Source organism: Streptomyces sp. NPDC001415 (assembly GCF_053597395.1).
This window is the reverse complement of sequence record NZ_JBSFIE010000011.1, coordinates 173,015-230,045: the sequence shown is the minus strand read 5'-3', so window position 1 is coordinate 230,045 and position 57,031 is coordinate 173,015. Positions and strand designations below refer to the sequence as shown.

The window sequence follows — 57,031 nt, the reverse complement described above, 5'->3', positions numbered from 1 at the left end:
GGGTTACGACGCTCTGGAATTCCACGCTCAATTCGATTTCTTCCTTTCCGAGACCGCGGCCAACGCGCATGTCGTCTTCCCCGTCACCACCTGGGCCGAGGACGAGGGCGTGATGGCCAACGCCGAGGCCAGGGTGGTCAAGCACAACAAGGCGCAGGAGCCGCCCGGCGGTGTGCGCACCGACACCTGGGTGATGTGCCAGCTGGCCCAACGCCTGGGCGTGGGCGACAAGTTCGCCTACCCGGGCTCCCGCGAGGTGTTCGAGGAGCTGCGGATCGCGTCGGCCGGCACGGTCAACGACTACTTCGGCATCACCTACGAGCGCCTGGAGGAGACCGGCGGTATCGCCTGGCCCTGCCCCTCCACCGACCACCCGGGCACGCCCCGCCTTTTCGAGGGCGGCCGGACCTCGCACCCGGACGGCAAGATCCACATGCAGGTCGTCGAGTGGCATCCGCCGATGGACCCGTACGACGAAGAGCATCCGATGTCGCTGACCACGGGCCGGACCGTGGCGCACTTCCTGTCCGGCAACCAGACCCGCCGGCTCGGCGCGCTCGTCGAGCAGACCCCGCGACCCTGGGTGGAGGTCCACCCGTCGCACGGCTTCCGCAACGGCGACCCGGTCCGGGTGGTGACCCGGCGCGGCAGCGAGGTCTTCCCCGCGCTGGTCACCGAGGCCATCCGGCCCGACACGGTGTTCATCCCGTACCACTGGCCGGTCCCGACGGCCGCCAACGCGCTCACCATCGATGCCCTCGACCCCCGTTCCAAGATCCCCGAGTACAAGGTGTGCGCCTGCCGTATCGAGGCCGCCGAGCGGATCGACGAGGTGCCGGCGCCGCCCACCGCCCCGGGCCACGAGGCGTACCCGGCGACCCAGGTCTCGCGCACCGACCCCCTGCCGCCCACGTCCCCGCAGGGCCGTGGCACCGCGGAGAGGAGCTGACGCCCGCCATGATGGGCAGAACGATCTTCATCGACCCGGGGCGCTGCATCGGCTGCCAGGCCTGTGTGTCCGCCTGCCGCGAGTGCGACTCGCACCGCGGCAAGTCCATGATCCATCTCGACTATCCCGACGAGGGCCATTCCGTCGCCTCCCTTCCGACCGTCTGTATGCACTGCGAGGACCCGGTCGCCCCGTGCGCCGAGGTCTGTCCCGCCGACGCGATCCTGGTGACCGCGGACGGAGTGGTGCAGCAGGCCGACACCACCCGCTGCATCGGCTGCGCGAACTGCGTGAACGCCTGCCCCTTCGGCGTACCGAAGATCGACCTCCAGGCGAAGCTGCAGATGAAGTGCAACCTCTGCTACGACCGCACCGCCTACGGCCTCGCCCCCATGTGCGCCACGGTCTGCCCGACCGGTGCGCTGTTCTACGGGACCGTCGAGGAACTCCGCGCGGAGCGCCCCGGCGTCCAGGTCGCCGACTCCTTCACGTTCGGCGATGTCGTCGTCTCCACCGGCGTGGCCATGGTGGTGCCCGCCGACAAGGTCCAGTGGCCGGTGCCCGGCGGCCTGCCGATCGTCGAGGTGAATGGAAAAGCCGTGAACGAAGCGAACTCCGGCAAGGGCGGCGGCGGGCGACAGGGGGACGGGAAAGGTGTCACCCGATGAGCGTCACCGAGCAGCCTCCCGCCGGCCCCGACCCCGGCACGGATCCCGCCCAGGCCGCCCTCCACGACCGCATCGCCGCCGACTCCCTCACCACTCGCCGTGACTACCTCCGCATCGTCGCCACCGTCTCGGGCGGCCTCGCCGTCGGCGGTGTGGCCGTTGCCGGGGGAGTGCTGCACCGGCACGGCGACAACGACGCCCCGCCCGACGCCAAGCGCGTCGCGGCCGTGCTCCCCCCTGGCGAGTCCGTCGCCTTCCGCTTCCCCGGCGAGGACGATCGTGCGGTCGCCGTCCGCCTCACCGACGGCACCCTCGTCGGCTACTCCGCCGTCTGTACGCATCTGGCCTGCGGGGTGCTGTGGCGCGAGGACCGCGGCACCGAGGGCGAGCTGTACTGCCCTTGCCACGAAGGGGTCTTCGACGCCCGCACCGGCGAGGTCACCGCCGGACCGCCGCCGCGCCCGCTGCCCAAGGTGCTCCTCGTCGAGGAGGCCGACGGCAGCGTCTGGGCGGTGGCCACGGCGCGCTCCGGCGAGAGCGTCAAGGACGCCATGTGCCGCCAGTTCGCCGACAGCCGGCCCGGCATGGCGGCCCGCATGGGCTGCCCCGGCGCCAACGCGAAGCCGGCCGAGAGGAGCGAGCGGACATGAGCACCGAAGGCAACGCGGCCCCCGGCCGGACCCCCGCTGGCGGGCCCGGCCCGCGCGAGGGCGTCGCGGTCCCCCCGCCGCCCGTGTACACCCCCGGCTCCGCACAGCCCCGGCTCAACCGGCCGGTCCACGAGCGCTACCCGCAGATCCGCGCGACCAGCGGGTACGGAGACCCCCGGATCCGGCACACCGGGCCCGGCCCGGGCGCCGGCAGCGAGCAGGAACCGGAGCGTTCCTCGAAGCTGACGGCTCGCCTCACCCTGGCGATCACGGTGGTCATCGGCCAGCTGTGGGGCCTGGCCGTGGTGGTCAATGAGTGGATGCGGGGCAACACCGGCACCGCCTGGTGGGGCGCGGGATTCCTCTGCCTGTCGTTCCTGGTGGTCCTCGGCCTCTGGCTGCTCGACCCGAAGGACCGCTGAGTGAACCGCTCATTGGAGGCCGCCGAATCGAAGCCAGGCCGGTCGAAGGGCTGTCTTCCGGGCCGCGTACGGCATCGTCCGCAGGGCCGGCGCCCCAAGGCCCGCCGACCGGCCCACGTGCGGCGCCCCCGTCCGCCGTACCCTTGACGTATGAGCACCGCCCCCGCCCCCGGACCGCGCGACCGGAAATCAGCGCCCAAGGAGCAGTCCAAGCCGACGCTGGTCTTCGACGATCCGCTGGACCAGCAATCTGCGGACGACACGGACCGCGGGTGGGGCGAGCGGCCCGCCTCCGCGGGCAGCGCCGCCGACTTGGCGCGCTTCCTCGACGAGAAGCCGCCCCACCACATCTGAGTCGTACGAGCTCGATCCGTCTGAGCGGTACGGGCTCGCCACATGTCAGCGGCACGAGCTCGATACACCTGAGCCGTACGCGCTCCGCACATCCCAGCCGTACGCGCTCCGCACATCCCAGCCGTACGCGCTCCGCACATCCCAGCCGTACGCGCTCGGCAGATCCCAGCCGTACGGGATCGGTCTACGAAGCGGGGCCGGAGCCGCGCTGGGCGACCAGGGCGTCGCGGATCTCCTTCAGCACCTCCAGCTCGCTGATCTCCATCGTCTCGCGCATGCCTTCCTCGGCCCTGTCCTGCCGGGCTCGTCGGGCCAGGAACTTGGCCATCGGCAGCACCATCAGGAAGTACACAACGGCGGCGGTGATGAGGAAGCTCAGCAGGGCGCTGAGCACTCCGCCCCAGGCGATCTGGATGCCCGAGTCGGCGGTGCAGGGGCCTTTCAGGCAGGAGCTGTAGCCCTCCAGGTCCTTGGTGCCGAACGCGCCGACCAGCGGGTTGATCACGCCCTTCACGACCGAGTTCACCACGTTGGTGAACGCGGCGCCGATCACCACGGCGACCGCCAGGTCGATCACGTTCCCGCGCACCAGGAAGGCCTTGAAGCCGGCCAGCACGCTTGTCTTCTCCTCGCTCACCAATGAGCCTTTCTTCGCATGTGCAGGGGGCAGTGCAAACTCCTGCGCCACCTTGGACAGGGCAGACCCAAGCTGTCCAATCCATGCACGCGAATTGGCGACTTGACCGTTCGCCCGTGCGAATCAACACAGCGTCACCGCAAGCCGGGACGTCGTACCCGCGCCGACCAGCGCCTTGGCGGCCTCGCGCGGCACGGCGAGGACAACGAGCGCTCCGGCTTCCGCCGAGGCGCCACGCGTGCCCGGAACTTCCTTGACCCTGGCGTCCGTTGCCACCACGCGGGCCTGATCGCCGCTTGCCGAGGGCGAGTTGGGGGACGCGATCACATCGACCCGGTCGCCGGGCTTCAGGAGCCGTACGGTCTCCGCGTCCGCGATCCGTACCGGCGCCGACACCAGCGTGACCGGCCGCGCCGGGCCTCGCTCGCGGGGCGCGGGGGCCGCGGGCGGGTGCGTACGCTCAGCCGCCTGCGGGCTGGAGACGGCGAGGGCGGCGGCCGTGACGGCGAGCCCCGCGGCCATGGCGCGCCGTCGCCTGCGCATCGCGCGCCGCAGCCCGTGCTTTCCGCCGCGCACCCGCAGCGGCGGGAAGAACGGCACCCCGCCGGGCTCGGGCGCGGGCACGGGAGGCAGGAAGGGGAGCGGGCGGGGAGCGGGTGAGGCGGATGACGTGGTGCCTGCGGACATGGTGATCACTGCCGATCGTGAGGAGCCTGTGGTGCTCGGACGCTCTTCACGATCCCCTGCTCCGCGGGATTTCGCCGGAGCCTGTGGACCGTCGGCCACTTGTGGACAACTCGCTCACCCGGAAGGGGAGTTCAAGGCCCGCGGCCCGCTCGGCCCACAGCCCGCTCGGGCCGGGGCCCGCTCAGGCCCGCGGCCCGCTCAGGAGGCCCTGCTCGGAAACCGGCCCCGCTGACGAACCGGCCCCGCCCCCCTGCTCGCCCGGCGCCGGAAAGCGCCCAGCGCCGGGCCCGCGCCACGCTTACGGCAGCTCGATGCCCAGGTCCCAGCCGTCGTGCGCGTGCATGCACAGGCAGTCGCGGTCCTCGGTCGCGGGAAGGGCCGCGACCGCGTCGAAGAGCACCTCGCGCAGGCGCGCCACGTTCTCGCCGAACACCCGCAGGACCTCGGCGTGCGAGACGCCCTCGCCGGTCTCGGCGCCCGCGTCCAGGTCGGTCACCAGGGACAACGAGGTGTAGCAGAGCTCCAGTTCGCGGGCGAGGTAGGCCTCGGGGTGCCCGGTCATGCCGACCACCGACCAGCCCATCGACGCGTGCCACTTCGATTCGGCGCGGGTGGAGAAGCGGGGGCCCTCGACGACGACCATGGTGCCGCCGTCCACGGCCTGCCAGCCGCGCCCGTCGGCCGCGCCCAGGGCCGCCTTGCGGCCGCTCGGGCAGTACGGGTCGGCGAACGTGGTGTGCACGACGTTGGGGATCGTGCCGTCGGGCAGCGGCAGCCCGTCGAAGAAGGTCTGGACGCGCGCCTTCGTACGGTCCACCAGCTGGTCCGGTACAAGGAGCGTGCCCGGCCCGTACTCCTCGCGCAGGCCGCCCACCGCGCACGGCCCGAGCACCTGGCGCACCCCGACCGACCGCAGTGCCCACAGGTTGGCGCGGTAGTTGATGCGGTGCGGGGGCAGGTGGTGGCCGCGGCCGTGGCGGGGCAGGAACGCCACCCGTCGGCCGGCGATCTCGCCGAGGAAGAGCGAGTCGCTGGGGGAGCCGTAGGGAGTGTCCACCTGGACCTCGGTGACGTCCTCCAGGAACGAGTAGAACCCCGAGCCGCCGATGACGCCGATCTCTGCGTTAACCATGCCGGTCACACTAACCGTGGGCACAAACGACGGAACCCCCGCCGTAGTACGGGCGGGGGTTCTGTACGGAAGCCGGGTCAGGCGGCCGTGCCGGAGCTCGACGCGGCCGAGCGGGAGCTCGACGTCGACGCGGCCGGCTTGGAGTCCGAGCTCGACGAGGTCTTCGACGCCGACGAGGACGACGCGGGCGAGCTGCTCGACGACGCGCCGCGGCTGTCGTTGCGGTAGAAGCCGGAGCCCTTAAAGACGATGCCGACCGCCGAGAACACCTTCTTCAGGCGTCCGTCGCAGTTCGGGCATACGGTCAGGGCGTCATCGGTGAACTTCTGCACCGCCTCAAGGCCCTCGCCGCACTCGGTGCACTGGTACTGGTAGGTCGGCACTGTGTCTTCCTCCTGGCACTCTCACTCATTGAGTGCTAACGACGGTCCATACTGACGTATTCCCCGGGATCAGTCCACCGTGACGGGGACACGGTGACCGACGCCACGCGCCACGGTACGTCCCGACGGGCGCGGGGAGAGCCGGGAGCGCAGTGCGAGCAGCGTGACCAGGGCCAGCGCCGTGCCCGCCATCGGCACCAGGAATCCGGCGGTCGAACCGTGGGCGTCGGTCAGCCGCCCGGCCACGGTGACGGCGGCGGCCTGGCCCAGCGCGACCGCGCCGGTCAGCCAGGTGAACGCCTCGGTGCGGGAGGTGGCCGGGACCAGCGTCTCGACCAGCGTGTAGCCGGTGATCAGGGCCGGGGCGATGCACAGGCCGACGATCAGGCCGAGGCCGCCGAGCAGCAGCGCGGAGTGCGCCGCCCACAGTCCGGAGGCCGCCAGCGTCAGCGCCGCGTAGCCGGCGATCAGCCGGGTGCGGGGCGCGGACTTCCAGGCGATGGCGCCGCAGGCGATGCCCGCCAGCATGTTTCCGGCGGCGAAGATGCCGTAAAGGACGCCGTTGATGCCGGGGTTGCCGATCTCTTCCGCGAAGGCGGTCAGCGAAACCTGCATGCCGCCGAAGACCGCGCCGATGCCGAGGAAGGCCATCGCCAGGACGCGTACGCCCGGGATGGACAGCGCGGAGGTGTGCTCGGCCGCCTCGTGCTCGGCGGCGCTGCGGACCGGCGGCTGGGTGCCGCGCCGTGCCGCGAACAGGAGGCCGCCGACGAGGGTCAGCGACGCCTCGGCGATGAGCCCTGCGGCCGGGTGCACGCCGGTGCACAGGGCGGTCGCCAGGACCGGGCCGATGACGAAGGTGAACTCGTCGGTGACCGACTCGAAGGCGGCGGCGGTCGCCATCAGGGGCGAGCCGTCGAGCTTGTTGGCCCAGCGGGCCCGCACCATGGGGCCGACCTGCGGGACCGAGGCGCCGGTGGGCACGGCCGCGATGAACAGCGCCCACAGGGGCGCGCCGGCCAGCGCGAGGGCGGTCAGCGCGGACACCGAGGCCGCGTGGACCAGGACGCCCGGCACCAGGACCGCGCGCTGTCCGAAGCGGTCCGCGAGCTTGCCGCTCTGCGGGGCGAACAGCGCCATGGACACGCCGGTGAAGGCGGCGACGGCGCCCGCGCCCCCGTAGGAGCCGGTGGTGTGCTGGACGAGCAGGAGGATGCCGATGGTGAGCATCGCGAAGGGCTGCCGGGCGGCGAAGCCGGGCAGGAGGAAGGACAGTGCGCCAGGTGTGCGCAGAAGCTGCCCGTAACCGGGCCGCTTGTCAGAAGTGACCGTGGATGCCACGGCCCCTTGCCTTTCTGCCGCCTGGTAGCGCGCCCCATGCACAGATCTGTGGGTGCGGGCGTTGCCGAGAGCTGTCCTCTTGCGCGGAACTGCGGTAGATGCCGGGGCTACTGCGGGGAGCTCCCGACCGCCATACGGTCGCGCCAGCTCTGCGTCAGGCAGAGTTGGTCGATCAGTGGTGTGCCTTCATGATACAGAGGTTTGGCACCCCGTGCCTACGAATCCGCACGGAGTGCCAAGTTTCGGCCTGTGTTTATTGGGCCGACACGCGGCTTAACGGCGGCGCCACGCGCCTTAATGAGCCGTTCGCCTGGGCTTCGCCTTCTTGGGAGGCTCGCTCGCTTCGCCCCCGGTGCCCAGCCAGCCCGCCAGCTTTCCGCCCTGGCCGACCGCCCGCAGCCGGTTCTCGGCCGCGTCCCGTACCGGATCGGTGGCCACCACCAGAAGCTCGTCGCCGTGACGCAGCACGGTCGTGGGCCCCGGCACGAAGCTCTTGCCGTCGCGTACGACCAGGGTGACGGCGGCGCCCGGCGGCAGCCTCAGTTCGTGCACCTCGACGCCGTGCATCCTCGACTTCGGCGGGATCGCCACGGAGAGCAGATGGCCGCGAAGCCGCTCCAGGGGGGCCGATTCGACGCCCAGGTCGGCGGCCTCGTCGGTGTCGGAGAGCTGGAGCTTGCGGGCCAGCCACGGCAGTGTCGGACCCTGGATCAGGGTGTAGACGACGACCAGGATGAAGACGATGTTGAAGACCTTCTCGCTGCCGTCGATCCCGGAGACCATGGGAATCGTGGCGAGGATGATGGGCACGGCGCCGCGCAGGCCCGCCCACGACATCAGGGCCTTCTCCTGCCACGGCATCCTGAAGGGCAGCAGGCTGAGCAGCACTTCCACCGGCCGCGCGACCATCGTCAGGACCAGGCCGATGATCACGGCCGGCCAGAAGTCGGCGCCCAGGTTGTGCGGGGTGACCAGCAGGCCGAGCAGGACGAACATGCCGATCTGGGCGATCCAGCCGAGCCCGTCGGCGAAGCCGCGGGTGGCGGGCCAGTGCGGCAGCTTGGCGTTGCCGAGCACCATGGAGGCGAGGTAGACCGCGAGGAAGCCGGAGCCGTGGGCCATCGCGCCGGCCGCGTAGGCGCTCACGGCGATCGCCATGACCGCGATCGGGTAGAGACCGGACGCGGGCAGGGCCACATGGCGCAGTCCGTACGATCCGAGCCAGCCCACCGCGAGCCCGACCGAGGCGCCTATGGCGAGCTCCAGGGCTATCTTCCCGACCAGCAGGTACCAGGAGTCGACAGGCCCCGGTGTGGAGAAGGCGACGACCAGGATCACCACGGGGGCGTCGTTGAAGCCCGACTCGGCCTCCAGGACGCCGGTGATGCGCGACGGCAGGGGCACCTTGCGCAGGACCGAGAAGACGGCCGCGGCGTCCGTGGACGACACCACCGCGCCGATGATCAGTGACTGCCGCCACTCCAGGCCCACCAGATAGTGCGCGCCCGCCGCCGTGACCCCCACGCTCACCGCGACGCCGACGAGCGACAGCACCACGGCCGCCGGCAACGCCGGCCTGATCTCCTTCCACTTGGTGCCCAGGCCGCCCTCGGCCAGGATCACCACCAGTGCGGCATAGCCGATCACCTGCGTCAGTTCCGCGTCGCTGAACTTGACGTGGAAGATGCCGTCCTGCCCGATCGCGATCCCGATGCCGAGATACAGGAGCAGGCTGGGGAGCCCGCTGCGGGACGAGATGCGCACCGCGGCGACGGCGATGAGCAGGACGAGCGAGCAGATGAGCAGGAGTTCGTTGAGCTGGTGGACAGTCAGTGGCCGATCCTTCCCCTCAGGTGCCGCCGGGCACCCCATGAAAATCGTGCATCCCAAGGCGCCGGGTGCGCATCCGGGGACTCCTGGGACGCACCTGGTGAAACGTTCCTTCGCCCAAGGTACTTCGTTACCTTACCTAATCTTTGACGCTTTCTTTACGCGCGGGCTCATGTGCGCGACGCCCCGGTGCGCGAACTCAGACACCGCGTCGGGGGCTGTCAGCGGCTGCGCCTATGGTTGCTCCCAGCACTCCTGGACCACCCTGCCCCTCGAAGGACAGCGATGCCCGCCACCACAACCGCCCCTTCCGCCGGTACGACGGCCGGCAAGACGAGCAGGAAGAGGGGACGCCGCCTGAGGCTGTTCGTCCTCGTCCTGGTGCTGGCGCTGGTCGCGGGCGTGGCCTACGGCGCGTACTGGTCGGTGAGTACCGTGCGCGCCTCGTTCCCGCAGACCACCGGCACCATCAAGCTCCCGGGCCTGACCGGCCAGGTCGAGGTCAAGCGCGACGACTACGGCGTCCCGCAGATCTACGCCGACAGCGACGCGGACCTGTTCATGGCGCAGGGCTACGTCCAGGCGCAGGACCGCTTCTGGGAGATGGACGTCCGGCGCCACATGACGTCGGGCCGGCTCTCGGAGATGTTCGGCAGCGGTCAGGTGGACACCGACGCCTTCCTGCGCACGCTGGGCTGGCGCAAGGTCGCGCAGCAGGAGTACGACACCAAGCTGTCGCCCGCCACCAAGCAGTACCTCCAGGCGTACGCGGCGGGGGTGAACGCGTACCTGAAGGGCAAGGACGGCAAGGACATCTCCGTCGAGTACGCGGCCCTCGGCTTCACCAACGACTACACGCCCGAGACCTGGTCGCCGGTCGACTCGGTGGCCTGGCTCAAGGCGATGGCCTGGGACCTGCGCGGCAACATGCAGGAAGAGATCGACCGTTCGCTGATGACCAGCAGGCTCAGCGCGAAGCAGATCAACGACCTGTACCCGGCCTATCCCTCCGCCACCCACCGACCCGTCGTCGACGAGGGCTCGTACAACAAGGCCACCGGGAAGTTCGACCCCCAGCGCGCCGCGACGGGCTCCGACGGGGCCTCGGGGACCGCCCAGGGCGCCCTCCAGGGGATGCAGAGCCAGCTGTCGGCGCTCTCCGACACCCTCGACAAGATCCCGGCGCTGCTCGGCCCCAACGGCAGCGGCATCGGCTCCAACTCCTGGGTGGTGTCGGGCCAGTACACGACGACCGGCATGCCGCTGCTCGCCAACGACCCGCACCTCGCGCCGATGATGCCCTCGCTCTGGTACCAGATGGGCCTGCACTGCCGGACCGTCTCCGGCAAGTGCAACTACGACGTCGCGGGCTACACCTTCTCCGGCATGCCCGGCGTGGTCATCGGCCACAACCAGGACGTCTCCTGGGGCTTCACCAACCTCGGCGCCGACGTGACCGACCTGTACCTGGAGAAGATCTCCGGCTCCAGCTACCTCTACGACAACCAGGAGAAGCCGCTCGCCACGCGCGAGGAGGTCATCAAGGTCGCCGGCGGGCCCAGCAAGACCATCACGATCCGCGAGACCAACAACGGCCCCCTCGTCTCGGACCGCGACGACGAGCTGGAGAAGGTCGGCCAGAAGGCGCCCGTCAACTCCGCGGCCCCCGACCGGGGCACCGGCTACGCGGTCTCCCTGAAATGGACGGCACTTGAGCCCGGCAAGTCCATGGACGCGGTGTTCGCGCTGAACCGCGCCACCGACTTCAAGTCCTTCCGGGCCGCCGCCAAGGACTTCGAGGTCCCCTCGCAGAACCTGATCTACGCCGACACCAAGGGCAACATCGGCTACCAGGCCCCCGGCAAGATCCCGGTGCGCGCCGAGGGCGTCGACGGCACCATGCCGGCCCCGGGCTGGGACTCCAAGTACGCGTGGAAGAAGGGCTACATCCCCTTCGACGCGCTGCCCTACGAGTACAACCCCAAGCGGGGCTTCATCGTCACCGCCAACCAGGCCGTGATCGACGACAAGAAGTACCCGTACCTGATCACCAAGGACTGGGGATACGGCACCCGCAGCCAGCGGATCAACGACCTCATCGAGTCGAAGACCAAGGGCGGCGGGAAGATCTCCACCGAGGACATGCAGAAGATGCAGATGGACAACAGCAGCGAGATCGCCGCGCTGCTGACGCCCGCCCTGCTGAAGATCAACGTGCCGGACCCGGCCGTCCGCGAGGCGCAGAAGCTCCTTGAGGGCTGGGACTACACCCAGGAGAACGACTCGGCGGCCGCCGCCTACTTCAACTCGGTGTGGCGCAACGTCCTGAAGCTGGCGTTCGGCAACAAGCTGCCCAAGGAACTGCGTCCCAAGGGCGAGTGCCTGTACGTGACTCCGCCGGCCGGCACCGGTCCGGTCGACGACCCCAATCAGAAGGTCCAGGAGTGCGGCGAGCGCGACGGCGACTCGGCGCAGCCCGACGGCGGCGACCGCTGGTCCGAGGTCGTCCGGAAGATCTTCAACGACCAGAACAACACCTGGTGGCAGTCGCCCGCGACCCGTCTCGACAAGGCCACCACGACGCGCGACCAGCTGCTCGCCCGGGCCATGAAGGACGCCCGCTGGGAGCTGACCGCCAAGCTCGGCAAGGACACCACGACCTGGAGCTGGGGCCGGCTGCACCAGCTGATGCTGAAGAACCAGACCCTCGGCAAGGAGGGCCCGGGCTTCCTCCAGTACGTCCTCAACCGCGGCCCGTGGAACCTGGGCGGCGGCGAGGCCGCGGTCAATGCCACCGGCTGGAACGCGGCGAGCGGCGACTACGGCGTCACCTGGGTCCCCTCGATGCGGATGGTCGTCAACCTCAAGGACTTCGACAAGTCCAAGTGGATCAACCTCACCGGCGCCTCGGGCCACGCCTACAGCGCGCACTACTCGGACCAGACCGAGAAGTGGGCCAAGGGCCAGCTCCTGGACTGGTCGTTCAGCGGCAAGGCGGTCGACGGGTCAACCGTGGACACGCTGAAGCTCACGCCGTAGTACGGGCCTTGTGACACCGGCCTTCAGGCGTTGAAGCGCGTCACCCCGTAGGGGGTGACGACAGCCTGCACGGGGTGGTCGTGCGGTTCCTCCGGGACCCGCGCGACCACCTCGTTCGCATAGAGGAGCACCACCAGCGCGGGCGCGCTGCCGGACGCCTCGATACGGGCGAGGACCCGGTCGTAGGAACCGCCGCCCCGGCCGAGCCGCATCCCGCGCGCGTCCACGGCGAGGCCGGGCAGCAGCACGGTGTCCGCGGCCGTCACGGCGTCCGGGCCGAGCCGCTCGCCCTCCGGTTCGAGCAGCCCGCGCCCCGCCGGCAGGAGGTGCTCGGGCCCGGAGTAGGCGGCCCAGTCCAGATCGTTGTCCGCGAGCAGCACCGGAAGCAGCACCCGTACACCCCGGGCGTACAGCGAGTGGACCAGGGCGCGGGTGCCCGGTTCGCGGCCCACCGAGATGTACGCGGCCACCGTGCCGGCCGCCGCGAGTTCGGGCAGGGCCAGGGCCCGGTCGGCGAGCGCCAGGGAGGAGGCGAGCAGTTCGTCGTCGCTCAGCCGCTTCCTGGCGTCGAGAAGGCTGAGCCGCAAGAGGGCCTTTTCGGACGTTTGGTCACTCACCGTGCTTCTGCAATCCCCTCAAATGCGTGGGTAAGAGAGCGAATTCACCGACGGATCATCTTCCGCACATAGGCAGCGGATAGTGTGCCCCGCATGACTCAGTCGCCCCCACGGATCACCAAGGCTGTCATCCCCGCGGCCGGGCTCGGTACCCGGTTCCTTCCGGCCACCAAGGCCACCCCGAAGGAAATGCTGCCGGTGGTGGACAAGCCGGCCATTCAGTACGTGGTGGAGGAGGCGGTGGCGGCGGGCCTCTCCGACATCCTGATGGTGACCGGCCGCAACAAGCGTCCTCTGGAGGACCACTTCGACCGGAACTACGAGCTGGAGTCGGCGCTGACCCGAAAGGGCGACGCGGACCGCCTCGCCAAGGTGCAGGAGTCCAGCGACCTGGCGACCATGCACTACGTACGCCAGGGGGACCCGCGGGGTCTTGGCCACGCCGTGCTGTGCGCGGCCCCGCACGTGGGCAGCCAGCCCTTCGCGGTGCTCCTCGGCGACGACCTGATCGACGCCCGCGACCAGCTGCTCTCGCGGATGGTGGAGATCCAGGAGCACGAGGGCGGCAGCGTGATCGCGCTCATGGAGGTCGACCCCGAACAGATCCACCTCTACGGCTGCGCGGCCGTCGAAACCACCGCTGAGAGTGACGTCGTACGGGTCACCGGACTCGTCGAGAAGCCCGAGGCCGCCGAGGCGCCCTCCAACCTCGCCGTCATCGGCCGCTATGTCCTGGACCCGGCCGTCTTCGACGTGCTGCGCACCACCCAGCCGGGCCGCGGCGGCGAGATCCAGCTCACCGACGCCCTCCAGCAGATGGCCGCCGACGAGTCGATCGGCGGCCCCGTGCACGGCGTCGTCTTCAAGGGCCGTCGCTATGACACCGGCGATCGCGGAGACTATCTGCGAGCCATTGTCAGACTGGCGTGCGAACGTGAAGACCTGGGCCCGGACTTCAAGGCCTGGCTTCGCCGGTACGTCACCGAGGAGATGTAGGCACCCGTGAGCAACACGATCTGGTCGGTGGACGAGCACCTGGACGACATCCTCGCCGCGGTCAGGCCGCTCGAACCGATCGAGCTGCAACTGCCCGACGCCCAGGGCTGCGTCCTGGTCGAGGACGTCACGGTGTCCATCGCCCTGCCGCCCTTCGACAACAGCTCGATGGACGGGTACGCGGTGCGGGTCGCCGATGTCGCGGGCGCCAGCGAGGAGTTCCCCGCGGTGCTCACCGTCATCGGCGACGTCGCGGCGGGCAGCGGTGAACTGCCCACCGTGGGCCCCGGCCAGGCCGCCCGGATCATGACCGGCGCCCCGCTGCCGCCCGGCGCCGAGGCCGTCGTCCCCGTCGAGTGGACCGACGGCGGGACCGGCCGGGGAGCCGCCACCACCATGCGGCCCGCGGGAGACGCTCCCGAAGGGGCGAGCGGCGAAGTGCGGGTGCACCGCCCGGCCGAGGCCCGCGCCCACGTCCGCGCGCGCGGCAGCGACGTCCAGGTGGGCGACCTCGCGCTGACGGCCGGCACCGTGCTCGGCCCGCCCCAGATCGGCCTGCTCGCAGCCATCGGCCGAGGCGCGGTCACCGTGCGGCCGCGCCCGCGCGTGGTGGTGCTCTCCACGGGCAGCGAACTGGTGCAGCCCGGCGAGGAGTTGGGCCAGGGCCAGATCTACGACTCCAACAGCTTCGCGCTGGCCGCCGCCGCCCGGGACGCGGGCGCCATCTCCTACCGCGTCGGCGCCGTCACCGACGACGCGGACGTCCTGCGCGACACCATCGAGGACCAGCTGATCCGCGCCGACCTCCTGGTCACCACCGGCGGGGTCAGCGTCGGAGCGTACGACGTCGTCAAGGAGGCGCTGTCCTCCGTAGGAGACGAGGACGAGCCGGGCAGCGGCGTCGACTTCCGCAAGCTGAAGATGCAGCCGGGCAAGCCCCAGGGCTTCGGCTCGATCGGCCCCGACCACACCCCGCTGCTCGCCCTCCCCGGCAACCCGGTCTCCTCGTACGTCTCCTTCGAGCTGTTCGTACGCCCCGCGATCCGCACCCTGATGGGCCTCGACGACGTGCACCGGCCGACCGCGCGCGCCGTCCTGAAGGCCGACAAGGCGCTGTCCTCGCCCGCGGACCGGCGCCAGTTCCTGCGCGGCGCCTACGACGCCGAGGCGGGCACCGTCCGCCCGGTCGGTGGCTCCGGATCGCATCTGATCGCGGCGCTCGCGCAGGCCGACTGCCTGATCGTGCTGCCCGAGGACACCACGTCGGCGGAGCCCGGCAGCGAGGTGGAAGTGGTCCTGCTCGGCTGAGTGTCAGTCGGTGGGGGTACGGTGTCTGCCCACAGAAGCCGTACCGGGAGCGCCACCGAATGAGTACGACGCAAGGCAGGCTCACGCACATCGACGAGGCGGGTGCGGCCCGCATGGTCGACGTCTCCGAGAAGGACGTCACCGCACGCACCGCCCGCGCGAGCGGCCGCGTGCTCGTCTCGCCGCGTGTCGTGGAGCTCCTGCGCGGCGAGGGCGTCCCCAAGGGAGACGCCCTGGCCACCGCCCGCATCGCCGGGATCATGGGCGCCAAGCGCACCCCCGACCTCATCCCGCTGTGCCACCCCCTGGCAGTCTCCGGAGTGAAGCTCGACCTGTCGGTCGCCGACGACGCGGTGGAGATCCTCGCGACGGTGAAGACCACCGACCGCACGGGCGTCGAGATGGAGGCGCTGACCGCGGTGTCGGTGGCGGCCCTCACCGTCGTCGACATGGTCAAGGCGGTCGACAAAGCCGCCGTGATCACCGATATCAGGGTCGAGGAGAAGACCGGCGGCAAGTCCGGCGACTGGAACCGGCCCGAGGCGGCCGGAGCATGACGCCCCCGCAGCCCGCCACGACCCCGCCGAGGCCCGGCCCGCAGGCGGCGGCGCCCTTCCCCCTGGGCGGCGAAGGGCTCGGCGAGGCGCTTCTGGCTCCGTACGCCGCGCTCGTCGTCACCGCCTCCAACCGGGCGGCCGCCGGGGTGTACGCGGACACGGGCGGCCCGCTGCTCGCCGAGGGCCTCGCCGCGCTCGGCTTCGCGGTGGACGGCCCGCTGGTCGTGCCCGACGGCGCCCCGGTCGGGCAGGCGCTGCGCGCGGGCGCGGCCGCCGGGTACGACGCGATCGTCACGACCGGCGGCACCGGCATCTCGCCCACCGACCGCACCCCCGACGCGACCCGGGGCGTCATCGACTACGAGGTCCCCGGCATCCCCGAGGCCATCCGCGCCGAGGGCCTGGCCAAGGTCCCCACCGCCGCCCTCTCGCGAGGCCTTGCCGGAGTGGCGGGCCGCACCCTGATCGTCAACCTGCCGGGCTCCACCGGCGGTGTACGCGACGGGCTCGCCGTCCTGGAGCGGATCCTGCGGCACGCCGTGGACCAGATCCGCGGCGGCGACCACCCGAGACCCGCGGGGAGCCCGAGCTGAACGTTCCTTCCTGGCCGGTCGAGCTCGCGGAGGGCGATGTGGTCCTCCGCCCCATAAAGGCGCGCGACCAACGGGCCTGGCGCGAGGTCAACCGGCGCAACCGCGACTGGCTGCGGCCCTGGGAGGCGACGATCCCGCCGCCCGCGCCCGGCGCGCCCTTCGCCCAGCGCCCCACGTACCGGCAGATGGTCCGCCACCTGCGCGCCGAGGCCAACGCGGGCCGCATGCTGCCGTTCGTCATCGAGTACCAGGGCCGTCTGGTGGGCCAGTTGACGGTCGCCGGGATCACCTGGGGCTCGATGTGCTCGGGCCACGTCGGGTACTGGGTGGACCGCGAGGTCGCGGGCCGGGGCGTGATGCCGACGGCCGTCGCGCTCGCCACCGACCACTGCTTCCGCACGGTGGGGCTGCACCGCATGGAGGTGTGCATCCGCCCCGAGAACGCGCCGAGCCGCCGGGTGGTGGAAAAGCTCGGTTTCCGCGAGGAAGGGCTGCGCCCGCGCTATCTCCACATCGACGGCGCGTGGCGCGACCACCTGGTGTACGCGCTCACCGCGGAGGAAGTCCCCGACGGGCTGCTCGCCCGGTGGCGGCGAGCCCGCGAGTCCCATCACGGGAACACGGGAAACACCGGAAAATGAAATAAACGTTCGAATTCGATCGCGATCCGATCCCTCTCTCGCGTCGAACGATCTGAGAAATCACAAAAAAAGCCGGTGATATCAGCCAGATCGTGCGACACACCGGCTCAATTGGCGTATCCCCGCGCGCCCGCCCCTCTACGGTGTGGGGTGTGAGCAGCAGCGGCCTCATTTACGCAGTCATCGTCGGGGCCTGGGCCGCCTACTTGGTGCCGATGTGGCTCCGCAGGCAGGACGAACTCAACGAGGCCCGTCCGACGGAACGCTTCAGCACCGCCATCCGGCTGCTGTCCGGACGGTCGGCCATGGAGCGCCGGTACGCCAAGGAGCTGCGCCAGCGGGCCACCGAGGAGGCAGAGCCCGAGGCGACACGCGGGACCCCTCCGGACGCCCCGACGGAACTCCTCGCGACTCCGGGGGAGTCCACGGGCGCCCGGGAATCCGCCGTGCCCCCGGCCCGCGAGGCCCGGCCCGCGCGGCACGAGCGGCCGGAACCGCCGGAGCCACGGCACGAGCAGCCGGAGTCCCTGGAGCCACGGCACGAGCGGCCGGAACGTCCCGAGCCGCGGCGTGAGCGCCCCGCGAACTTCGCCTCGGCGGAGCGGGCCCGGCGCGCCCAGCGCAGCGCCGTGCTCGCCCGGCGCCGGCGCACCACCGTCGTCCTCTTCCTCGCCTTCACGCTGGGCGCGGTCGTCGCGGCGGTCGGCGGACTCGGTTTCCTGTGGGCGCCGGCCGTCCCGGCCGCCCTGCTGAGCGCGTACATCGTGCACCTGCGGATCCAGGAGCGACGGCGCTTCGCGTTCACCATGGACCGCCGTCGCGCCGAGGCCGCGGCCCAGCGGCTGCGCGAGAGCCGGCCGCGCGCCCGGGCCACGGCGCCGGGCACCGAGGCCGACGACGAAGCCGAGTCCCACCACCCGGCCCCCGTGCCCGAGCCCGCGCCCGCCCCGGCCCTCTCCCCGCAGGAGGCAGGGCGGCGCGCCCTGGTCGAGCAGACCGACCACCAGGAGTGGGTCGACCAGCAGCGCGAGCGCGGCCCCGAGCGCGGCGCCAGCTGGGACCCGGTGCCGGTCCCGCTGCCCACGTACGTCACCGCGCCCGTCGCCCCGCGCGCCACCGGCAGCATCGACCTGGGCGCCCCCGACACGTGGTCCTCGGCCCGCTCCTCGACCGCCGACCCCACCCCGGCCCCGCCCGCCGCCGAGCCGCCCCCGAGGCAGCGCACGGGCCCAAGTCGCCGCCGCACCCCGCTCTTCGACCAGTACGCCGACGAGGACCGCCCCCGCGCCGCCAACGAATGACCTGGCTCTCGCTGACCAGCGAGGAACGGATTTCCAAGCACTCCCATCCGGGTGCTAAGGTTTCACTCGTTGCAAGGGCCTGTGGCGCAGTCCGGTAGCGCACCTCGTTCGCATCGAGGGGGTCAGGGGTTCGAATCCCCTCAGGTCCACAACAACGAAGAGATCCCGTCCGATCATCACGATCGGGCGGGATCTCGTCGTTTCCGGGAGCGGTCGACGCCCCCGCCGGGCCCCTCAGGAGTCCGCGAGCGGCTTCGCGAAGCAGCGGCTCGTGTCGTACGTGCGGTAGTGGCCGAACTTTTCGCAGGGTTCGTAGCCTGTCGAGGCGTACAGGGTGATGGCCTCGGGTTGCTTTATGCCGGTTTCCAGGACCATGCGGGTGCGGCCGGCCGCGCGGGCGTCGGCTTCCAGGGCGGCGAGTATGCGGCGGGCGAGGCCCAGGCCCCGGGCTTCGGGGACGACGTACATGCGCTTCAGCTCGGCGTCGCCGTCGCGGTAGTTCTCCTCGTTGGCCTCCTGGCTGCGCCAGCCGCCGGTGGCCACCGGGTGCCCCTCGCTGTCGTACGCGATCAGGTACAGGCCGCGCGGGGGCAGGAACATGGCGGCGTCCAGGGGCGTGATGTCGCCCTCGTCCCCGTACCGCTCGGCGTATTCGAGCTGGACCTGGTCGTTGAGCTTCACGGCGTCGGGGTGATCGTAGCCGAGCTGGCGGATAATCATGCGCAATAGCGTACTTCTATGCGAGGGCTGAATGGTGCCGGGTCGGTAGGGTGCCGGGATGCTCACTGTTACCTCTGTGAATGTAAACGGGCTGCGGGCCGCCGCCAAGAAGGGCTTCGTGGAGTGGCTCGGGGGGACCGGGGCCGACGTGATCTGCCTGCAGGAAGTGCGGGCCGAGCCCCACCAGCTGCCCGCCGAGGCCGGCGCGCCCGAGGGCTGGTTCGCCGTGCACGCGCCGGCCGCCGCGAAGGGCCGCGCCGGTGTGTCGCTGCTCACCCGGCGCGAGCCGGACCGGGTGCGGATCGGGTTCGGGAGCGAGGAGTTCGACGGCAGCGGGCGCTATGTCGAGGCGGACCTGCCCGGTGTGACCGTCGCCTCCCTGTACCTGCCCTCCGGCGAGGTCGGCACCGAGCGGCAGGACGAGAAGATCCGCTTCATGGCGGAGTTCCTGGAGTACCTCAAGGGGCTCAAGGCGCGGGCCGCCGCCGACGGGCGCGAGGTCGTGGTCTGCGGCGACTGGAACATCGCCCACCAGGAGGCCGACCTCAAGAACTGGAAGGGCAACAAGAAGAACTCCGGCTTCCTGCCCGAGGAGCGGGACTGGATGACGCGGGTCTTCGACGCGGCCGACGGCGGCTACGTCGACGTGGTGCGCGCCCTGAACCCGGACGTCGAGGGGCCGTACTCGTGGTGGTCGTACCGGGGACGGGCATTCGACAACGACACGGGCTGGCGCATCGACTACCAGGTCACGACCCCCGGGCTCGCCGAGCGGGCCGTGAAGGGGTTCGTCGAGCGGGCCGCGACGCACGGGGAGCGGTGGAGCGATCACGCGCCTGTGACGGTGGTCTACGACTTGTAGGGCGGAGGGACAGGGGGCGCCGCCCTGGGTGGACCCGGGGGTGGCGGTCGGTGCCTCCGGTGGGCCCCAGCCCGGCCCGGTGGGCCCCAACCCGGCCCGGCGGCCCACTCACCGGAACCCCGGGCCCCGTCAGGGCTCCTGTGAAAGTCGCCGGTCCAGGGCCAGCGACAGTTCGGCGTCCACCACCGCCTTGGCCAGCGGGCGCAGGCGTTCGGCGTCCTCCGGGGCCGCGTGGGTGCGCAGGAGGTCGGTGAAGAGGGCGGCCAGGGCGTCGGCGTGTTCGCGGACTTCGCGGCCCGCGGCCAGCACCGCCGCCAGCGGGACGCCCTCACGGACCAGGGAGGCCGAGACGTCCAGGAGGCGGCGGCTGATGTGGACGATCTCCTCGCCGGAGACGGCCAGGTAACCCAGGTCGAGCGCGGCCGCCAGGTTCTCGGGGGTGACCTCGCCCGCGAAGTGGTCGGCCAGTGCCTCCGGGGTCAGGCGCACGGGCGTCTCCTCGGTCGGCTCGACCAGGCCCAGCGCCTCTCCCGCATCCCGGCCCGACTCGAAGGCCGAGGTCAGGTCCGCGATGCCGGACAGGGTGTGGCCGCGCTCCAGGAGTGCGGAAATCGTGCGCAGGCGGGCCAGGTGGTGGTCGTCGTACCAGGCGATACGGCCCTCCCGGCGCGGCGGCGGGATCAGGCCGCGCTCGCGGTAGAAGCGCAGGGTGCGTTCGGTGATCCCGGCCTTCCGGGCGAGCTCCGCCATGCGGTATTCGCGGACGGTGTCAGTCGGAGCGGGCTTCGGCGTGCGGTGTCCGGGGGCGGTATCGGTCGGGGCCGGTTCCGGTGTGCGGTGCTTGTGGACGGTGTCGGTCGGGGCCGGTTCCGGCATGCGGGACTCGTGGACGGCGTCGGGCCGCTCCGGCGTACCGTTGGCGCGGCCGCTCTCTCGCGCCCCCACCCCGCGTGCCCCCGCCCGGCGTACTTTGCCGACGCCCTCACTTGCCTGGTCTTCTGCCACCCCGTCAGCCTATGCGGTGGCCGGCGCCCCGCGCCGACGAGTCGTACCGGCGGTAACTTCCCCGCCCGTACCCCTACCGCTCGGTATGTGACTGCTCTACCCTCCCAACAGTGCCAGTGATTACTGGCGGAATGGGAGGCGGTGGCATGGGCCAGCACGAGCACGAGCACGAGCATGTGCGGGTGGCGGTGATCGGGTCGGGGTTCGGTGGGCTCGGGGCGGCGGTTCGGCTGCGGCGCGAGGGCATCACCGACTTCGTCGTCCTGGAACGGGCCGACTCCGTCGGCGGCACCTGGCGCGACAACAGCTACCCGGGGTGCGCCTGCGACGTGCCCTCGCACCTCTACTCCTTCTCCTTCGCGCCCAACCCCGACTGGCCCCGCACCTTCTCCGGGCAGGAGCACATCCGCGCCTACCTGGAGCACGTCGCCGACGTCTTCCGGCTGCGCCCGCACATCCGCCTCGGTCACGAAGTCACCATGATGCGGTGGGACGCGGAGCGGTTGTGCTGGCAGATCGAGGTCGGCGGCAACGGGGTCACGCTCACCGCTGACGTCGTCGTTTCCGCCACCGGGCCGCTTTCCGATCCCAAGATGCCGGAGATTCCGGGGCTCTCCACCTTCCCCGGCAAGGTGTTCCACTCCGCTCGCTGGGACCACGACTACGACCTGCGCGGCAAGCGCGTCGCCATGGTCGGCACCGGTGCGTCCGCGATTCAGATCGTGCCTACCATCCAGCCCGACGTCGCCCGGCTGACGCTCTTTCAGCGGACGCCGCCCTGGGTCATGCCGCGAATGGACCGTGAAATCACGGGAGTTGAGCGCTGGCTGCACCGCCAGCTGCCGTTCACCGGGGCCGCCCGGCGCGGACTCCTGTGGGGCATACGGGAGTTGCAGGTCAGCGCGTTCACCAAGCGGCCCAACGAGCTCGGGCTCATCGAGTCGCTCGCCAAGTCCAACATGGCCCGCGCCATCAAGGATCCGGCCCTGCGCGCCAAGCTCACGCCCGACTACCGGATCGGCTGCAAGCGGATCCTGCTCTCCAGCTCGTACTATCCGGCGCTCGCCGAGCCCAACGTGGACGTAGTCGCCTCCGGACTCGCCGAGGTGCGCGGGTCCACCGTCGTCGCCGCCGACGGCACCGAGGCCGAGGTCGACGCGATCATCTTCGGCACCGGGTTCCACGTCACCGACATGCCCATCGCCGACCGCGTCGTCGGCGCCGAGGGGCACACGCTCGCCGAGTCGTGGAAGGACGGCATGCAGTCGCTGCGCGGGGCGACCGCGGCCGGGTTCCCCAACTGGATGACGATCATCGGGCCCAACACCGGCCTCGGGAACTCCTCCATGATTTTGATGATCGAGTCCCAGCTCAACTACATGGCCGACTACCTGCGGCAGCTGAACGTGCTCGGCGGCCGCGCCGCGCTCGCCGCCCGGCCGTCCGCCGTCGGCGCCTGGAACCGGCGGGTGCAGGAACGCATGAAGCGGACCGTGTGGAACACCGGCGGCTGCACCAGTTGGTACCTCGATGCCAACGGCCGCAACACCACCGTCTGGCCGGGCACCACCAGCGAGTTCCGCCGCGCGACCCGCGAGGTGGACCTGGGGGAGTACGAGGTCGTACGCCCCCCCATGCCTGAGCGGGAGCCCGTCGAGGCGTCGGCGGTGTCCGCGTGAGGCCGGCCGGGGCCGCGCGGGCCGGGGTGTGCGCCCCTCCCGTCGCCGAGCGCGAGCTGACCGCCCGTTCCGCCGACGGCACCCCGCTGCACGTCGAGGTGCACGGGCCCGCCGACGCGCCCGCCGTCGTCCTCGCGCACGGCTGGACCTGCTCGACCGCGTTCTGGGCGGCACAGATCCGGGCGCTGTCCGGGGAGTGCCGGGTCATCGCGTACGACCAGCGCGGTCACGGGCGTACGTCCGCCGCCTCCGGCTACTCCACCGAGGCGCTCGCCGACGATCTCGAAGCGGTGCTCGCGGCGACGCTCGCGCCGGGTGAACGGGCCGTGCTCGCCGGGCACTCCATGGGCGGCATGACCCTCATGGCGGCCGCCGGACGGCCCGGGCTGCGCGAGCACGCGGCGGCGGTCCTGCTGTGCAGCACGGGCGCGTCGCGGCTCGTGGCCGAGTCGCGGGTGGTGCCGATGCGGGCCGGGTGGCTGCGGACGGGGCTCACTCGGCGCATCCTGGGATCGGGGGCGCCGCTCGGGCCGGTCACTCCGCTCGCCAAGAAGGTCCTGCGGTACGCGACGATGGGGCCCGGGGCCGCGCCCGACAAGGTCGAGGCGTGCGCCAGGATCGTGCACGCCTGCCCGCGCGACGTCCGCCAGGACTGGTCCCATGTGCTGGCCGAGCTCGAACTAGGAGTGCTGGTACGGGAATTGACGGTGCCCACCGCCGTGGTGGTCGGCAGCGTGGACCGGCTCACACCGCCCGTGCACGCGGAGCGGATCGCGGCCGGGCTGCCCGACTGCCGCTCGCTCGACGTCCTCACCGGCGTCGGGCACATGACGCCCATCGAGGCGCCCGAATTCATCACCGAGAAGATCCGCGCGCTGGTGGCCACGCATCTCGCCGCCCCCGCCGTCGACGCCGAGGAGCGTGCCGTATGAACAGGGTCAGTCTGGAAGGGCAGGTCGCGGTCGTCACCGGTGCGGCCCGGGGTGTCGGCGAACTCCTCGCACGCAAGCTGTCGGCGCGCGGCGCCAAGGTCGCGCTCGTCGGGCTCGAACCCGACGAGCTGAAGCAGGTCGCGGCCCGGCTGCACACCGAGGCCGAGTCCTGGTACGCGGACGTCACCGACCACGAGGCGATGGCGCGGGTCGCGGGCGAGGTCAAGGAACGGTTCGGGAAGGTCGACATCGTCGTCGCCAACGCGGGCGTCGCCTCCGGAGGGCCGTTCGTCGACTCCGACCCGGACGCCTGGCGCCGGGTCATCGAGGTCAACCTCATCGGCGGGGCCGTGACGGCTCGCGCCTTCCTGCCCGTACTGATGGAGTCGCGCGGGTACTTCCTCCAGATCGCCTCCCTCGCGGCGATCACCCCGGCGCCCATGATGACGGCGTACTGCGCGTCCAAGTCCGGCGTCGAGGCGTTCGCGCACAGCCTGCGCGCGGAGGTGGGCCACAAGGGGGTGCGGGTCGGGGTCGGGTACCTGTCCTGGACCGACACGGACATGGTGCGGGGGGCCGACCAGGACGATGTGATGCGCGAGCTCCGGTCTCGGCTGCCGTGGCCCTCGAACCGGACGTATCCGCTCGGGCCGGCCGTCGACCGGATCGTCGCGGGGATCGAGCGGAGGTCCTCCCATGTGTACGCGCAGTGGTGGTTGCGGGGGATGCAGTCCGTGCGGGGGTACTTGCCTTCGGTGATCGGGGTGGTGGGGGCGCGGGAGATGCGGCGGTTCGAGCCGAGGCTCCGCGGGGTCGGGCGGGGGCTGGTCGGGGCAGGCGGGGCGGCGGACGAGGCGGCCCGGCGGTCTTTCCCCACCCCGCCCCTTCCCTAGACCCTCCGGGGGTTGTGGTGTGCTGGCTGGACTCTCCTGGGGCTCCGCCCCAGACCCCGTTCGCGCCTGAAGGGCGCTCGTCCTCAAACTCCCCCAAGGCCTTAAGGGCCAGGGGGGACCCCCATGACAGGCTGAAATGCCCCGGTGCGGGCCAGCACCAGTACTGCTTAGAGCCTGTGTCTAAACCCCGTCCGGATCAGGCAGGCGCCACGGGCCCGGGCGGGGTTTAGACACAGGCTCTTAGGGGCGCGGGGAACTGCGCGAAGCGGCTCCACGGCTCGCAGGCCGGAAGGCATGGGGGCTGGGGGCGCCCGGAATGGCCAACTCCCTTACCCTGCGAGCGCTTTCTGGGTTGGGGGGCGGCCCGAAAGCCTCACCCCCCTACCCCCTCGGCGGCAACTTAGGCCGCTGGCGGTTCGGCGTCGTCGTGTAGCCCGGGGGGACCGAGGCCGGGTGGAGGGTCAGCAGGTCAAGGGCCAGGCGGACCGCGTCGTCCAGTTGGGCGTGGCGCCCCTCCGCCCAGTCCAGGGGGGTGCGCAGGATCTCCAGGTCCGGCTCCACCCCGTGGTTCTCCACGGACCACCCGTACTCGTCGAACCACGCCGCGTTCATCGGCACCGTGATCACCGTGCCGTCCCCCAGCGTGTGACGGCCCGTCATGCCGACCACCCCGCCCCAGGTGCGCTGGCCCACCACCGGGCCCAGTTTCAGGAGGCGGACGGCTGCTGTGATCATGTCGCCGTCCGAGGACGTCGCCTCGTCCGCCAACGCGACTACCGGGCCCCTCGGGGCATTTGACGCGTACGACACCGCCTGGGCGTTCCTCGTCAGGTCCCAGCCCAGGATCCGGCGGGTCAGTTTCTCCACCACCAGCTCGCTGATGTGGCCGCCCGCGTTTCCCCGTACGTCCACGATCAGGGCCGGGCGGCTCACCTCCAGGCGCAGGTCCCGGTTGAACTGGGCCCAGCCCGAGCCGCCCATGTCCGGGATGTGCAGGTAGCCGCACTTGCCGCCGCTCAACTCCCGTACCACCTCGCGGCGTTTGGCCACCCAGTCCTGGTAGCGCAGGGGGCGCTCGTCGACCAGGGGGACCACGGCCACCCTGCGCGACCTGCCCTCGCCCTCGGCCGGCTGGAAGGTCAGCTCCACCGTCGTGCCGCCCGAGCCGGCGAGCAGGGGGTAGGGGCCGGCGACCGGGTCGACGGGGCGGCCGTCCACGTGGGTCAGGACCGCGCCCTCGCGGATGCCCGCGCCCGCCAGGGGTGAGCGCGCCTTGGAGTCGGAGGAGTCGCCGGGCAGGATGCGCCGGATCTGCCAACTCCCGTCCCGGCAGACCAGGTTGGCGCCGAGCAGGCCCTGGGCGCGCTGGTAGTGCGGGGGGCCCTCGTTGCGGCGGGCGGCGGTGACGTACGCGTGTGAGGTGCCCAGTTCGCCCAGTACTTCGCGGAGCAGGTCCGCGAACTCGTCCGGGGAGGCGACCCGTTCCACCAGCGGGCGGTACTGGTCCAGGATCGTCGACCAGTCGATTCCGCACATGTTCGGCTCCCAGAAGTAGGAGCGGATGATGCGGCCCGCCTCGTCGTAGGCCTGGCGCCACTCCAGGGCCGGGTCGACGTTGTGCAGGATGCGGCGCAGGTCCAGATAGACCGTGGAGTCGCTGTCGCCCGACTCGGTGGCGGGCACCGCCCGCAGCTCGCCCTCGTCGACCACGACGAGCCGGCTTCCGTCGCCGCTGACCGCGAAGTAGTCGAGGTGCTCGACCAGTTCGGTCCTGCGGGCCTTGGAGATGTTGAAGTGCTCCAGGGTGGGGCGGCCGGAGGTGTCGGCCGGGTTGGCGAAGGTCTCGCCGAGCGCGCCCGAGATGGGCCAGCGCAGCCAGACCAGGCCGCCGCCCGAGACCGGGTGGAGCGCGGAGTACTTCGACGCCGAGACCGGGAACGGGGTGACCCGGTTTTCCAGGCCCTCCACCTCCACCGTCACCGTGCCGTCGGCCGAGTCGTCCAGCGGGTCGAGGCCGCCCGCCGCGGGCCGCCCGTCCGGCGACAGCGCGAACGGCGAGGGCGTCGCCGAGGACAGCGGCACCAGGTAGGGGCGGCAGCCGAGCGGGAAGGACAGGTCGCCGGTGTGGACGTCGTACACCGGGTCGAAACCGCGCCAGGACAGGAACGCCAGATAGCGGCCGTCGCTGGTGAACACCGGGTTCTCGTCCTCGAAGCGGCCGTTGGTGACGTCCACGACGGTGCGGGCGCCGGGTCCCGAGATGCGGGCCATCTTGATCTGGCGCAGCGAGCGGCCGATGCCCGGGTGCGACCAGGTCACCCAGGCCCCGTCCGGAGAGAAGGCGAGGTCGCGGACCGGGCCGTTGACGGAGCGGATGAGCTCCGTGACCTCGCCGTTGGAATCCTCGGTGACGTCGATGAGCAGCAGGCGGCCGTCGTTCGCGGCGATCGCCAGCCGCTCGCCGTCGGGGTCGGACACCATCTCCTGCACCCGGCCGAGTTCGCCGGCCGCGAGGCGGCGCGGCTCGCGCTCGCCGCTCGCGCGCGGCAGGAAGGCGATCTCGACGGCGTCCTCGCCGTCCGCGTCGGTGATGTAGGCGACCTGGCCTCCGCTGCCCAGCATCTCGGGCAGCCTGACCCGTACGCCCGGAGTGTCGGCGATGGTGCGGGCCGGGCCGTCGCGGTGGGTCAGCCAGTACAGGCTGCCGCGGACCACGACGGCGCTGGCCCGCCCGGTGGTGTCGACGGACAGCGAGTCGACGTGGTTGGCGGCCGGTACCTGGTAGCTGCGGCGCCCCGCGCGCGGCCCTCCCAGGCGTACGTCCAGCTTGCGCGGCGCCGAGTCGGGGGTGAGGTCGTCCACGATCCACAGGTCGCCCGCGCACTGGTAGACCACCCGGTGGCCGTCGCTGGAGGCGTGCCGGGCGTAGAAGGCGTCGTGGTCGGTGTGCCGGGTCAGGTCGCTGCCGTCGGGCAGGCAGGAGTACAGGTTGCCGACGCCCTCGTGGTCGGAGAGGAAGGCGATGCGGCCCGCCACGAACATCGGCGCGTCGAGGTGGCCGCCGATGTCGGGGAGCAGCCGTTTTCCGTGCAGCCACAGGCGTCCGGTGGCGCCGCCGCGGTAGCGCTTCCAGGCGGCCGGCTCGTGCGGCGGCTTTCCGGTGAGCAGCAGGGTGCGGCGCTCGCCGTCCACGTCGGTGACGGCGATGTCGGAGACCGGGCCCCAGGGGAGCTTGCCGCCGGGGGAGCCGTCGGTGGGCACGCTGTAGGCCCAGGAGAAGTACGAGAACGGCTGGCCGTGCGAGGACACCGCGAGGATGTGGCCGTCGGGCGTCCAGCCGCACACCCGGGTGTCGGAGGACCCCCAGTACCCGATCCGGCGGGCCGGGCCGCCGGTCACCGGGGCCAGATGGATCTCCGGGTCGAGGCTGCGCCAGGTCGTGTACGCGATCTGGCTGCCGTCGGGCGAGAAGCGCGGGTGGCCGATCTTGGTGCGGTCGACGGTGACCCGCCAGGCGCGGGACGGGCTGTGCCCGGCCGGCACGAGCGGGGCGACCCACAGGTCGTCCTCGGCGGCGAAGCACAGCAAGTCGTCGTGCAGATGCGGGAACCGGAGGTACGCGGCGTCGTCACTCACCCCCCAATGCTTTCCGCGCGAGGTGCCCGCGGCAACTCGTAGGAGCGCTTTATTCCGTTCCGACACCTGTGGTCGAGAACACAAGCGAAACGGTTCCGTTTCGCTCGGGGCCGGGGTTACGTTCGTACCGTACGCACAAGGAGAGGAGGTCGATCATGGCGGGCAGGCTCACCCCGGAACGCGAGGCGGAGCTCTACGAAGCCGTGCTCGATCTGCTGCGCGAGGTCGGTTACGACGCCCTCACCATGGACGCCGTCGCCACCCGCACCCGCTCCAGCAAGGCCACCCTCTACCGCCAGTGGGGGAGCAAGCCCGAGCTGGTCGCGCGCGCCCTGCGGCACAACAAGCCGGTCAGTCTCGCCGAGATCGACACCGGCTCGCTGCGCGGCGACTTCCAGGCGATGGTCGCCCGCGAGGACGACTGTCAGATGGAGAAGGACTCCGCGCTGATGCGGGGTCTGATGCGGGCCGTCCACGACCATCCCGAACTCCACAAGGCGCTGCGCGAAGTGCTGATCGAGCCGGAGATCACCGGCCTCGACACGGTGCTGCGGCGCGCGGTGGAGCGCGGCGAGGTCAGTGCGGACAACCGCGCGCTCCCCTATGTCGTGCACATGATGGTCGGCGCCTTCGCCGCCCGGCAGTTCATCGAGGACCGCCCGGTCGACCAGGCCTTCCTCGCCGACTACTTCGACGCCGTGGTCCTCCCCGCCCTCGGCGACCCCCGCTAATAGGCTTTCCCTAGCAGCAACCGCCCCACCTGACGCGCGCCGCTCTCGTCGTCGGGCTGGTTTCCCATGCCCTGCTGGTTCCATACGACTTGACCGGGAGTACGCCCTCGTGGCCACGTTCCTCTACCGCCTAGGCAGGTTCGCCTTCCGGCGCCGCCGCTACGTCGCCCTGGTGTGGGTGGCGCTGCTCGCCCTCGCCGGGTTCGGCGCCGCCTCCGCCACCACCGCCACCTCCTCCTCCTTCTCGATCCCGGGCACCGAGGCCCAGCGCGCGTTCGACCTGCTCAAGGAGCGGAACCCGAACGCCACCGCCGACGGCGCCACCGCCCGGATCGTCTTCAAGGCGCCCGAAGGCCAGAAGATGGCCGACAAGGCCAACAAGGCCGCCGTCGAGAAGACGATCGCGGGCCTGAAGGCCGGCTCGGACCAGGTCGCCGACGTGACCGACCCGTTCAAGGCCAACGCCGTCTCCAAGAACGGCCAGGGCCCGATCGCGTACGTCCAGGTCTCGTACAAGGTCAACGCGATGCAGCTGACCGACGACACCCGCGACGCGCTCAAGAAGAGCGGCGACGGGGCGAAGGCGGCCGGGCTCACCGTCGAGATCGGCGGTGACGCGCTGCAGGCCATGCCGGAGCAGGGGGCCGGCGAGATCATCGGCGTGATCATCGCGGGCGTCGTCCTGGTGATCACCTTCGGTTCCCTTGTGGCGGCCGGGCTCCCGCTGCTCACCGCGCTCATCGGCGTCGGCATCGGCATCTCCACGATCACCGCGCTCGCCAACGTCCTCGACCTCGGCACCACCACCGGCACCCTCGCGATGATGATCGGGCTCGCGGTCGGCATCGACTACGCGCTGTTCATCGTCTCCCGCTACCGGGCCGAGCTGGCCGAGGGCAGGGAGCGCGAGGAGGCCGCTGGACGGGCCGTCGGAACGGCCGGTTCCGCCGTGGTGTTCGCGGGTCTGACCGTGGTCATCGCGCTGGTCGGCCTCGCCGTCGTCAACATCCCGATGCTCACCAAGATGGGCGCGGCCGCGGCCGGCACGGTCGTCATCGCCGTCCTCATCGCGCTCACCCTGATCCCCGCGCTGCTCGGCTTCGCCGGCAAGCGCGTGCTCGGCCGCAAGGCCCGCAAGGCGTACGAGCAGGGCGGCAAGGTCGCCGATGCCAAGCCCAACATGGGCACCCGCTGGGCGAGCTTCGTGCTGCGCAAGCCGGTGTGGGTGCTGCTCGTCGGCGTGCTCGGCCTCGGCGCGATAGCGCTGCCGGCCGGCTCGCTGCAGATGGGACTGCCGGACGACGGCTCGCAGCCGACCTCCACCACGCAGCGCCGCGCCTACGACACCCTCTCCGAGGGCTTCGGGCCCGGCTTCAACGGGCCGCTCATGGTCGTCGTCGACGGCAAGGACAGCACGGACCCGCAGGGCGCGGCCAACAAGACGGTCGACGCGATCAAGAAACTCCCGGACGCGGGCCCGGTGCTCCCGCCCCAGCTCAACAAGGGCAGCGGAAACGATACGGCGACCATCATGGTCATCCCGAAGTCCAAGCCGTCCTCCACCCAGACCGAGGACCTGGTCCACTCGATCCGGGACACCAGCGACGCGATCAAGGCCGAGACCGGGGCGAAGCTCCTGGTCACCGGCTCGACCGCGATGAACATCGACTTCTCGCAGAAGATGAACGACGCGCTGCTGCCCTACCTGGCACTCGTCGTCGGACTCGCCTTCCTGCTCCTGATGGTGGTCTTCCGCTCGGTCCTGGTCCCGCTGAAGGCGGCCCTCGGCTTCCTGCTCTCGGTGGTCGCCGCCCTCGGCGCGGTCGTCGCGGTCTTCCAGTGGGGCTGGCTCGGCTCGCTGTTCGGCGTGCAGCAGACCGGCCCGATCATGTCCATGATGCCGATCTTCATGGTGGGCGTGGTCTTCGGTCTCGCGATGGACTACGAGGTCTTCCTGGTCACGCGGATGCGCGAGGCGTACGTCCACGGCGAGCGGCCGGGGCAGGCGATCGTCACCGGGTTCAAGCACGGCGCCCGGGTGGTGACCGCGGCCGCGGTGATCATGATCGCGGTGTTCTCCGGCTTCATCGGCTCCAGCGAGCAAATGATCAAGATGATCGGCTTCGGTCTCGCGATCGCGGTGTTCTTCGACGCGTTCGTCGTCCGCATGGCGATCGTGCCCGCGGTGCTCGCCCTGCTCGGCGCGAAGGCCTGGTGGCTGCCGCGCTGGCTGGACCGGGTGCTGCCGAACGTCGACGTCGAGGGCGAGGGCCTGCGCAAGCAGCAGGAGAGCGCCGAACTCGACGGGGACGGCGACCCCGACGGCCGCCGTCAGCTGGCGCGGGTCTGACCCCCGCCCCCTGAACGCCGGGACCCCGCGCATCGAGCGGCCGCGGGTCCCGGCCGACGCCAACGGCCTGTGGGGACGGGACCGCCGGCGTCCCTCGGCCCCTCGTGCGCACCGCGCACGGGGGGCCTCCGCGCGTCCGGGGACTTCAGTGGTGGCGGCCCGCCGGGGACGGGGCCGCCCGTGCGTCGGTGGCGTACGTACGGCGCAGGAAGCGGACCAGCGGCGAGCTGTCGAACTGGACCACCGCGACCCCCTCCGGCGAGTGGAATTCGAGGACCGTCTGGGCGCGCCCGCACGGCCACACCTCCACGTCGCCGCGCCGGGCGGGCGCCCGCAGGCCCGACTCCAGGAGGTCGCGCGGGAAGACCCATTCGTTGCCGCCCGGGAAGGCGAAGCAGACCGTGCCGGGGGAGTCGGCGGGGTCGTAGCGCAGGGCCACCGGGACGGGGTCGGTGAGCGGGGCGTCCGTGACGATCCGGGCCCGGGCGTGGTCCTCGACGGAGCGGCCGTCGGCGTGGTCCTCGGCGTGGTCCTCGACTGTGGGGGACATCGGTCGCTCCTCACGCTGGGTACTGAATGACATGCTGTTCGCGCTATTTGGTATCAAATGTCCCATATTTTTCGGGCAAACCCCCAGCGAGCCGGCTTGGCACTTGGTACTCAGCCGCTCTTGCGAGCCATTCGCAACAGGGCACTATCATCAAACGGTTCTGCGCATGCCGCGCAGGGAAGAGGACGCCACCGGAAATCGGAGTCCACCCATGCACGTACCCGATGGATTCATCAACGCACCTGTATCGGCGGTCACAGGTGCGGTCGCCGCCGGAGCCGTCGCCGTCAGCCTGCGCGGGGCGCGTAGGGAACTCGGGGGCACCTCCCACGCATTGAGCAGTGGGGGAGAGAAGACGGCGCCGCTCGCGGGCCTGGTCGCCGCGTTCATCTTCGCCGTACAGATGCTGAACTTCCCCGTAGCGGCCGGCACCAGCGGCCATCTGCTCGGCGGGGCGCTCGCCGCGATCCTCGTCGGGCCCTACACCGGCGTGCTGTGCGTGTCCGTGGTCCTGCTCATGCAGGGCATCCTCTTCGCCGACGGCGGCCTCACCGCGCTCGGCGTGAACATCACCGACATGGCGCTCACCACCACCGTCGTGGCCTACGCCCTCTTCCGCGGCCTGGTGAAGGTGCTGCCCCGCACCCGCCGCTCCGTCACCGTCGCCTCGTTCGTGGCCGCGCTGCTCTCCGTCCCGGCCGCCGCCCTCGTCTTCACCGCGATCTACGCGCTCGGCGGCACCACCGACGTGCCGATCGGCAAGGTGCTCACCGCGATGGTCGGCGTGCACCTCCTGATCGGCATCGGCGAGGCCGTCATCACCGCGCTCACCGTGGGCGCCGTCATCGCCGTACGCCCCGACCTCGTGCACGGGGCCCGCGGCCTGACCACCCCGCTCAAGCTGCGCGTCGGCGGCGAACTCGTCGACGCCCCGGCGGCCGCCCCCGCCGCGGCCCGCACCCGGTCGACGAGGAAGGTGTGGGGCATCGGCATCGTCACCGCCCTCGTGCTCGCCGGGTTCGTCTCCTTCTACGCGTCGGCCAGCCCCGACGGCCTGGAGAAGGTCGCCCACGACAAGGGCATCGACACCAAGACCAAGCAGCACGCCAGCTCCGACTCGCCGCTCGCCGACTACTCCGTCAAGGACATCGGCGACGCCCGCCTGGCCGGCGGCCTCGCCGGAGTGATCGGCGTCGGCGTCACCGTCGCCGTGGGCAGCGGCGTGTTCTGGGTCGTACGCCGCCGCCGTACGGAGCCCGCTCCCGAGCGCACCCCGGAAGCGGTCTGACGTGGGTGCGGGCCACTCCCACCGGCTCTACCGGCACGGCCACTCGCCCGTCCACGACCTGCCCCCGCACTGCAAGCTCGCCGCGGTGTTCCTGTTCGTGGTCGTCGTGGTGTCCACACCGCGCGAGGCGATGTGGGCCTTCGCGCTGTACGCCGTGCTGCTCGCCTGCGTGGCGGCCGCGGCCCGCATCCCGGCCGGGTACCTCCTGAAGCGGCTGCTGATCGAGATCCCGTTCGTGGCGTTCGCGGTGCTCATGCCGTTCGTCGTGCCCGGCGAGCAGGTCCACGTCCTCGGCCTCTCGCTCAGCGAGAACGGCCTGTGGGGCGCCTGGAACGTACTGGCCAAGGGCACCCTCGGCGTCGCCGCCTCCGTGATCCTCGCCTCCACCACCGAACTGCGCGCCCTGCTGCTCGGCCTCCAGCGCCTGCGGCTGCCGCCCCTCCTGGTCCAGATCGCGTCCTTCATGATCCGCTATGGGGACGTCATCACGGATGAGATGCGCCGCATGTCGATCGCCCGCCGCTCGCGCGGCTTCGAGGCACGCGGGGTGCGCTCGTGGGGCGTCCTCGCCAAGTCGGCCGGCGCGCTCTTCATCCGCTCCTACGAACGCGGCGAACGCGTCCATCTCGCGATGGTCAGCCGCGGCTACGCCGGGACCATGCCGGTGATCGACGAGGTGACGGCGACCCGCGCCCAGTGGACGCGGGCCGCGACCCTCCCCGTGGCGGCGCTCGCCGTTTGTGTGCTGGGCTGGGCTGGATTCTGTGACAGGTGAGAGTGCGATGACTTCTGAGACCGCCGAGACCGCGGAGACCGTTGAGTCTGACGAGATTGCTGAGACCACCGAGACTGCTGAGGCTGCCAAGACCGTCGAGACTGCTGAGGCCCCTGTGAGTGTCCCCTCGCTTGAGGTGTCGGGGCTCGCCTTCGCCTACCCGGACGGCCATCAGGCGCTGTTCGGCGTCGACCTGACCGTGGCGCGAGGCGAGCGGGTCGCGCTGCTCGGCCCCAACGGCGCGGGCAAGACCACCCTCGTCCTCCACCTCAACGGCATCCTCGAAGGGGGCGCGGGCTCGGTGACCGTCGCGGGCCTGCCGGTCGCCAAGAAGAACCTCGCCGAGATCCGGCGCCGGGTCGGCATCGTCTTCCAGGACCCCGACGACCAGCTCTTCATGCCGACCGTCCGCGAGGACGTAGCCTTCGGCCCGGCGGCGTCCGGGGTGCGCGGCGCGGAGCTGGAGGAGCGGGTGATGGATGCGCTCACGCAGGTGGGGATGGCCGAGTACGCCGACCGGCCGCCGCACCACCTGTCCTTCGGACAGCGCCGCCGCGTCGCCGTCGCCACCGTGCTCGCGATGTCGCCGGAGATCCTCGTCCTGGACGAGCCCTCCTCCAACCTGGACCCGGCGTCACGGCGTGAACTGGCCGATATCTTGCGGGGGTTGGACGTAACCGTCCTCATGGTCACGCATGATCTCCCGTATGCGCTGGAGCTGTGCGGGCGGGCGGTGATCCTGAGCGAGGGGGTCATCGCTGCGGATGGGCCCACCGGGGATGTGCTGTCCGATGCGGAGTTGATGCGTGCGCATCGGCTGGAGCTGCCGTTCGGCTTCGACCCGGCGTCGACGTAGCCGCTCCGCTGGGGGGCGGGTATTTGTGTGCGGGGCGGTGGGGCTGGGCTGGGTTGCGCAGTTCCCCGCGCCCCTAGCAGGATTGTCCTGGTCCGCACGGACATCTTCAGCCCGTCATGGGGGTCCCCCCTGGCCCTTAAGGCCTTGGGGGAGTTTGAGGACGAGCGCCCTTCAGGCGCGAACGGGGTCTGGGGCGGAGCCCCAGGTAACGACCACCGGGCCGCAGCCGAACGACACCCCCGGCGGGTTTCGGGAAGGGGTGGGGTGGGGGCATCCGGGGTCTGGGGCGGAGCCCCAGCGCCTCGCCGCGCACCGCCCCGCACCGCACCGCACCACCCTGCCCCCCCCGGCCCGCATCCCGCCCCCCGCCCGTCGGGCACCATGGTGAGGGCGTCAGCGCGGCGCCAACGCAGGGTAAGGAGCGGATCGTGGTTGACGTACAGGGCGCCGTAGCACCGGGATACGAGCCGGTGAAGGACGCCTTCGTGCGGAACTTCGAGCAGCGCGGCGAGCGCGGAGCAGCGGTCGCCGTGTACCGGGACGGCCGCAAGGTCGTCGACCTGTGGGCCGGCACCAAGGACGTGGACGGCACCGCCCCCTGGGCGCTGGACACCGCCCAGATAGTCCGCTCGGCCACGAAGGGCGTGGCCGCCGCCGTCCCCCTCCTTCTGCACCAGCGCGGCCGGCTCGACCTGGACGCCCCGGTGTCGACGTACTGGCCGGAGTTCAAGGCGGCCGGCAAGGAGCGCACCCTCGTACGGCACCTGCTCTCGCACCGCGCCGGGGTGCCCGCCCTTGACCGCCCGCTGACCCCCGCCGAGGCAGCCGACGGCGAGTCCGGCCCGGCGGCCGTGGCCGCGCAGCCCCCGTTCTGGGAGCCCGGCACCGCGCACGGCTACCACGCGCAGACCTACAGCTGGCTGCTCGGCGAGCTGGTCCGGCGCGTCACCGGGCGCACCATCGGGCGCTGGGCGGCCGAGGAGATAGCCGGGCCGCTCGGCCTGGACTTCTGGATGGGGGTGCCGGACGCCGAGGCGCACCGGGTGGGCCGGGTCGGCCCCGTAGAGGCGCCCGAGGGCGAGGGCGGGCTGCGGCTGAGGCCCAAGCGCAGCGTCGCCGAGGCCTACCAGGACCCCCACTCGCTGACTCGGCGCGCGTTCGGCGCGATCGACCCGCTGCCGGACGAGAACGACCCCGCCTACCGCGCCGCCGAACTCCCCGCCTCCGCCGGCATCTCCACCGCCCGCGCGCTGGCCCGTTTCTACGCCGCCACCATCGGTGAACTCGACGGCGGGGAGCGGCTGTTCGCGCCCGCGACGCTCACCCTGGCCCGCACCGAGGAGAGTTCGGGACCGGACAAGGTCCTGGTCGTGAACACCCGCTTCGGGCTCGGCTACATGCTGCACGGCCCGGCCTCCCCGCTCCTTGCTCCCGGCTCCTTCGGACACCCCGGGCGCGGCGGCTCGCTGGGATTCGCCGACCCCGAGTCGGGGACCGCGTTCGGCTATGTGACCAACGGCCTGCAGAAGGGCGTCACCGCCGACCCCCGTGCCCAGGCCCTGGTGAGGGCGCTACGTTCGACCGTATGACGCATCCTCAGTCGATTTCCCAGGCGACCACTCAGGCGGCTTCCCGGACAGCCTTCCAGACGGCCACCCACGCGGCCTCCCAGGCAGCTTTCCGGACCGCACGCTTCGACGGACACGCGGTACTGATCACCGGCGCGGGGCGCGGCATCGGCGCCGCCACCGCGCGCAGACTGGCCGCAGAGGGCGCCCAAGTCCTGGTCACCGACGTCGAGTTGGGACGGGCGGCGGAAACGGCCGCCGAGCTGAAGGGCGCCGTCGCCCGGCACTGCGACGTGTCCGACCGGGCCTCGGTGGAGGCCGCGGTGGCCTTCGCCGTCGAGGAGTTCGGCCGGCTCGACGTCCTCGTCAACAACGCCTACTCCTGCACCCCGGACGCCGCGCGCTTCGAGGACGAGGACGACGACGAATGGGCCCGCGACCTCGACATCAGCCTCACCGGCGCCTTCCGCTGCGCCCGCGCCGCCCTGCCGCACCTCGCCGCCTCCGGCCGGGGCGCGATCGTCAGCGTCGGCTCGGTCAACGGCGAGCAGGACTTCGGCAACCACGCCTACAGCGCCGCCAAGGCGGGCCTCGCCTCCCTGACCCGTACGCTCGCCGGGGACGCCGCGCCGCGCGGAGTACGGGTCAACCTCGTCGAGCCCGGCACCGTCCGCACCCCCACCTGGGACGGCCGCGAGGCCCAACTGGAGCGGATGGCGAAGATGTACCCGCTGGGCCGTGTCGGCGAGCCCGAGGACATCGCGGCGGCCGTCGCCTTCCTCGCCTCGGCCGACGCGTCCTGGATCACCGGCACCACCCTGCGCGTCGACGGCGGCCTGCTCGCCGTCAACACCGGCTTCCAGCGCGTCGTCAGCGAGGCGTAAGAGCCTGTGTCTGACCCGGATGGGCACAGGCTCTACCCCGCCCGCAGCATCAGCCCGATGCCCACCACCAGGAGGCCCGCCGCGGCGATCCTGGGGGCGCCGAAGCGTTCCTTGAAGAAGACCGCGCCGATCGCCGCGCCCACGATGATCGATGATTCGCGCAGCGCCGCGATCGGGGCGAGCGGCGCCCTGGTCTGCGCCCACAGGACGAGCCCGTACGCGGTGACCGAAAGTGCCGCGCCGAGCAGCCCCCGCGCCGCGAACGGGCGCAATTCCACGGCCAGTCGGGACCGTCGGCGATATACGGCGTAGGCGGGGATGGCCAGGCCCTCCAGGACCATCAGCCAGGCGATGTAGCCGAACGAGGAGCCCGAGGCGCGCACCCCGACGCCGTCGACGACGGTGTATCCGGCGATCGTGAGGCCGGTGGCGAGCGCCGCGAGGATGGCCGGCCAGTTGGGCCGCGTACCGCGCAGGCCCCACAGGGCGACCCCGACCAGACCCGTGCAGGCCACCGCCACGCCCGCCAGCTGCCAGGCGTTCGGCATCTCGTGCACGAACACGGCGGCGAGCACGGTCACCACCAGCGGGGCCGTGCCGCGCGCGATCGGATACATCTGCCCGAAGTCGCCCAGCGTGAACGACCGCATGAGCAGCAGCATGTACGCCACGTGCAGCGCCGCCGAGGTCAGCAGATACGGCCAGGCCCCGGCGTGCGGCAGCGGCACGAACGGCAGCGCGAGCAGCCCGATCAGCGCGCCGCCGCCGGATATCAGGGTGAAGGAGAGCAGCTGGTCCTTGAGATGGTGGGCGAGCGCGTTCCAGCTGGCGTGCGTGAGGGCCGCGAGCAGCACCGCGCACGTGACGGTCACGGTCACGAGTGCCGCTCGCACACGTAGGGGTCCGGAGAGTTCATGGCCCGCACGCTAGTGGTAGGTGTACGGGCCATGCGAGGGGGGGCAGGGCCTGCGTCCGCAGCCCGGCGGCAGGTCAGCCCGCGCGCAGGACCTGCGCGACGATGGGCCCCGCCGCGTCTCCGCCGTGCCCGCCGGACTGCACGAGGGCGGCGGCCGCGAGGTCGTCGCTGTAGCCGGTGAACCAGCTGTCGGACTTGTTCTGACCGTCCTTCTCCGCGGACCCGGTCTTGGCTCCCTTGGCCCCGCCGACGCTCTCCATGGCCACGGTCGCGGTCCCGTAGGAGGCGGTCGCGGTGATGTGCATCATGTCCCGCAGCTGGTCGGCGACGCCCGAGGGCAGCGGGTTGGCCTGCGCCAGCGCGCGGCCGTCGAGCGACTGCGGCACGATCACCGGCTGACGGAACTGGCCCGACTTCGCGGTCGCCGCGATGGACGCCATGTCGAGCGGGCTCATCTGCACCTTGCCCTGCCCGATGTACGCCGCCGCCGTCTCGGCACCCGCGGAGGCGGGCACGCTGCCGTCGAAGGACGGCACGCCGACCTTCCAGTCCTGGCCGATGCCGAAGTAGTTGGCCGCCACGCGCCCCAGCGCCCCGTCGTCGTTCACGTCGTCGACGAGCTTGATGAAGGCGGTGTTGCAGGACCGGGCGAAGCTCTTGGAGAAGGGCTGGCCGTCCATCGAGAAGTTGTTGAGGTTGTGGAAGGTGACGCCCTGCCACATCGCGTCCGCCGGACACTCGGTGGGCTTGTCCGCGGCCGCCTTGCCCTTCTCGATCAGCATCGCCGCCGTGACGATCTTCATCGTCGAGCCGGGTGCGACCCGGCCCTGGAGCGACGCCGGGAACTTGTCGGTGCGGTTGTCCGCGACCGCCCGGATCTCACCGGTGCTCGGCTTGACGGCCACCACCGACGACTCTCCGAAGCCCTTCACCGCCTTCTCGGCGGCCGCCTGCACATCCGCGTCGAGGGTCGTCTTCAGCTTGCCCGGCGTGCCCTTCTGCAGGGTGATCAGCGTGCGGGCCGGGGCGCCGTTGCCCTGGATCTGGAGCTCGATGCCGGGCGTGCCGTCCACCTTGGCGCCGTACTTCTGGCGCAGGCCGTCCAGGATCGCGCCGAGCGAGGGGTACTGCTCCTTGGTCAGCGGGCGGTCCTTGTGGTCGACGGCCTGGATCTCGGGGTTCTGCGCCTTGTCCGTCACCAGGTGCTCGCCCGTCTTCAGCTGCGGGTGCAGCACGGCGGGCTGCCAGTCGACCAGCGCCTTGTGCGTGGACTGGCCGCGTACGACGGTGAGTTGGGAGGCGTAGGACAGCGGGGCCGTCTTCCCCTCGAAGGAGACGTCGGCCTTGACCGTGTACGGGACGACCGCCCCGTTCGGCGCGCCGGGGGTGACCACCACGTTCGTGAGGTGCGCCTGGTCGCGGAAGCCGGTCAGCGCGGCCGAGGCGCCCTGCTGGTTGTTGGTCAGGGCGGCGGCCCCCGCGGCGTCGCCCTTCGCCCAGGCCTGGAAGAAGCCGGTGGACGTCTCCTTGATCTCGTCCGCGCCCGGCGGCCCGGTGCGCGCGGGCGCGCCCTGCGTGTGCGTCCCACCGGAGCCCTTGCCGTCACCCCCGCCGACCAGCGTGTAGCCCCCGTACGCCACGCCTCCGGCTATTACTACGAACACCCCGCCCACGATGGCGACCTTCGCTCCACTGCGCATTCCGCAGTTCCCCTCCCCAGGAGTCCCCCGAACCTCTTGAACGTGTTCAAGGGTTACTTGGGGGCGACTCTACGGGACGGCAGCGACAGCAGTGCTCTCAGTTGTCGAACGGTTACCCGAACGCGACCGGCATCACACCCAGCTGTCCAGCCACATCCGGCTGCGCCACGAGTCGACGGGGATGGCCGTGCCGGTGTAGATCGGCCAGAAGTACACGAAGTTCCAGACGATCAGCAGGACGAGCACACCCGCCCCGATCGCGCCCACAGCCCGCCGCCGTTCCCCGGCGGCAAGCCCCGGCTCCCCTGGAGCGGCTGCGCCGCGCGCTGCCTGCGGTGGCCCGATGATCGCGCCGATCATCATCGCCACCGCCAGGCACAGGAACGGCACGAACACGACCGCGTAGAAGAAGAAGATCGTCCGCTCCTGGTACATGAACCAGGGCAGGTAGCCGGCCGCGATGCCGCACGCGATCGCCCCGGCCCGCCAGTCGCGCCGGAAGATCCAGCGCCACAGGACGTACAGGACCGCGAAGCAGGCGGCCCACCACAGCAGCGGGGTGCCGAGCGCGAGGACCTCGGCGGCGCACTTGCCGCTCGTGTTCGAGGGGCAGCCCTGGGTGCCGGGGTTCGGGCTCTCGTAGTAGTACGAGACGGGCCGGCCCAGGATCAGCCAGCTCCACGGGTTCGACTGGTAGGTGTGGCCCTCGGTGAGGCCGACGTGGAAGCTGTAGACCTCGGTCTCGTAGTGCCAGAAGCTGCGCAGCGAGGCCGGCACCCAGCTCAGGTCGAACTGCGGCAGGTGGTTGATGGTGCCGATGACCGGCAGCTTGATGTGGTCGGGGGACAGGCCCGCGCGGCCGTCCGCCCAGTTCCGCCCGTACCCCTTGTCGGTGACGAACCAGCCGGTCCACGACGCCATGTACGTGGCGATCGCGACCGGCACTGTGGAGAGGAACGCCCAGAACACGTCCCGGCGAAGGACCGCCCGGTAGGGGGTGACCGCCCCCGCCGTGCGCCGGGCGCCCACGTCCCACAGCACCGCCATCACGCAGAAGAAGACCAGGATGTAGAGGCCGTTCCACTTGGTTCCGCAGGCCAGGCCCAGCATGACCCCGGCCCCGATCCGCCAGGGCCGCCAGCCGAACCTCAAGGTCGCCGCGACCTCCGCGTCCGGGCGCAGCAGCCCGTCCTCGCCCTCGGGCAGCGCGGCCGCCAGTTTCGCTCGCGTACGGTCGCGGTCGACAAGGAGGCAGCCGAACGCGGCCACGACGAAGAACATCACGACCGTGTCGAGCAGCGCGGTGCGGCTCATCACGAAGTGCAGCCCGTCGACCGCGAGCAGCGCGCCCGCCAGGCATCCCAGGAACGTCGAGCGGAACAGGCGCCGCCCGATGCGGCAGATCAGCAGCACCGACAGGGTGCCGAGCACGGCGACCATGAAGCGCCAGCCGAACGGAGTGAAGCCGAACATCTTCTCGCCGATGCCGATGAGGTACTTGCCGACCGGCGGGTGCACCACATAGCCCGGCGCGGTCGGCACCGAGATGAGGTCCGGATTGGCGAGGATCGACTTGTCGATGTCCTTCGGCCAGTCGCCCTCGTAGCCGTGGTTGATGAGTGCCCAGGCGTCCTTGGCGTAGTACGTCTCGTCGAATATCACCGCGTGCGGGGCGCCCAGGTGCCAGAAGCGCATGAGCCCGGCGACCAGCGTCACCAGGAGCGGCCCCGCCCAGCCCGACCAGCGCACGATGCGCGCCGCCCACAGGGGTGGGATGCCGAGCACCGTCCACAGCCGCCCGGAGGGCCGGGCGAACGGAGGCACCAGGCGCTCGCGCAGCCCGGTTCTCGGCCGCACGACATGGCCGAACCGGCGCATGCGGTGCGGCCAGGAGGGCGGCTCGTCCCCGGCTTCGTGGCCCGGCAGGGTCTGTGGCGCAGTACTGGTCACCGCGCCATCGTAGGGAACTCACCTATGGGAGTCCCGTGGCCGGGCCCTGCCGACGCATGGTCGCGCCCGTGCCCCGGCCCGGCGGTCGCACGGTCGCCGGGCTGCGAGGATGGTTCGTGTGACCGGAACTCTCGTACTCGCAGGCACCCCCATCGGCGACACCGCGGACGCCCCGCCCCGGCTCGCCGCCGAACTGGAGCGGGCCGACGTCGTCGCCGCCGAGGACACCCGGCGCCTGCGCCGGCTGACCCAGGCGCTCGGCGTGCACACCCAGGGCCGGGTCGTCTCCTACTTCGAGGGCAACGAGTCGGCGCGCACGCCCGAGCTGGTCGAGGCCCTCGAAGGCGGCGCCCGGGTGCTGCTCGTGACGGACGCGGGCATGCCGTCGGTCTCCGACCCCGGGTACCGCCTGGTCGCGGCCTGCGTCGAGAAGGACATCAAGGTCACGGCCGTGCCGGGCCCCTCGGCGGTGCTGACCGCGCTCGCCCTGTCCGGGCTTCCGGTGGACCGGTTCTGCTTCGAGGGCTTCCTGCCGCGCAAGGCCGGCGAGCGCCTCGGCCGGCTGCGCGAGGTCGCCGACGAGCGGCGCACGATGGTCTACTTCGAGGCCCCGCACCGGCTCGACGACACCCTGGCCGCGATGGCCGAGGTGTTCGGCGCCGAGCGGCGCGCGGCGGTGTGCCGGGAGCTGACCAAGACGTACGAGGAGGTCAAGCGCGGCCCGCTGAAGGACCTCGCCGAGTGGGCGGCCGAGGGCGTGCGCGGCGAGATCACCGTCGTTGTCGAGGGTGCGCCCGATACGGGCCCGGCCGACCTCGACGAAGCCGAGCTGGTCAGGCGCGTACAGGTCCGCGAAGAGGCGGGGGAGCGGCGCAAGGAGGCCATCGCGGCCGTCGCCGTCGAGACGGGTCTACCCAAGCGCGAGGTCTTCGACGCGGTGGTGGCGGCAAAGAATGCGGCACGTCAGAGCCCTGCGGCGGGTAAAGGACTATCGTAAAAAGTAAAACGCAGGCCGCGCGCCGGGGCGGAGAAAAGCACGCAGCCCTAGGAAAGGCCAAGACCATGCCAACTCTCGACAGCCCCTGATGCGTTTTGGCAGCGAAAGGCGTCTCCTGGATCGGGGACGCTTTCGCCCCCGCTCGCAAGAGCGCTCGCAAGAGCTTGTCCAGCGGACAAGAGGAGCCGGCACATGAGTGAGATCGCTGAGACCACGGCACACGAGGCGTATGCCTTCGCGTGCATGAGGTGTGGATACGGCTGGGAACAGGCGTACGAAATAGAGCACCATACAGACGCCACTGGCCAGGCATTCGTCGTGTACAAGGCCAACGGCGAACGGGTGCCGTCCCCGCTGTCCGCCCCCACCTGCCTCAACTGCGGCGGGCACGTGGTGCGCATCATGCGTGCCGGGCGGGTTTCGACCGCACAGCAGTGGCTCAAGGACCACGAACCGCAGCCGGCCAAGTCCGAACTGGAAGACGCGGCCGAGACCGACGCGAAGCCGGAGCACCACTGGCACCTGTCGGACCTCCTGCACCCCTTCCACCGCAAGTGACCCGGGGCGTACGCCTTTCGTAGGATCGGGCGTATGAGTGCCGCCAAGGATGCCCCACCGCCACTGCCCGAGCCCCTCGGAGTGGCGGTGGCCGATTCGCACACCCACCTGGACATGCAGGACGGCACGGTCGAACAGGCCCTGGAGAAGGCCGCGGCCGTGGGCGTCACCACCGTGATCCAGGTGGGCTGCGACGTGAAGGGCTCCCGGTGGGCGGCGGAGACCGCCGAGGCGTACGCGCCCGTGCACGCGGCCGTGGCCCTGCACCCCAACGAAGCCCCCCGGATCGTCCACGGCGACCCCGACGGCTGGTCGCGCCAGGGTGCGCGCGGCCCCGGTGGCGACGGCGCACTGGACGAGGCCCTCGCCGAGATCGAGCGGCTCGCGGCACTGCCCTGGGTGAAGGCCGTCGGCGAGACCGGCCTCGATCACTACCGCACCGGGCCCGAGGGCAAGGCCGCCCAGGAGCGGTCGTTCCGGGCGCACATCGAGATCGCCAAGCGGCAGGGCAAGGCGCTCGTCATCCATGATCGCGAGGCGCACGCCGATGTGCTGCGTATTCTGCGTGAGGAAGGCGCCCCCGAACGGACCGTCTTCCACTGTTATTCCGGCGACGCGGAAATGGCCGAACTCTGCGCCGAATCCGGGTACTTCATGTCCTTCGCGGGAAACATGACCTTCAAAAACGCCCAGCCGCTGCGCGACGCCCTCGCCGTCGCCCCGCTGGAACTCGTTCTCGTGGAGACCGACGCGCCGTTCCTCACCCCGGTGCCGTACCGCGGACGGCCTAATGCGCCGTATCTCATTCCGGTCACGGTGCGGGCCATGGCGGCCGTGAAGGGCATCGGCGAAGACGTGCTGGCCGCGGCGATCGCGGACAACACCGCGCGCGCGTTTGATTACTGACCCATAACAGAATCCGGTCGCTGTCGGGCGGCGCACAGGGTAGTGCCACAACGCTGCGTAGTCGAATTGCTTTGGAGAGTGACCGCCGCTCCGCTAGTGTCCCGGGCCGCACCATCGGACCGGACCCTGGAGCGTCGTGAGCAATTCGCAGGGCAGTCACCGTGCCGCACGCGGCGGCCAGCGCGCCGCGACCGCCACGGCAACACCTCCGTACGGTGTCGCCACGGCAACGCCCCCCTACGGGATCGCCACGGGTGCCGAGCACGGGGTCGTCACGGGTACCGACGAGGCTTCCGCGACGACCTCGTTCGGCCCGCCCGCGCCCCGGTACCGCGGCTTCACGCCCGCGTACGCGGACCACGAGACCCAGGTCGCCCCGGTGCACTTCCCCGAGCCGCGCGAACCCGCGGTGCCCCGCCAGGACCCGGAGGCCGGGGGGCGGGCCGAGGCGCGCCGGGCGGCCCGGCGCCGCAAGTCGTCGGGCGGGCCCGACGCGCTGCGCCGCCTCCTCCCGCAGGCCCTGGTCGTCGCGTTCCTGGCGGGCGGCACCTCCGCGTTCGTCGCCAGCGACAAGGCGGTCAAGCTCACCGTCGACGGCGTACCGCGCACCATGCACACCTTCGCCGACAGCGTCGAGGAACTTCTCGGCGACGAGCACGTGCCGGTCGGGGCGCACGACCTCGTGGCACCCGGCCCCGCCGCCGCGCTCGCCGGAGGCGACGAGGTCGTGGTGCGCTACGGCCGCCCCGTCCAGCTCACCCTGGACGGCCAGCGCCACCAGGTGTGGACGACGGCCCGCACCGTCGACGGAGCCCTGCGCCAGCTCGGCGTGCGCGCCGAGGGCGCCTTCCTGTCCACGTCCCGCTCCTCGGAGATCGGCCGCGAGGGCCTCACCCTCGACGTACGCACCGAACGCTCGGTGACCTTCCTCGCGGACGGCCGCGAACGCACCCTGCGCACCAACGCGGCCACCGTCGCCGACGCCCTCGGGGAAGCGGGCATCTCCCTCCAGGGCCAGGACACGACCTCCGTACCGCCCACGTCCTTCCCCCGCGACGGGCAGACGGTCACGGTCATGCGGATCAGCGGAACGAAGGAGGTGCGGGAGGAGCCCATCCCGTTCAAGGTCGAGAAGACCAAGGACGACACGCTGTTCACGGGCACGCAGATCGTGGTCCGCCAGGGCGAGCAGGGCGCCCGCAAGGTCACGTACGCGCTGCGGACGGTCAACGGCGTCAAGCAGAAGCCGAAGAAGGTGGACGAGGAGGTCGTGCGCGAACCGGTCACCCAGCAGGTCAAGGTCGGCACCAAGGCGCTGCCGTCCTCGGTGGGCGGCGCCGACCACCTCAACTGGGACGGCCTGGCCCACTGCGAGTCGGGCGGCCGCCCGAGCGCGCTCGACCCGTCGGGCACGTACGGCGGGCTGTACCAGTTCGACGCGGGCACCTGGCACGCGCTCGGCGGCAGCGGGCGGCCCGAGCAGGCTCCGGCCGGCGAGCAGACGTTCCGGGCGAAGAAGCTGTTCGTGAGCCGGGGGGCGAGCCCGTGGCCGCACTGCGGCCGTAGGCTGTATCGGTGAGCACCACTGAGCCCGACGCCCTCCTTACCCCCGCCGACATCCGCGAACTGGCCGCGGCGCTTGGCGTACGCCCCACCAAGCAGCGCGGTCAGAACTTCGTCATCGACGCCAACACGGTCCGCCGCATCGTGCGCACCGCCGAGGTCCGCCCCGACGACGTGGTGGTGGAGGTGGGCCCGGGCCTGGGCTCGCTGACCCTGGCGCTCCTTGAGGCGGCGGACCGGGTGGTGGCGGTCGAGATCGACGACGTCCTGGCGTCCGCGCTCCCGTCGACGATCGCGGCGCGCATGCCGGGGCGTGCGGATCGTTTCGCTCTGGTCCACTCCGACGCGATGCTGGTCCAGGACCTGCCGGGCCCGCCCCCGACCGCACTGGTGGCGAACCTCCCGTACAACGTGGCGGTCCCCGTCCTCCTCCACATGCTGGGCCGCTTCCCGAGCATCGAACGCACCCTGGTCATGGTCCAGGCCGAGGTCGCCGACCGCCTCGCGGCGAAGCCGGGCAACAAGGTGTACGGGGTGCCCTCGGTGAAGGCGAACTGGTACGCGGACGTCAAGCGGGCCGGGTCGATCGGCCGGAACGTGTTCTGGCCGGCGCCGAACGTGGACTCGGGCCTGGTGTCCCTGGTCCGTCGTACGTCCCCGGTGGCGACGTCGGCCTCCAAGGCGGAGGTCTTCGCGGTGGTGGACGCGGCGTTCGCCCAGCGCCGCAAGACCCTGCGGGCGGCGTTGTCGGGGTGGGCGGGCTCGCCTGCGGCGGCGGAAGCGGCCCTGGTGGCGGCGGGAGTCTCCCCCCAGGCGCGGGGCGAGGCGCTGACGGTGGAGGAATTCGCGCGGATCGCTGAGAACAGGCCGAGCTAGGCGCCGCTTGCGGCGGGCTTTTCCTCCCCCCGGCCCTTCCCGCTGTGACACTCTGCGGCTCCGCCGCGTGGCCTCCGGGGGATGGCGTTCGGCTGCGGACCGTGCGTGGCTCGTCGCTCCCCCAAGTTCTCGGCTTCTCCCCCAAGTTCTCGGCTTCGCTCGAACAGGGGGGACCCCCATGAACAGGGGGGACCCCCATCGCGGCGGAGCCGCACAATGTCACAGCCCCGCGCCCCTAGCAGGATCATGCTGGCTCAGATCGGCATCTTCAGCCCGTCATGGGGGTCCCCCTGGCCCTTAAGGCCTTGGGGGAGTTTGAGGACGAGCGCCCTTTAGGCGCGAACGGGGGTCTGGGGGCGGAGCCCCCAGGGTCCTTCACCCCCGGAGGCCACGCGGCGGAGCCGCAGAGTGTTGCAGCGGGAAGGGGCGGGGTGGGGGAAAATGAACCGCCCGCACCCGAAGGAGCCCGCCCCGTGACCCCCCGCACCGTCACCGTCCGCGTCCCCGCCAAGGTCAACGCCCAACTCGCCGTGGGCCCCGCCCGCCCCGACGGATTCCACGACCTCGCCAACGTCTTCCTCGCCGTCGCCCTCTACGACACCGTCACGGTGACCCCCGCCGAAGAACTCCGCATCACCTGCACCGGCCCGGACGCCGCCCAGGTCCCCCTGGACCGCACCAACCTGGCGGCCCGAGCGGCGGAGCTCCTCGCGGCCCGCCACGGCATCGAGCCGAACGTCCACATCCACATCGACAAGGACATCCCCGTAGCGGGCGGCATGGCAGGCGGCAGCGCGGACGGCGCGGGCGCGCTCCTCGCCTGCGACGCCCTGTGGGGCACGGGCGCCGAACAGTCCCAACTCCTCGACATCTGCGCCGAGTTGGGCAGCGACGTACCGTTCAGCCTCGTCGGCGGAGCAGCCCTCGGCACGGGACGCGGCGAGAAGCTCACCCCGCTGGAAGTGGGCGGCACCTTCCACTGGGTGTTCGCGGTGGCGGACGGCGGCCTCTCCACCCCGGCGGTGTACCGCGAGTTCGACCGCCTCACCCCGGACGCCCCCGACCCCGTAGCCTCCCCCGCCCTCCTGGACGCGCTGCGCACCGGCGACGCGAAGGCCCTCGCGGCCGCCCTCACCAACGACCTCCAGCCGGCCGCCCTGTCCCTGCGCCCCTCCCTCGCGGACACCCTGGAGACGGGCAAGCGGGCGGGCGCCCTGGCCGCCCTCGTCTCGGGCTCGGGCCCGACCACGGCCTTCCTGTGCGCCGACCCGGAGTCGGCGGAGAAGGTCGCGGCGGCCCTCACTGCATCGGACACCTGCCGCACCGCGCGGGTGACCAGCGCACCCGCCCACGGCGCGACGATTCTGCCCGCCTGAGCTCAGAGCTCGTCCACGCCGGTGAGATCGATCTCGATGGCATAGGGCTTACCTACCTTGAGCTGCTCGCGCTGCATGCCCATGTGTACGTACGCCTTGGTCAGCGGGTCGAGCTCGTAGACGTGAACCACCGGCTCACTGCCGTCGCCGCCCCGCTCGACCCGCCAGAAGTTCGGGATACCGGCGGCGGCGTACTTCTGCGGCTTCGTCGTACGGTCCCGGGACTCGGAATCCGGGGACACGACCTCGACGGCCAGCAGCACGTCCTCCGCGCGATAGCGCGTCTGGTCCGGTCCGGCGACCGACTCGGCCCTGACCACGATGACGTCGGGCTCGGGGCCATTGCGGTTGTCGAGAACGACGGTCATCTCCCGCTTGACCTTGAAGGCGGCGGGTAGATCACGGCGCAGGCCGTTGACCAACACGTCCATCACGTCGGTGTGGAAGTTGTGCTGCGGGCTCGCAAAGACCAGGCTCCCGTCGATCAGCTCGGTCCGCGACGGGAGCTCGGGCAGCGTGAACAGGTCGTCCACGGTGTAACCGTCCTGAGGCGGTCGGGGCCACTAGTACTCGACGGGCTCGTCAGCGTTCATGGTTTCTTCCATGGACGGGATCCTTCGGCCTGCCCGTCCACGATGGCCGCCGCTTTCCGATCACGTCACTACGAAGGGTGACGTGGTCGTGTCCTGTTCGACCCAGGCCGGTCGTCAGCCCCGGTGCCCCGCGACGAACGCGGTCCACGCCCGCGCCGAGACGGCGAACTGCGGACCCTGCTTGTCCTTGGAGTCGCGTACGTGGACGGTGGCCGGGCAGACCGCGACCTCTACGCAGCTGTCGCCATCAGGGCTGCTGTAGCTCGACTTGTGCCATGCGAGGGCGACTTCTACGCAGTTGTCGCCCTGCGTGCCGCTGAAGCTGCTCTTGAACCAGGTGAGTTCTGTGCTGCTCATAGGGCTCCTCGGATTTGCTCCAACAGGTCCCGTGATTCAGCTGGGTTGAGGGCCTGCGAGCGCAGTGTGTCATACGCCTGCTGGAGGGGGCCTACCTCTTTCAGGTCGCTGATTAGGCGCCCGATCATCTGCCCCTCGGAGTATGCGTACCGCTTCCCGTCCGGCCCTTCCAGCAGCGCGACTGGTCCATCCAGACAAGCGTGGAACTCGCAACCCAGAGGCATGATTTGGAGCGTCACGTTACGAGGCTTCGTGCTCTCCAGCACGTGGTCCAGCATGTCCCGCGTCACCTCCACACCGCCCAGCCGTTCCCGGAACACCGCCTCCGACACGATGAAGCTGAACGGCACGTTCGGCCGCTCCAGCAGCAGCCGTTGGCGTTCCATCCGCGCGATGAGCTGGCTCTCCACCTGCTCGTCGGTGAGGGGCGGTACGGCGTTCTGGAACAGCGTGCGCGCATACGCCTCCGACTGCAACAGCCCCGGCACCATGCGGCATTCGTACGTGCACAGGCTTACCGCCGTCCGTTCCCGGCGGGCCCACTCTCGGAACCACGCCGCCAACCCAGGATGCCGGGTCAGATGGCGGTACGCCTTCTTCAGTGCCCCCGTGCCGCCCAGCGGATCCTCCGCCCGGTCCACGAAGTCGCGGTCCGGCATGCGGCGGCCCAACTCGATTGATTCCACGGTGTGTTTGGAGAAGCGGACCAGCGACGCGAGGTCTTCGCGGGTGAGGCCGGCGTGTTCGCGCAGGCCCTGGACGAACGCCCCGAACGTCTTCAGGCTGTCGGACGAAACGGGCTCGCCCGCGCCGTACTCCCAGTCGTCGGTCATGTGCCGCCACCTTCCGGTGAGTTGATCTCCCCGCTCAACTCACCCAGGGTGACCGCTGACGGCCGTACCGTCCACCCTCCGTGTCCGTACGCTCGCTCAGCGTACGGATCGCTAGGCGGCCCGCATGCTGGTCTTCGCCAGCTCGTACGCCGGGAGCATTTCCGTCTGCTCCTGCGTGTCCAGTCCGCTCAGGTGCAGGACCAGCGTGCCCTTCGGGGTGACCACCGCCAGGGCCCGCTCCTGCTTCGACTCGTCCATCAGCTTGTTGTACGTCTCGTAGACGACCTCGGTCGCCGGGAACGCGCCCGCCTTGATCTCCTTGTACGCCGCCTTGCTCGCGTTCTTGTTCGCGCCGACGAACGCCTCCAGGGCCGCGCGCGGCGTGCCGGACTTGGCGGTGTCGGTCCAGGCGCGCATGAAGCCGACGTTCCCCGCCGGCTTCGCATCCATCTCGCAGGCCATCGTGAACGGGCCCTGCTTGCTGAGTCCGGCGAGCGGGGAGTCCGCGGGGTCCGGCTCCACAGGCTTCGCCTTCCACTTCGCCGCCAGATCGAAGGCGACGGGCAGGGTGCAGGCCGAGCCCGTCGCCCCCACTGTGCCGCCCTTGGCCGCCGTCGCCGAGCCCTGCGAGGGCTTGGCCGGGCTCGACGGCGACGACGCCTTCTCCTTGCCGCACCCCGTCAGTGCCGCCCCCGCCAGCACCAGCGCCACCGCGCCCCGCACCGCATTCCGCTTCATGAGCCCCCGCCCCTTTAAAACTCGTATGGCAACTCGCGAACCGAGGACGTGAACCCCGGATTACCGAACGTATGATCCCCTGATCGCGCACCGCACGCTGTCCGACCCCCCGCGGCGACTACCCTGGATGACGATCCATCCCCCTGCTCAGGAGTGAAATGGCCGTCAACCTGGTCAATGTCGAGGCAGTCAGCAAGGTGTACGGGACCCGTGCCCTGCTCGACGGTGTTTCCCTCGGCGTCTCCGAAGGGGACCGGATCGGTGTCGTCGGGCGCAACGGCGACGGCAAGACCACCCTGATCCGGATGCTCGCCCAGCTGGAGGAGCCGGACACCGGGCGGGTCACGCACGTGGGCGGGCTGCGGCTCGGCGTGCTCACCCAGCACGACTCGCTGGACCCCCAGGCCACCGTCCGGCACGAGGTCATCGGCGACCTCGCCGACCACGAGTGGGCCGGCAACGCCAAGATCCGCGACGTACTGACGGGCCTGTTCGGCGGGCTCGACCTGCCCGGGTTCTCGCAGGGCCTGGACACCGTCATCGCGCCGCTCTCCGGTGGCGAGCGGCGCCGTATCGCGCTCGCCAAGCTGCTCATCGGTGAGCCGGATCTGATCGTGCTCGACGAGCCGACCAACCACCTCGATGTCGAAGGGATCAGCTGGCTCGCCCGGCACCTCCAGGCACGGCGGTCCGCGCTCGTCTGCGTCACCCACGACCGCTGGTTCCTCGACCAGGTCTGCACCCGCATGTGGGACGTCCAGCGGGGCTCGGTGTTCGAGTACGAGGGCGGGTACTCCGACTACGTCTTCGCGCGCGCCGAGCGCGAGCGCATCGCCGCCACCGAGGAAGCCAAGCGGCAGAACCTCATGCGCAAGGAGCTGGCCTGGCTGCGCCGCGGCGCCCCGGCCCGTACCTCCAAGCCGCGCTACCGCATCGAGGCCGCCAACGAGCTCATCGCCGACGTGCCGCCGCCGCGCGACACCAGCGAGCTGATGAAGTTCGCCAACGCCCGGCTCGGCAAGACCGTCTTCGACCTGGAGGACGTGACCGTCCAGGCGGGCGAGAAGCTGCTGCTCAAGCACCTGACCTGGCAGCTCGGCCCCGGCGACCGCATCGGCCTGGTCGGCGTGAACGGCGCGGGCAAGACCTCGCTGCTCCGCGCGCTGACCGAGGCCTGGCGCACCGCGGGCGAGGCCCAGCCGGCGGTGGGCAAGGTCGTCGTCGGCAAGACCGTGAAGCTCGCCTACCTCTCGCAGGACGTCGCCGAACTCCCGCCCGCCCTGCGGGTGTTGGAGGCCGTCCAGCAGATCCGCGACCGCGTCGACCTCGGCAAGGGCCGTGAGATGACCGCCGGCCAGCTCTGCGAGCAGTTCGGCTTCTCGAAGGAGAAGCAGTGGACTCCCGTCGGGGACCTCTCCGGTGGTGAGCGGCGGCGGCTCCAGCTGCTCCGTCTCCTCATGGACGAGCCCAACGTGCTCTTCCTCGACGAGCCCACCAACGACCTCGACATCGAGACGCTGACCCAGCTGGAGGACCTCCTCGACGGCTGGCCCGGCTCCATGGTCGTCATCTCCCACGACCGGTTCTTCATCGAGCGCACCACCGACCACGTGTGGGCGCTGCTCGGCGACGCCACGCTGCGGATGCTGCCGCGTGGCATCGACGAATACCTGGAGCGCAGGCAGCGGATGATCGAGTCCGCGCCGGCTCCGGTCGCGGCCCCCTCCGCCAAGCCCGCGAGCACCGTCTCGGCCCAGGACGCCCGCGCCGCGAAGAAGGAACTCCAGAAGGTCGAGCGGCAGCTCAACAAGATCTCCGACCGCGAGACCAATCTGCATGCGCAAATCGCCGATAACGCCACGGACTTCGGGAAGGTGGCGAAACTGGATGCCGAGCTGCGCGAACTGATCGCCGAGCGCGACGAGTTGGAGATGCGCTGGCTCGAACTGGCCGAGGAGGCCTGAGGCACACCTTTACGAGCGTCTTGCGGCGCTTGCGTAGAGACGGCGTACAGACTCAGTAACGGCGGCATTACGGGCCGGTTCTCCCTTGGGAACAGGGGCGACCGGCCCGTGGCGTGTGGTGCTCCGAGTGATACAAAGTAGCTCCGTTCGACTGACGTAAAGACGCAAAGACGCAAATTCGGGGGTATCTCGCTGTGACCCAGCCGCCCAGTTCCCAGCCGCCGCAGGGGGGCTTCGGAGCACCGCAGGACAAGCCTCAGGGACCGCCTGCCCAGCCGCAGGGGCCGCCGCCCCAGCCGCCGCAGATGCCGGCCGCGCCCCCCACACCGCCGGGCATGCCGCCGCAGATGCCGCCGACTCCGCCGGCCGGAGCGCCCGGCTACGGCTACCCGCAGGCGGCCCCGCCGCAGGCCCAGCCCGGCTACGGCTACCCGGGCCAGCCCCCGACCGGCCCCAACCCCTACGCGCAGACCCAGCAGGGCGGCTACGGCTACCCCGGTCAGCCGCAGTACCCGGGCGCACCGGTGCCGCCGCAGGGCGGTGGCAAGAACCCGTTCAAGGGCAAGCCCCTGATGATCGTGGCCGCGGCGGTCGCGGGCCTCCTGGTCATCGGCGGCGGCGTGTACTTCGCGACGAGCGGCGGCGGTGACGACAAGAAGCCCCTCGCCGACAAGAGCAACAGCGCACAGCCCTCCGGCTCGCCCTCCGTCGACAAGGGCGACGGCAAGGGCGACGGGGGCAGCGACTCCAACGACATCAACGGCGGGATCAAGCCCGGCGAGGCGCGGGTCTGGCTGCACGAGAACGAGACCCCGCTGACTCAGAACGGCGCCGAGCAGTACGGCCCCTGGCGCCTGGGCGACGTCGTCGTCAAGGCCATGTACAAGGAGGTCGTCGGTTACGCCGTGGGCGACGGCAAGGAGAAGTGGAAGGCGTCCCTGGACACCCCCATCTGCGGCGCCCCGCACGACACCACCGCGGACGGAAAGATCGTCTTCGGCGTCCAGGAGAACAACACCAAGGACGCCAAGTGCAACCAGCTCCAGATGGTCGACCTGGCCGCCGGCAAGGCGGGCTGGAAGGCTCCGGTGCCGTCGGAGGGCCTCTTCGACATCATGGTCGGCGGCGACATGGCGATCAGCGGCAACACCGTGGTGCTTGCCCGCATGGGCGGCGCGAGCGGGTTCTCCATCACCGACGGCAAGAAGCTCTACGGCACCCCGAAGACCGGCAACTGCCGCTCCGACGCGTTCGCCGGCGGCCCCAAGCTGATCTCCGTGGGCACCTGCACCGACCCGAACAACACCAGCATGGACGCCCCGCAGTCGGAGCTCCTCCAGGAGCTGGACCCGGCCACCGGCAAGCCCAAGTGGAACTACCAGTACGAAAAGGGCTGGTCGATCCGGCGCGTCTACTCGATGGACCCGCTGGTCGTCTACGCCACCAACAAGGACAAGAAGACGTGGAACATCTCCACCTTCAACCCTGACGGCAAGGTCCGCTCGCAGGTCGACTCCAAGTCCCAGCTGACCGCGAACTGCAGCGGCTTCGGCATCACCGAACGCAAACTCCAGGACTGCTCGGGCACGGCCGCCGACGCCAACACCCTCTACATCTCCACCGACGGCAAGGACAGCGGCGACCTCGGGGTCGGCCGCAGCAACGACGTGGTCGCCATCGACCTCGGCACCGGCAAGGAGAAGTGGCACGCGGCCGCGCCCAAGGGCCGCATGATGCAGCCGCTGGCCGTCGAGGGCGGCAACGTCGTGCTCTACATCGAGCCCGGCATCGACGACACGGGGGCCGCGATCGCGACCCTGCCCGCGACCGGCGGCACCCCGACGATCACCCTCCAGAGCCCGGCGGCGGCCGGCAGTACCGAGCGGAACTTCTTCGGCCCGCACCTGGCATGGGCCGGCGGGCGGTTCTTCATGCTGAACGGACGGGTGAAGAGCCCCAAGGGCGACCAGAGGGACAACTCGCTCCTGTCCTTCGGCAAGTGACGCCCCAACTCCCCGTCCCCGCCTTCCAGTCAGAGGTCCCCCCGGCATGAGTCAGCCACCCCAGCCCCACCAGCCACCGCAGCCCGAGGACGCGCCCAAGAGCTTCGGCGCCCCGCAGCAGCCCCCGGCCCCCGGGTTCGGCGCGCCCACCCCGCCGCCGCCCGCGGGCCCGCCGAGCACCCCGCCGCCCGCGACCCCGCCCGGCTACGGCTACCCGCAGACACCCGGCACCCCGCCCCCGGCGTACGGCTACCCGCAGACCCCGCCGCAGCAGCCCGGCTACGGCTACCCGGGCCAGCCGCAGCAGCCGGGCCAGCCCGGCCAGGCCGGTTACGGCTACCCGACGCCGCAGCCCGCCACCCAGCCGATGCAGCCGCAGTACGCGACGCCGGGCGCGCCCGGCCCCGGCGGGCAGCCCGGCGGAGGCAAGAAGCTCAACACCCAGATGATCATCATCGTCGCGGCGGTCGTCGCGGTGGCCCTGATCGTCGGCGGTGGCGTCTGGTACGCGAGCAAGGACGACGGCAAGAGCGACGCCAAGTCCGGGGACACCGGCGGCGCCAAGGGCGACACCGGCGGCAGCGCGACCGGAGGCGGCGGCAAGGAGAAGGCCCCCGCCAACACCTCCGCCAAGGTGCTCTTCCAGACGCCCCAGCCCAAGGTCACCGACCTCACCGCGGTGAACGGCTCCTGGCTCACCGACAAGGTGTACGTCAAGTCCGGCGTCAAGGAGATCGTCGGCTACGACCCGGCCAAGGGCACCCCGCTCTGGAAGCTCCCGCTGACCGGCAACGTCTGCGAGTCGACCACGCACGTCTCGGCCGACGGCAAGACCGCGTTCGCCTTCGAGAGCCAGGAGGCCGGTTCCAAGTTCGCCTCCTGCACCGAGGCCGCCGGCCTCGACCTGAACACCGGCAAGCTGCTGTGGCAGGCGAACATCAAGGGCGCCAACGGCGACCGCAAGACCCGCTTCGACGAGATCACCCTCGGCGCGGGCACCGTCGCCGCGGGCGGCCTCGACGGCGGCGCGGCCTGGGACCTGAACACCGGCAAGGAACTGTGGAAGCCCACCACCACCGCCGACCAGTGCAAGGACGTCGGCTACGGCGGCGGTGACGCACTCGTGGCGGTCCGCAAGTGCGGCGACTACGAGAAGCCCACCATCAACATCCAGACCCTCGACCCCAAGTCGGGCCAGCCGACCTCGACGTACAAGATGCTGCCCGGCATCCAGTACGCCCACATCGTCTCCACCAGCCCGCTGGTGCTCGCCGCCGACGTCGGCCAGAGCGCCGGCGACGGCAGCGGCATCTCGGACTTCTTCTCCGTCGACGCCAAGACCGGCAAGCTGCTCGCCCGCATCCCGGCCCCCGGCGACAAGTACGCCGCCGACTGCGACGGCACCTCCGTCGAGAAGTGCAAGATGGTCACGGCCGGCAACGGCAGGCTGTACGTGCCGACCGAGCAGCACGAGAACGCCGCCGCCGGATCCTCCGGCTCGCTCGGCCGCACCAACGAGATCCTCGCCTTCGACCTCACCACCGGCCAGCCCGTGCCCGGCAAGGCGGACGCGGGCGACGGCTACACGCTGTACCCGATGCGCATGGACGGCAACAACGTCATCGCGTACAAGGACGCCCCGTACAACAAGGGCACCCAGGTCGTCAGCATCGACGGCGGCAGCCTCAAGTCGACGCTGCTCCTGGAGAACCCGGCCGACCGCGCGGTCCGCGACGCGATCACGTCGTTCTCGCCGAAGTACTCCGAGACGCTCTACGCCAACGGCCGCCTGTACCTGGGCGCGGTGCGCCTGAGCAAGCCGTACTCGGCGAGCGACGCCGACAAGAAGTTCCTGTTCATGGCGACCGGCACGAGCTGAGCCACGGACGAGCGAAGGCCCCGGTGGCGGAGTTGATTCTCCGCCACCGGGGCCTTCTCATTTCCCTGCGCATGGGCCGAGTTCGCCCCTTTACTTCCCCTCCTTCTTCCTCAACCGGCCCTGAATGGCGGAGAATTCGGCATTCCGGGGGCTTCTTACCGGTAAGGGGCGCGCGGCGTCGAACAAGCGTGTAGCTTGCCGGGGCAAGAGGGGCCGGGGACCGGGGGGTCCGAGTGGGCTGCCCTCAGCTCGTGGAGCTGGGGAGGGCCCGGGGGAGTGGGGGTAGCTCGATGGGCGTGCGGCTCATGGTGGTCGACGACCACCGGCTGCTCGCCGAGGCACTCGCCTCGGCGCTGAAACTGCGGGGCCACCGGGTGCTCGCCGCTGCGGCTCCGGTCGCCGGGGCCGCCGAACTGGTGGTGAGCCGGGCACCGGAGGTGTGCCTGCTCGGCACGGCCTCGCCTGCCGAACCAGGGGTGTTCGACCCGATCGTACGGATCAAACGGGAGCGGCCGCAGGTGGCCGTGGTGGTGCTCGGCCCGGTGCCGAGCCCGCGCGGAATCGCGGCGGCGTTCGCGGCCGGGGCGTCGGGATACGTGCGCCACGACGAGCGCATAGAGGGCGTCGAGCGGGCGATGGTGAAGGCCAGGGCGGGCGAGGCGGCCGTGGCCCCGCAACTGTTGCAGGGCGCGTTCGCCGAACTCCTCAACCCGGCCGCCCAGCCCGACGACGAGGGCCAGCGCCTCCTCCAACTCCTCACCCCGCGCGAGGTGGAAGTCCTGGTCAGGGTGGCGGACGGCGAGGACACCCGGCTCATCGCGGCGGGCATGGGAATAGCGCCCTCGACCGCCCGGACCCACGTCCAGAGAGTCCTGATGAAACTGGGGGTCGGCTCCCGCCTGGAGGCGGCGGCGCTGGCCGCGAGAACGGGCCTCCTGGACCGCGCGGCCCAGCCGGCCGCCCCCTCGGAAACGCCTTAGCCACCGGT

At 71.3% G+C, this 57,031-nt stretch carries 51 protein-coding genes and 1 tRNA gene (1 of these 52 only partly in view); 34 read left to right on the top strand and 18 right to left on the bottom strand.

What is annotated here, in order from left to right:
- From ACWC2B_RS17985 to ACWC2B_RS17965, 5 genes are all read left to right on the top strand, one after another.
- Positions 1-949, top strand: the final stretch of a protein-coding gene (locus tag ACWC2B_RS17985) for a molybdopterin oxidoreductase family protein (protein WP_450717528.1). Its footprint begins 1,352 nt before the window's first position; 949 of the gene's 2,301 nt are visible here — the last part of the coding sequence; the start codon falls outside the window, past its left edge; it ends in the stop codon at positions 947-949.
- Between the two features lie 8 nt (positions 950-957).
- Entirely contained in the window at positions 958-1,617 is a 660-nt protein-coding gene (locus ACWC2B_RS17980) for a 4Fe-4S dicluster domain-containing protein (protein ID WP_450717526.1), read from the top strand.
- Positions 1,614-2,267, top strand: a complete 654-nt coding sequence (locus tag ACWC2B_RS17975; protein WP_450717524.1) for a Rieske (2Fe-2S) protein — start codon at positions 1,614-1,616, stop codon at positions 2,265-2,267. Before ACWC2B_RS17980 ends, ACWC2B_RS17975 begins: the two co-directional genes overlap by 4 nt.
- Complete coding sequence (locus tag ACWC2B_RS17970; protein WP_450717522.1) at positions 2,264-2,689, top strand: hypothetical protein; 426 nt, start codon at positions 2,264-2,266, stop codon at positions 2,687-2,689. Before ACWC2B_RS17975 ends, ACWC2B_RS17970 begins: the two co-directional genes overlap by 4 nt.
- A gap of 150 nt (positions 2,690-2,839) precedes the next feature.
- Positions 2,840-3,043, top strand: coding sequence for a hypothetical protein (locus ACWC2B_RS17965; protein WP_450717520.1), 204 nt, complete (start codon positions 2,840-2,842; stop codon positions 3,041-3,043).
- Between the two features lie 184 nt (positions 3,044-3,227).
- Here the strand turns inward: ACWC2B_RS17965 and mscL are convergent, their stop codons facing one another.
- The 6 genes from mscL to ACWC2B_RS17935 all read right to left on the bottom strand — a co-directional run bounded on the left by mscL (position 3,228) and on the right by ACWC2B_RS17935 (position 9,095).
- The gene (gene mscL, locus ACWC2B_RS17960; RefSeq protein ID WP_450717518.1) at positions 3,228-3,680 is read right to left on the bottom strand and encodes a large conductance mechanosensitive channel protein MscL; all 453 of its coding nucleotides are present in this window, start codon (positions 3,678-3,680) and stop codon (positions 3,228-3,230) included.
- A gap of 123 nt (positions 3,681-3,803) precedes the next feature.
- Positions 3,804-4,367, bottom strand: a complete 564-nt coding sequence (locus ACWC2B_RS17955; RefSeq protein WP_450717516.1) for an RcpC/CpaB family pilus assembly protein — start codon at positions 4,365-4,367, stop codon at positions 3,804-3,806.
- A 298-nt stretch (positions 4,368-4,665) separates the two neighbouring features.
- Entirely contained in the window at positions 4,666-5,499 is an 834-nt protein-coding gene (locus tag ACWC2B_RS17950) for an S-methyl-5'-thioadenosine phosphorylase (RefSeq protein ID WP_450717514.1), read from the bottom strand.
- Between the two features lie 77 nt (positions 5,500-5,576).
- The gene (locus ACWC2B_RS17945; RefSeq protein WP_450717512.1) at positions 5,577-5,882 is read right to left on the bottom strand and encodes an FmdB family zinc ribbon protein; all 306 of its coding nucleotides are present in this window, start codon (positions 5,880-5,882) and stop codon (positions 5,577-5,579) included.
- A gap of 69 nt (positions 5,883-5,951) precedes the next feature.
- A complete protein-coding gene (locus ACWC2B_RS17940; RefSeq protein WP_450717510.1) occupies positions 5,952-7,223 on the bottom strand; it encodes an MFS transporter in 1,272 nt (423 codons plus the stop codon).
- Positions 7,224-7,517: 294 nt separating this feature from the next.
- The gene (locus tag ACWC2B_RS17935) at positions 7,518-9,095 is read right to left on the bottom strand and encodes a potassium/proton antiporter (protein ID WP_450717508.1); all 1,578 of its coding nucleotides are present in this window, start codon (positions 9,093-9,095) and stop codon (positions 7,518-7,520) included.
- Positions 9,096-9,338: 243 nt separating this feature from the next.
- Here ACWC2B_RS17935 and ACWC2B_RS17930 point away from each other — a divergent pair, with 243 nt between their 5' ends.
- Positions 9,339-12,092, top strand: coding sequence for a penicillin acylase family protein (locus ACWC2B_RS17930; RefSeq protein WP_450717506.1), 2,754 nt, complete (start codon positions 9,339-9,341; stop codon positions 12,090-12,092).
- A gap of 23 nt (positions 12,093-12,115) precedes the next feature.
- Here the strand turns inward: ACWC2B_RS17930 and ACWC2B_RS17925 are convergent, their stop codons facing one another.
- Positions 12,116-12,709 (bottom strand): 5-formyltetrahydrofolate cyclo-ligase, encoded by a 594-nt coding sequence (locus tag ACWC2B_RS17925; protein ID WP_450717504.1) that lies wholly within the window; start codon positions 12,707-12,709, stop codon positions 12,116-12,118.
- A gap of 93 nt (positions 12,710-12,802) precedes the next feature.
- Between ACWC2B_RS17925 and galU the strand changes: the two genes are divergently transcribed.
- From galU to ACWC2B_RS17890, 7 genes are all read left to right on the top strand, one after another.
- On the top strand, positions 12,803-13,705 hold the full coding sequence (galU, locus tag ACWC2B_RS17920) for a UTP--glucose-1-phosphate uridylyltransferase GalU (protein WP_450717502.1): 903 nt from the start codon (positions 12,803-12,805) through the stop codon (positions 13,703-13,705).
- Positions 13,706-13,711: 6 nt separating this feature from the next.
- Positions 13,712-15,013 carry a molybdotransferase-like divisome protein Glp gene (gene glp / locus ACWC2B_RS17915; RefSeq protein ID WP_450717500.1) on the top strand — a complete coding sequence of 434 codons (1,302 nt, stop codon included), beginning with the start codon at positions 13,712-13,714 and terminating at the stop codon, positions 15,011-15,013.
- A 59-nt stretch (positions 15,014-15,072) separates the two neighbouring features.
- Positions 15,073-15,570 (top strand): cyclic pyranopterin monophosphate synthase MoaC, encoded by a 498-nt coding sequence (moaC, locus tag ACWC2B_RS17910; RefSeq protein WP_053729598.1) that lies wholly within the window; start codon positions 15,073-15,075, stop codon positions 15,568-15,570.
- A complete protein-coding gene (locus ACWC2B_RS17905; RefSeq protein ID WP_450717497.1) occupies positions 15,567-16,163 on the top strand; it encodes a MogA/MoaB family molybdenum cofactor biosynthesis protein in 597 nt (198 codons plus the stop codon). The genes moaC and ACWC2B_RS17905 overlap by 4 nt, the downstream gene beginning before the upstream one ends.
- Complete coding sequence (locus ACWC2B_RS17900; protein ID WP_450717588.1) at positions 16,160-16,804, top strand: GNAT family N-acetyltransferase; 645 nt, start codon at positions 16,160-16,162, stop codon at positions 16,802-16,804. The genes ACWC2B_RS17905 and ACWC2B_RS17900 overlap by 4 nt, the downstream gene beginning before the upstream one ends.
- Before the next feature lie 152 nt (positions 16,805-16,956).
- Entirely contained in the window at positions 16,957-18,105 is a 1,149-nt protein-coding gene (gene sepX, locus ACWC2B_RS17895; protein WP_450717495.1) for a divisome protein SepX/GlpR, read from the top strand.
- A 75-nt stretch (positions 18,106-18,180) separates the two neighbouring features.
- Positions 18,181-18,254 (top strand) — tRNA-Ala (locus ACWC2B_RS17890).
- An 85-nt stretch (positions 18,255-18,339) separates the two neighbouring features.
- Here the strand turns inward: ACWC2B_RS17890 and ACWC2B_RS17885 are convergent.
- Positions 18,340-18,825, bottom strand: coding sequence for a GNAT family N-acetyltransferase (locus ACWC2B_RS17885; RefSeq protein ID WP_450717493.1), 486 nt, complete (start codon positions 18,823-18,825; stop codon positions 18,340-18,342).
- Between the two features lie 58 nt (positions 18,826-18,883).
- On the opposite strand from ACWC2B_RS17885, the gene ACWC2B_RS17880 reads away from it, so the two are divergent.
- Positions 18,884-19,687, top strand: coding sequence for an exodeoxyribonuclease III (locus tag ACWC2B_RS17880; RefSeq protein ID WP_450717491.1), 804 nt, complete (start codon positions 18,884-18,886; stop codon positions 19,685-19,687).
- A 129-nt stretch (positions 19,688-19,816) separates the two neighbouring features.
- Here the strand turns inward: ACWC2B_RS17880 and ACWC2B_RS17875 are convergent, their stop codons facing one another.
- Positions 19,817-20,437 carry a MerR family transcriptional regulator gene (locus ACWC2B_RS17875; protein ID WP_450717586.1) on the bottom strand — a complete coding sequence of 207 codons (621 nt, stop codon included), beginning with the start codon at positions 20,435-20,437 and terminating at the stop codon, positions 19,817-19,819.
- A gap of 401 nt (positions 20,438-20,838) precedes the next feature.
- On the opposite strand from ACWC2B_RS17875, the gene ACWC2B_RS17870 reads away from it, so the two are divergent.
- The 3 genes from ACWC2B_RS17870 to ACWC2B_RS17860 are packed head-to-tail and all read left to right on the top strand — an operon-like array spanning position 20,839 to position 24,196.
- Entirely contained in the window at positions 20,839-22,371 is a 1,533-nt protein-coding gene (locus tag ACWC2B_RS17870; RefSeq protein WP_450717489.1) for a flavin-containing monooxygenase, read from the top strand.
- Complete coding sequence (locus ACWC2B_RS17865; RefSeq protein WP_450717487.1) at positions 22,368-23,303, top strand: alpha/beta fold hydrolase; 936 nt, start codon at positions 22,368-22,370, stop codon at positions 23,301-23,303. Before ACWC2B_RS17870 ends, ACWC2B_RS17865 begins: the two co-directional genes overlap by 4 nt.
- On the top strand, positions 23,300-24,196 hold the full coding sequence (locus tag ACWC2B_RS17860) for an SDR family oxidoreductase (RefSeq protein ID WP_450717485.1): 897 nt from the start codon (positions 23,300-23,302) through the stop codon (positions 24,194-24,196). The genes ACWC2B_RS17865 and ACWC2B_RS17860 overlap by 4 nt, the downstream gene beginning before the upstream one ends.
- A 381-nt stretch (positions 24,197-24,577) precedes the next feature.
- On the opposite strand, the gene ACWC2B_RS17855 is transcribed toward ACWC2B_RS17860, so the two are convergent.
- Positions 24,578-27,832 (bottom strand): S41 family peptidase, encoded by a 3,255-nt coding sequence (locus tag ACWC2B_RS17855; RefSeq protein ID WP_450717483.1) that lies wholly within the window; start codon positions 27,830-27,832, stop codon positions 24,578-24,580.
- Positions 27,833-27,987: 155 nt separating this feature from the next.
- On the opposite strand from ACWC2B_RS17855, the gene ACWC2B_RS17850 reads away from it, so the two are divergent.
- Positions 27,988-28,563 carry a TetR/AcrR family transcriptional regulator gene (locus ACWC2B_RS17850; protein WP_450717481.1) on the top strand — a complete coding sequence of 192 codons (576 nt, stop codon included), beginning with the start codon at positions 27,988-27,990 and terminating at the stop codon, positions 28,561-28,563.
- Positions 28,564-28,672: 109 nt separating this feature from the next.
- Entirely contained in the window at positions 28,673-30,913 is a 2,241-nt protein-coding gene (locus ACWC2B_RS17845) for an MMPL family transporter (protein ID WP_450717479.1), read from the top strand.
- A 145-nt stretch (positions 30,914-31,058) separates the two neighbouring features.
- On the opposite strand, the gene ACWC2B_RS17840 is transcribed toward ACWC2B_RS17845, so the two are convergent.
- A complete protein-coding gene (locus ACWC2B_RS17840) occupies positions 31,059-31,463 on the bottom strand; it encodes an SsgA family sporulation/cell division regulator (protein ID WP_450717477.1) in 405 nt (134 codons plus the stop codon).
- Between the two features lie 211 nt (positions 31,464-31,674).
- Between ACWC2B_RS17840 and ACWC2B_RS17835 the strand changes: the two genes are divergently transcribed.
- From ACWC2B_RS17835 to ACWC2B_RS17815, 5 genes are all read left to right on the top strand, one after another.
- Positions 31,675-32,751: an energy-coupling factor ABC transporter permease gene (locus tag ACWC2B_RS17835; RefSeq protein ID WP_450717475.1), complete on the top strand. Its 1,077-nt coding sequence runs from the start codon at positions 31,675-31,677 to the stop codon at positions 32,749-32,751.
- Between the two features lies 1 nt (position 32,752).
- The gene (gene cbiQ, locus ACWC2B_RS17830; protein ID WP_450717473.1) at positions 32,753-33,526 is read left to right on the top strand and encodes a cobalt ECF transporter T component CbiQ; all 774 of its coding nucleotides are present in this window, start codon (positions 32,753-32,755) and stop codon (positions 33,524-33,526) included.
- Positions 33,527-33,533: 7 nt separating this feature from the next.
- Positions 33,534-34,382 (top strand): energy-coupling factor ABC transporter ATP-binding protein, encoded by an 849-nt coding sequence (locus ACWC2B_RS17825; RefSeq protein WP_450717471.1) that lies wholly within the window; start codon positions 33,534-33,536, stop codon positions 34,380-34,382.
- A gap of 425 nt (positions 34,383-34,807) precedes the next feature.
- Positions 34,808-35,971 (top strand): serine hydrolase domain-containing protein, encoded by a 1,164-nt coding sequence (locus ACWC2B_RS17820; protein ID WP_450717584.1) that lies wholly within the window; start codon positions 34,808-34,810, stop codon positions 35,969-35,971.
- Positions 35,968-36,834, top strand: coding sequence for an SDR family NAD(P)-dependent oxidoreductase (locus tag ACWC2B_RS17815; RefSeq protein WP_450717469.1), 867 nt, complete (start codon positions 35,968-35,970; stop codon positions 36,832-36,834). Before ACWC2B_RS17820 ends, ACWC2B_RS17815 begins: the two co-directional genes overlap by 4 nt.
- Before the next feature lie 32 nt (positions 36,835-36,866).
- Here ACWC2B_RS17815 and ACWC2B_RS17810 read toward each other — a convergent pair whose 3' ends face one another.
- The 3 genes from ACWC2B_RS17810 to ACWC2B_RS17800 all read right to left on the bottom strand — a co-directional run bounded on the left by ACWC2B_RS17810 (position 36,867) and on the right by ACWC2B_RS17800 (position 41,400).
- Positions 36,867-37,712, bottom strand: coding sequence for an EamA family transporter (locus tag ACWC2B_RS17810; protein ID WP_450717467.1), 846 nt, complete (start codon positions 37,710-37,712; stop codon positions 36,867-36,869).
- A 112-nt stretch (positions 37,713-37,824) separates the two neighbouring features.
- Entirely contained in the window at positions 37,825-39,450 is a 1,626-nt protein-coding gene (locus tag ACWC2B_RS17805) for a penicillin-binding transpeptidase domain-containing protein (protein ID WP_450717465.1), read from the bottom strand.
- Positions 39,451-39,582: 132 nt separating this feature from the next.
- Complete coding sequence (locus ACWC2B_RS17800; protein ID WP_450717463.1) at positions 39,583-41,400, bottom strand: dolichyl-phosphate-mannose--protein mannosyltransferase; 1,818 nt, start codon at positions 41,398-41,400, stop codon at positions 39,583-39,585.
- 109 nt (positions 41,401-41,509) lie between these two features.
- Here ACWC2B_RS17800 and rsmI point away from each other — a divergent pair, with 109 nt between their 5' ends.
- The 6 genes from rsmI to ACWC2B_RS17770 all read left to right on the top strand — a co-directional run bounded on the left by rsmI (position 41,510) and on the right by ACWC2B_RS17770 (position 47,676).
- Entirely contained in the window at positions 41,510-42,397 is an 888-nt protein-coding gene (gene rsmI, locus ACWC2B_RS17795) for a 16S rRNA (cytidine(1402)-2'-O)-methyltransferase (protein WP_450717461.1), read from the top strand.
- Between the two features lie 192 nt (positions 42,398-42,589).
- Complete coding sequence (locus tag ACWC2B_RS17790; RefSeq protein WP_450717459.1) at positions 42,590-42,955, top strand: hypothetical protein; 366 nt, start codon at positions 42,590-42,592, stop codon at positions 42,953-42,955.
- Between the two features lie 33 nt (positions 42,956-42,988).
- On the top strand, positions 42,989-43,861 hold the full coding sequence (locus ACWC2B_RS17785) for a TatD family hydrolase (RefSeq protein WP_450717457.1): 873 nt from the start codon (positions 42,989-42,991) through the stop codon (positions 43,859-43,861).
- A gap of 136 nt (positions 43,862-43,997) precedes the next feature.
- Positions 43,998-45,440: a ubiquitin-like domain-containing protein gene (locus tag ACWC2B_RS17780; protein ID WP_450717455.1), complete on the top strand. Its 1,443-nt coding sequence runs from the start codon at positions 43,998-44,000 to the stop codon at positions 45,438-45,440.
- Positions 45,437-46,300 carry a 16S rRNA (adenine(1518)-N(6)/adenine(1519)-N(6))-dimethyltransferase RsmA gene (gene rsmA / locus ACWC2B_RS17775; RefSeq protein ID WP_450717453.1) on the top strand — a complete coding sequence of 288 codons (864 nt, stop codon included), beginning with the start codon at positions 45,437-45,439 and terminating at the stop codon, positions 46,298-46,300. The genes ACWC2B_RS17780 and rsmA overlap by 4 nt, the downstream gene beginning before the upstream one ends.
- A 473-nt stretch (positions 46,301-46,773) precedes the next feature.
- Positions 46,774-47,676: a 4-(cytidine 5'-diphospho)-2-C-methyl-D-erythritol kinase gene (locus ACWC2B_RS17770; RefSeq protein ID WP_450717451.1), complete on the top strand. Its 903-nt coding sequence runs from the start codon at positions 46,774-46,776 to the stop codon at positions 47,674-47,676.
- 2 nt (positions 47,677-47,678) lie between these two features.
- On the opposite strand, the gene ACWC2B_RS17765 is transcribed toward ACWC2B_RS17770, so the two are convergent.
- The 4 genes from ACWC2B_RS17765 to ACWC2B_RS17750 all read right to left on the bottom strand — a co-directional run bounded on the left by ACWC2B_RS17765 (position 47,679) and on the right by ACWC2B_RS17750 (position 50,197).
- Entirely contained in the window at positions 47,679-48,209 is a 531-nt protein-coding gene (locus ACWC2B_RS17765) for a Uma2 family endonuclease (RefSeq protein WP_450717449.1), read from the bottom strand.
- Between the two features lie 174 nt (positions 48,210-48,383).
- Complete coding sequence (locus ACWC2B_RS17760; RefSeq protein ID WP_450717447.1) at positions 48,384-48,626, bottom strand: DUF397 domain-containing protein; 243 nt, start codon at positions 48,624-48,626, stop codon at positions 48,384-48,386.
- Positions 48,623-49,459, bottom strand: coding sequence for a helix-turn-helix domain-containing protein (locus tag ACWC2B_RS17755; RefSeq protein ID WP_450717445.1), 837 nt, complete (start codon positions 49,457-49,459; stop codon positions 48,623-48,625). The genes ACWC2B_RS17760 and ACWC2B_RS17755 overlap by 4 nt, the downstream gene beginning before the upstream one ends.
- 111 nt (positions 49,460-49,570) lie before the next feature.
- Positions 49,571-50,197, bottom strand: a complete 627-nt coding sequence (locus tag ACWC2B_RS17750; protein ID WP_450717443.1) for a lipoprotein — start codon at positions 50,195-50,197, stop codon at positions 49,571-49,573.
- A 158-nt stretch (positions 50,198-50,355) separates the two neighbouring features.
- Here ACWC2B_RS17750 and ACWC2B_RS17745 point away from each other — a divergent pair, with 158 nt between their 5' ends.
- The 4 genes from ACWC2B_RS17745 (at position 50,356) to ACWC2B_RS17730 (ending at position 57,023) form a co-directional block, all read left to right on the top strand.
- The gene (locus tag ACWC2B_RS17745; RefSeq protein WP_450717441.1) at positions 50,356-52,161 is read left to right on the top strand and encodes an ABC-F family ATP-binding cassette domain-containing protein; all 1,806 of its coding nucleotides are present in this window, start codon (positions 50,356-50,358) and stop codon (positions 52,159-52,161) included.
- Positions 52,162-52,496: 335 nt separating this feature from the next.
- The gene (locus tag ACWC2B_RS17740; protein ID WP_450717439.1) at positions 52,497-54,164 is read left to right on the top strand and encodes an outer membrane protein assembly factor BamB family protein; all 1,668 of its coding nucleotides are present in this window, start codon (positions 52,497-52,499) and stop codon (positions 54,162-54,164) included.
- Positions 54,165-54,210: 46 nt separating this feature from the next.
- The gene (locus ACWC2B_RS17735) at positions 54,211-56,043 is read left to right on the top strand and encodes an outer membrane protein assembly factor BamB family protein (protein WP_450717437.1); all 1,833 of its coding nucleotides are present in this window, start codon (positions 54,211-54,213) and stop codon (positions 56,041-56,043) included.
- Positions 56,044-56,333: 290 nt separating this feature from the next.
- The gene (locus tag ACWC2B_RS17730) at positions 56,334-57,023 is read left to right on the top strand and encodes a helix-turn-helix transcriptional regulator (protein WP_450717435.1); all 690 of its coding nucleotides are present in this window, start codon (positions 56,334-56,336) and stop codon (positions 57,021-57,023) included.
- The last annotated feature ends 8 nt before the right edge of the window (positions 57,024-57,031 follow it).

Coding starts and splice junctions, on each gene's coding strand:
- ACWC2B_RS17950 (WP_450717514.1), bottom strand. CDS start 5,499: ATGGTTAACGCAGAGATCGGCGTCATCGGCGGCTCGGGGTTCTACTCG.
- ACWC2B_RS17805 (WP_450717465.1), bottom strand. CDS start 39,450: ATGCGCAGTGGAGCGAAGGTCGCCATCGTGGGCGGGGTGTTCGTAGTA.
- ACWC2B_RS17835 (WP_450717475.1), top strand. CDS start 31,675: ATGCACGTACCCGATGGATTCATCAACGCACCTGTATCGGCGGTCACA.
- ACWC2B_RS17825 (WP_450717471.1), top strand. CDS start 33,534: ATGACTTCTGAGACCGCCGAGACCGCGGAGACCGTTGAGTCTGACGAG.
- ACWC2B_RS17730 (WP_450717435.1), top strand. CDS start 56,334: ATGGGCGTGCGGCTCATGGTGGTCGACGACCACCGGCTGCTCGCCGAG.
- galU (WP_450717502.1), top strand. CDS start 12,803: ATGACTCAGTCGCCCCCACGGATCACCAAGGCTGTCATCCCCGCGGCC.
- ACWC2B_RS17970 (WP_450717522.1), top strand. CDS start 2,264: ATGAGCACCGAAGGCAACGCGGCCCCCGGCCGGACCCCCGCTGGCGGG.
- ACWC2B_RS17860 (WP_450717485.1), top strand. CDS start 23,300: ATGAACAGGGTCAGTCTGGAAGGGCAGGTCGCGGTCGTCACCGGTGCG.
- moaC (WP_053729598.1), top strand. CDS start 15,073: ATGAGTACGACGCAAGGCAGGCTCACGCACATCGACGAGGCGGGTGCG.
- ACWC2B_RS17955 (WP_450717516.1), bottom strand. CDS start 4,367: ATGTCCGCAGGCACCACGTCATCCGCCTCACCCGCTCCCCGCCCGCTC.
- ACWC2B_RS17870 (WP_450717489.1), top strand. CDS start 20,839: ATGGGCCAGCACGAGCACGAGCACGAGCATGTGCGGGTGGCGGTGATC.
- ACWC2B_RS17905 (WP_450717497.1), top strand. CDS start 15,567: ATGACGCCCCCGCAGCCCGCCACGACCCCGCCGAGGCCCGGCCCGCAG.
- ACWC2B_RS17975 (WP_450717524.1), top strand. CDS start 1,614: ATGAGCGTCACCGAGCAGCCTCCCGCCGGCCCCGACCCCGGCACGGAT.
- ACWC2B_RS17750 (WP_450717443.1), bottom strand. CDS start 50,197: ATGAAGCGGAATGCGGTGCGGGGCGCGGTGGCGCTGGTGCTGGCGGGG.
- ACWC2B_RS17980 (WP_450717526.1), top strand. CDS start 958: ATGATGGGCAGAACGATCTTCATCGACCCGGGGCGCTGCATCGGCTGC.
- ACWC2B_RS17880 (WP_450717491.1), top strand. CDS start 18,884: ATGCTCACTGTTACCTCTGTGAATGTAAACGGGCTGCGGGCCGCCGCC.
- ACWC2B_RS17850 (WP_450717481.1), top strand. CDS start 27,988: ATGGCGGGCAGGCTCACCCCGGAACGCGAGGCGGAGCTCTACGAAGCC.
- ACWC2B_RS17815 (WP_450717469.1), top strand. CDS start 35,968: ATGACGCATCCTCAGTCGATTTCCCAGGCGACCACTCAGGCGGCTTCC.
- ACWC2B_RS17930 (WP_450717506.1), top strand. CDS start 9,339: ATGCCCGCCACCACAACCGCCCCTTCCGCCGGTACGACGGCCGGCAAG.
- ACWC2B_RS17745 (WP_450717441.1), top strand. CDS start 50,356: ATGGCCGTCAACCTGGTCAATGTCGAGGCAGTCAGCAAGGTGTACGGG.
- ACWC2B_RS17840 (WP_450717477.1), bottom strand. CDS start 31,463: ATGTCCCCCACAGTCGAGGACCACGCCGAGGACCACGCCGACGGCCGC.
- rsmI (WP_450717461.1), top strand. CDS start 41,510: ATGGTTCGTGTGACCGGAACTCTCGTACTCGCAGGCACCCCCATCGGC.
- ACWC2B_RS17885 (WP_450717493.1), bottom strand. CDS start 18,825: ATGATTATCCGCCAGCTCGGCTACGATCACCCCGACGCCGTGAAGCTC.
- ACWC2B_RS17785 (WP_450717457.1), top strand. CDS start 42,989: ATGAGTGCCGCCAAGGATGCCCCACCGCCACTGCCCGAGCCCCTCGGA.
- ACWC2B_RS17755 (WP_450717445.1), bottom strand. CDS start 49,459: ATGACCGACGACTGGGAGTACGGCGCGGGCGAGCCCGTTTCGTCCGAC.
- ACWC2B_RS17790 (WP_450717459.1), top strand. CDS start 42,590: ATGAGTGAGATCGCTGAGACCACGGCACACGAGGCGTATGCCTTCGCG.
- ACWC2B_RS17760 (WP_450717447.1), bottom strand. CDS start 48,626: ATGAGCAGCACAGAACTCACCTGGTTCAAGAGCAGCTTCAGCGGCACG.
- ACWC2B_RS17735 (WP_450717437.1), top strand. CDS start 54,211: ATGAGTCAGCCACCCCAGCCCCACCAGCCACCGCAGCCCGAGGACGCG.
- ACWC2B_RS17965 (WP_450717520.1), top strand. CDS start 2,840: ATGAGCACCGCCCCCGCCCCCGGACCGCGCGACCGGAAATCAGCGCCC.
- ACWC2B_RS17875 (WP_450717586.1), bottom strand. CDS start 20,437: ATGGCGGAGCTCGCCCGGAAGGCCGGGATCACCGAACGCACCCTGCGC.
- ACWC2B_RS17740 (WP_450717439.1), top strand. CDS start 52,497: ATGCCGCCGCAGATGCCGCCGACTCCGCCGGCCGGAGCGCCCGGCTAC.
- ACWC2B_RS17935 (WP_450717508.1), bottom strand. CDS start 9,095: ATGGGGTGCCCGGCGGCACCTGAGGGGAAGGATCGGCCACTGACTGTC.